54 protein-coding genes, 1 tRNA gene and 1 pseudogene (1 of these 56 running past the window's edge) are annotated in these 50,926 nt (G+C 63.2%); 42 read left to right on the top strand and 14 right to left on the bottom strand.

Annotation, left to right across the window (positions count from 1 at the left end; translation table 11 throughout):
• Positions 1-119: 119 nt before the first annotated feature.
• A complete protein-coding gene (locus tag BDO18943_RS18850) occupies positions 120-1,325 on the bottom strand; it encodes a Do family serine endopeptidase (protein WP_043191754.1) in 1,206 nt (401 codons plus the stop codon).
• A 21-nt stretch (positions 1,326-1,346) separates the two neighbouring features.
• Here BDO18943_RS18850 and BDO18943_RS18845 point away from each other — a divergent pair, with 21 nt between their 5' ends.
• The 10 genes from BDO18943_RS18845 to BDO18943_RS18800 all read left to right on the top strand — a co-directional run bounded on the left by BDO18943_RS18845 (position 1,347) and on the right by BDO18943_RS18800 (position 10,060).
• Positions 1,347-2,093 (top strand): Nif3-like dinuclear metal center hexameric protein, encoded by a 747-nt coding sequence (locus BDO18943_RS18845; protein ID WP_089449776.1) that lies wholly within the window; start codon positions 1,347-1,349, stop codon positions 2,091-2,093.
• Between the two features lie 218 nt (positions 2,094-2,311).
• The gene (gene petA / locus BDO18943_RS18840; protein ID WP_011350741.1) at positions 2,312-2,932 is read left to right on the top strand and encodes a ubiquinol-cytochrome c reductase iron-sulfur subunit; all 621 of its coding nucleotides are present in this window, start codon (positions 2,312-2,314) and stop codon (positions 2,930-2,932) included.
• Positions 2,929-4,311, top strand: a complete 1,383-nt coding sequence (locus BDO18943_RS18835) for a cytochrome b (protein ID WP_175023552.1) — start codon at positions 2,929-2,931, stop codon at positions 4,309-4,311. Before petA ends, BDO18943_RS18835 begins: the two co-directional genes overlap by 4 nt.
• 21 nt (positions 4,312-4,332) lie before the next feature.
• On the top strand, positions 4,333-5,091 hold the full coding sequence (locus tag BDO18943_RS18830; RefSeq protein ID WP_043191744.1) for a cytochrome c1: 759 nt from the start codon (positions 4,333-4,335) through the stop codon (positions 5,089-5,091).
• A gap of 92 nt (positions 5,092-5,183) precedes the next feature.
• Positions 5,184-5,795, top strand: a complete 612-nt coding sequence (locus BDO18943_RS18825; RefSeq protein ID WP_006400565.1) for a glutathione S-transferase N-terminal domain-containing protein — start codon at positions 5,184-5,186, stop codon at positions 5,793-5,795.
• A 66-nt stretch (positions 5,796-5,861) separates the two neighbouring features.
• On the top strand, positions 5,862-6,383 hold the full coding sequence (locus BDO18943_RS18820) for a ClpXP protease specificity-enhancing factor (protein ID WP_043191742.1): 522 nt from the start codon (positions 5,862-5,864) through the stop codon (positions 6,381-6,383).
• Positions 6,384-6,401: 18 nt separating this feature from the next.
• A tRNA-Thr gene (locus BDO18943_RS18815) sits at positions 6,402-6,477 on the top strand.
• Between the two features lie 198 nt (positions 6,478-6,675).
• Positions 6,676-7,803, top strand: coding sequence for an acyltransferase family protein (locus BDO18943_RS18810; protein WP_235996101.1), 1,128 nt, complete (start codon positions 6,676-6,678; stop codon positions 7,801-7,803).
• 578 nt (positions 7,804-8,381) lie between these two features.
• Positions 8,382-9,788, top strand: a complete 1,407-nt coding sequence (locus BDO18943_RS18805; RefSeq protein ID WP_235996102.1) for a virulence factor — start codon at positions 8,382-8,384, stop codon at positions 9,786-9,788.
• 14 nt (positions 9,789-9,802) lie between these two features.
• On the top strand, positions 9,803-10,060 hold the full coding sequence (locus tag BDO18943_RS18800; RefSeq protein ID WP_175023550.1) for a PAAR domain-containing protein: 258 nt from the start codon (positions 9,803-9,805) through the stop codon (positions 10,058-10,060).
• A gap of 62 nt (positions 10,061-10,122) precedes the next feature.
• On the opposite strand, the gene BDO18943_RS18795 is transcribed toward BDO18943_RS18800, so the two are convergent.
• From BDO18943_RS18795 to BDO18943_RS18785, 3 genes are all read right to left on the bottom strand, one after another.
• Positions 10,123-10,719, bottom strand: a complete 597-nt coding sequence (locus BDO18943_RS18795; RefSeq protein WP_175023549.1) for a hypothetical protein — start codon at positions 10,717-10,719, stop codon at positions 10,123-10,125.
• Positions 10,720-10,876: 157 nt separating this feature from the next.
• Positions 10,877-11,611, bottom strand: coding sequence for a LytR/AlgR family response regulator transcription factor (locus tag BDO18943_RS18790; RefSeq protein WP_175023548.1), 735 nt, complete (start codon positions 11,609-11,611; stop codon positions 10,877-10,879).
• Between the two features lies 1 nt (position 11,612).
• Positions 11,613-12,635 (bottom strand): sensor histidine kinase, encoded by a 1,023-nt coding sequence (locus tag BDO18943_RS18785; protein ID WP_374101781.1) that lies wholly within the window; start codon positions 12,633-12,635, stop codon positions 11,613-11,615.
• A gap of 477 nt (positions 12,636-13,112) precedes the next feature.
• Here BDO18943_RS18785 and BDO18943_RS18780 point away from each other — a divergent pair, with 477 nt between their 5' ends.
• Together BDO18943_RS18780 and BDO18943_RS18775 are read left to right on the top strand one after the other, a co-directional pair.
• Positions 13,113-13,655 (top strand): hypothetical protein, encoded by a 543-nt coding sequence (locus BDO18943_RS18780; RefSeq protein WP_175023547.1) that lies wholly within the window; start codon positions 13,113-13,115, stop codon positions 13,653-13,655.
• 356 nt (positions 13,656-14,011) lie between these two features.
• Positions 14,012-14,215, top strand: coding sequence for a hypothetical protein (locus BDO18943_RS18775; protein WP_011350748.1), 204 nt, complete (start codon positions 14,012-14,014; stop codon positions 14,213-14,215).
• Between the two features lie 58 nt (positions 14,216-14,273).
• Here BDO18943_RS18775 and BDO18943_RS18770 read toward each other — a convergent pair whose 3' ends face one another.
• Entirely contained in the window at positions 14,274-15,074 is an 801-nt protein-coding gene (locus BDO18943_RS18770; protein ID WP_089449787.1) for a transporter substrate-binding domain-containing protein, read from the bottom strand.
• Between the two features lie 260 nt (positions 15,075-15,334).
• Here BDO18943_RS18770 and BDO18943_RS18765 point away from each other — a divergent pair, with 260 nt between their 5' ends.
• The 19 genes from BDO18943_RS18765 (at position 15,335) to BDO18943_RS42690 (ending at position 26,704) form a co-directional block, all read left to right on the top strand.
• A complete protein-coding gene (locus tag BDO18943_RS18765) occupies positions 15,335-15,697 on the top strand; it encodes a hypothetical protein (protein WP_175023546.1) in 363 nt (120 codons plus the stop codon).
• Positions 15,698-16,259: 562 nt separating this feature from the next.
• The gene (locus tag BDO18943_RS18760; RefSeq protein WP_175023545.1) at positions 16,260-16,841 is read left to right on the top strand and encodes a hypothetical protein; all 582 of its coding nucleotides are present in this window, start codon (positions 16,260-16,262) and stop codon (positions 16,839-16,841) included.
• A gap of 328 nt (positions 16,842-17,169) precedes the next feature.
• Positions 17,170-17,505, top strand: a complete 336-nt coding sequence (locus tag BDO18943_RS18755; protein ID WP_175023544.1) for a hypothetical protein — start codon at positions 17,170-17,172, stop codon at positions 17,503-17,505.
• Positions 17,506-18,019: 514 nt separating this feature from the next.
• On the top strand, positions 18,020-18,523 hold the full coding sequence (locus BDO18943_RS18750) for a hypothetical protein (RefSeq protein WP_175023543.1): 504 nt from the start codon (positions 18,020-18,022) through the stop codon (positions 18,521-18,523).
• Between the two features lie 279 nt (positions 18,524-18,802).
• Entirely contained in the window at positions 18,803-19,189 is a 387-nt protein-coding gene (locus tag BDO18943_RS18745) for a hypothetical protein (RefSeq protein WP_175023542.1), read from the top strand.
• Between the two features lie 218 nt (positions 19,190-19,407).
• Complete coding sequence (locus BDO18943_RS18740; protein ID WP_175023541.1) at positions 19,408-19,737, top strand: hypothetical protein; 330 nt, start codon at positions 19,408-19,410, stop codon at positions 19,735-19,737.
• Positions 19,738-19,797: 60 nt separating this feature from the next.
• Positions 19,798-20,088: a hypothetical protein gene (locus BDO18943_RS18735; protein WP_175023540.1), complete on the top strand. Its 291-nt coding sequence runs from the start codon at positions 19,798-19,800 to the stop codon at positions 20,086-20,088.
• A 51-nt stretch (positions 20,089-20,139) separates the two neighbouring features.
• Positions 20,140-20,724, top strand: coding sequence for a hypothetical protein (locus BDO18943_RS18730; RefSeq protein ID WP_175023539.1), 585 nt, complete (start codon positions 20,140-20,142; stop codon positions 20,722-20,724).
• 11 nt (positions 20,725-20,735) lie between these two features.
• A complete protein-coding gene (locus tag BDO18943_RS18725) occupies positions 20,736-21,077 on the top strand; it encodes a hypothetical protein (protein ID WP_175023538.1) in 342 nt (113 codons plus the stop codon).
• Positions 21,078-21,360: 283 nt separating this feature from the next.
• Positions 21,361-21,678 carry a DUF7716 domain-containing protein gene (locus BDO18943_RS18720; RefSeq protein WP_043191672.1) on the top strand — a complete coding sequence of 106 codons (318 nt, stop codon included), beginning with the start codon at positions 21,361-21,363 and terminating at the stop codon, positions 21,676-21,678.
• A gap of 29 nt (positions 21,679-21,707) precedes the next feature.
• Positions 21,708-22,208, top strand: a complete 501-nt coding sequence (locus tag BDO18943_RS18715; protein ID WP_175023489.1) for a hypothetical protein — start codon at positions 21,708-21,710, stop codon at positions 22,206-22,208.
• 124 nt (positions 22,209-22,332) lie between these two features.
• Positions 22,333-22,941 (top strand): ankyrin repeat domain-containing protein, encoded by a 609-nt coding sequence (locus BDO18943_RS18710; RefSeq protein ID WP_175023537.1) that lies wholly within the window; start codon positions 22,333-22,335, stop codon positions 22,939-22,941.
• Positions 22,942-22,969: 28 nt separating this feature from the next.
• On the top strand, positions 22,970-23,647 hold the full coding sequence (locus BDO18943_RS18705) for a hypothetical protein (RefSeq protein ID WP_175023536.1): 678 nt from the start codon (positions 22,970-22,972) through the stop codon (positions 23,645-23,647).
• A gap of 107 nt (positions 23,648-23,754) precedes the next feature.
• Positions 23,755-24,234, top strand: a complete 480-nt coding sequence (locus tag BDO18943_RS18700; RefSeq protein ID WP_175023535.1) for a DUF4265 domain-containing protein — start codon at positions 23,755-23,757, stop codon at positions 24,232-24,234.
• 120 nt (positions 24,235-24,354) lie between these two features.
• Positions 24,355-24,669 carry a hypothetical protein gene (locus tag BDO18943_RS18695; RefSeq protein WP_175023534.1) on the top strand — a complete coding sequence of 105 codons (315 nt, stop codon included), beginning with the start codon at positions 24,355-24,357 and terminating at the stop codon, positions 24,667-24,669.
• A gap of 81 nt (positions 24,670-24,750) precedes the next feature.
• Positions 24,751-25,155, top strand: a complete 405-nt coding sequence (locus BDO18943_RS18690) for an Imm1 family immunity protein (protein WP_175023533.1) — start codon at positions 24,751-24,753, stop codon at positions 25,153-25,155.
• A gap of 42 nt (positions 25,156-25,197) precedes the next feature.
• Complete coding sequence (locus tag BDO18943_RS18685) at positions 25,198-25,638, top strand: SMI1/KNR4 family protein (protein ID WP_175023532.1); 441 nt, start codon at positions 25,198-25,200, stop codon at positions 25,636-25,638.
• A gap of 2 nt (positions 25,639-25,640) precedes the next feature.
• On the top strand, positions 25,641-26,000 hold the full coding sequence (locus tag BDO18943_RS18680) for an immunity protein Imm33 domain-containing protein (RefSeq protein WP_175023531.1): 360 nt from the start codon (positions 25,641-25,643) through the stop codon (positions 25,998-26,000).
• Between the two features lie 29 nt (positions 26,001-26,029).
• Positions 26,030-26,704 (top strand): DUF7716 domain-containing protein, encoded by a 675-nt coding sequence (locus BDO18943_RS42690; RefSeq protein WP_456151298.1) that lies wholly within the window; start codon positions 26,030-26,032, stop codon positions 26,702-26,704.
• Positions 26,705-26,782: 78 nt separating this feature from the next.
• On the opposite strand, the gene icmH is transcribed toward BDO18943_RS42690, so the two are convergent.
• The 3 genes from icmH to tssJ form a co-directional block, all read right to left on the bottom strand.
• Entirely contained in the window at positions 26,783-27,565 is a 783-nt protein-coding gene (gene icmH, locus BDO18943_RS18670; protein WP_043191659.1) for a type IVB secretion system protein IcmH/DotU, read from the bottom strand.
• Positions 27,562-28,908 carry a type VI secretion system baseplate subunit TssK gene (gene tssK, locus BDO18943_RS18665; RefSeq protein WP_175023530.1) on the bottom strand — a complete coding sequence of 449 codons (1,347 nt, stop codon included), beginning with the start codon at positions 28,906-28,908 and terminating at the stop codon, positions 27,562-27,564. The genes icmH and tssK overlap by 4 nt, the downstream gene beginning before the upstream one ends.
• Positions 28,909-29,011: 103 nt before the next feature.
• Complete coding sequence (gene tssJ, locus BDO18943_RS18660; protein WP_043191653.1) at positions 29,012-29,623, bottom strand: type VI secretion system lipoprotein TssJ; 612 nt, start codon at positions 29,621-29,623, stop codon at positions 29,012-29,014.
• 374 nt (positions 29,624-29,997) lie between these two features.
• Here tssJ and BDO18943_RS18655 point away from each other — a divergent pair, with 374 nt between their 5' ends.
• The 9 genes from BDO18943_RS18655 to tssA all read left to right on the top strand — a co-directional run bounded on the left by BDO18943_RS18655 (position 29,998) and on the right by tssA (position 40,680).
• On the top strand, positions 29,998-30,636 hold the full coding sequence (locus tag BDO18943_RS18655; protein ID WP_043191651.1) for a tetratricopeptide repeat protein: 639 nt from the start codon (positions 29,998-30,000) through the stop codon (positions 30,634-30,636).
• A gap of 45 nt (positions 30,637-30,681) precedes the next feature.
• Positions 30,682-31,197 carry a type VI secretion system contractile sheath small subunit gene (tssB, locus tag BDO18943_RS18650; protein WP_043191648.1) on the top strand — a complete coding sequence of 172 codons (516 nt, stop codon included), beginning with the start codon at positions 30,682-30,684 and terminating at the stop codon, positions 31,195-31,197.
• A 15-nt stretch (positions 31,198-31,212) separates the two neighbouring features.
• Complete coding sequence (gene tssC, locus BDO18943_RS18645) at positions 31,213-32,703, top strand: type VI secretion system contractile sheath large subunit (protein ID WP_011350759.1); 1,491 nt, start codon at positions 31,213-31,215, stop codon at positions 32,701-32,703.
• A gap of 70 nt (positions 32,704-32,773) precedes the next feature.
• Positions 32,774-33,277: an Hcp family type VI secretion system effector gene (locus tag BDO18943_RS18640; protein WP_006477093.1), complete on the top strand. Its 504-nt coding sequence runs from the start codon at positions 32,774-32,776 to the stop codon at positions 33,275-33,277.
• A 63-nt stretch (positions 33,278-33,340) separates the two neighbouring features.
• Positions 33,341-33,826, top strand: a complete 486-nt coding sequence (tssE, locus tag BDO18943_RS18635) for a type VI secretion system baseplate subunit TssE (RefSeq protein ID WP_043191646.1) — start codon at positions 33,341-33,343, stop codon at positions 33,824-33,826.
• Positions 33,827-33,903: 77 nt separating this feature from the next.
• Complete coding sequence (gene tssF / locus BDO18943_RS18630; RefSeq protein WP_175023529.1) at positions 33,904-35,739, top strand: type VI secretion system baseplate subunit TssF; 1,836 nt, start codon at positions 33,904-33,906, stop codon at positions 35,737-35,739.
• Complete coding sequence (tssG, locus tag BDO18943_RS18625; protein ID WP_043191642.1) at positions 35,703-36,803, top strand: type VI secretion system baseplate subunit TssG; 1,101 nt, start codon at positions 35,703-35,705, stop codon at positions 36,801-36,803. The genes tssF and tssG overlap by 37 nt, the downstream gene beginning before the upstream one ends.
• A 44-nt stretch (positions 36,804-36,847) precedes the next feature.
• Positions 36,848-39,517, top strand: a complete 2,670-nt coding sequence (tssH, locus tag BDO18943_RS18620) for a type VI secretion system ATPase TssH (protein WP_175023528.1) — start codon at positions 36,848-36,850, stop codon at positions 39,515-39,517.
• 41 nt (positions 39,518-39,558) lie between these two features.
• Positions 39,559-40,680 carry a type VI secretion system protein TssA gene (gene tssA / locus BDO18943_RS18615; RefSeq protein ID WP_175023527.1) on the top strand — a complete coding sequence of 374 codons (1,122 nt, stop codon included), beginning with the start codon at positions 39,559-39,561 and terminating at the stop codon, positions 40,678-40,680.
• A gap of 81 nt (positions 40,681-40,761) precedes the next feature.
• Here tssA and BDO18943_RS18610 read toward each other — a convergent pair whose 3' ends face one another.
• From BDO18943_RS18610 to BDO18943_RS18595, 4 genes are all read right to left on the bottom strand, one after another.
• On the bottom strand, positions 40,762-41,724 hold the full coding sequence (locus BDO18943_RS18610) for an OmpA family protein (protein ID WP_175023526.1): 963 nt from the start codon (positions 41,722-41,724) through the stop codon (positions 40,762-40,764).
• A 4-nt stretch (positions 41,725-41,728) separates the two neighbouring features.
• Positions 41,729-42,718, bottom strand: coding sequence for a type VI secretion system-associated protein TagF (gene tagF / locus BDO18943_RS18605; protein WP_175023525.1), 990 nt, complete (start codon positions 42,716-42,718; stop codon positions 41,729-41,731).
• A complete protein-coding gene (tssM, locus tag BDO18943_RS18600; protein ID WP_175023524.1) occupies positions 42,715-46,662 on the bottom strand; it encodes a type VI secretion system membrane subunit TssM in 3,948 nt (1,315 codons plus the stop codon). Before tssM ends, tagF begins: the two co-directional genes overlap by 4 nt.
• A gap of 301 nt (positions 46,663-46,963) precedes the next feature.
• On the bottom strand, positions 46,964-47,809 hold the full coding sequence (locus tag BDO18943_RS18595; RefSeq protein WP_043191629.1) for a M15 family metallopeptidase: 846 nt from the start codon (positions 47,807-47,809) through the stop codon (positions 46,964-46,966).
• Positions 47,810-47,930: 121 nt separating this feature from the next.
• Here BDO18943_RS18595 and BDO18943_RS18590 point away from each other — a divergent pair, with 121 nt between their 5' ends.
• Together BDO18943_RS18590 and BDO18943_RS18585 are read left to right on the top strand one after the other, a co-directional pair.
• Positions 47,931-48,899 (top strand): phage tail protein, encoded by a 969-nt coding sequence (locus BDO18943_RS18590; RefSeq protein WP_175023523.1) that lies wholly within the window; start codon positions 47,931-47,933, stop codon positions 48,897-48,899.
• 206 nt (positions 48,900-49,105) lie between these two features.
• Positions 49,106-50,131, top strand: a complete 1,026-nt coding sequence (locus BDO18943_RS18585; protein WP_089449844.1) for a transporter — start codon at positions 49,106-49,108, stop codon at positions 50,129-50,131.
• Positions 50,132-50,155: 24 nt separating this feature from the next.
• Here the strand turns inward: BDO18943_RS18585 and BDO18943_RS18580 are convergent.
• Positions 50,156-50,305: pseudogene (locus BDO18943_RS18580) on the bottom strand (DUF1427 family protein); the annotation flags it as partial.
• 24 nt (positions 50,306-50,329) lie between these two features.
• Positions 50,330-50,926: the 3' portion of a quinone oxidoreductase family protein gene (locus BDO18943_RS18575; RefSeq protein WP_175023522.1), read on the bottom strand. 381 nt of this gene lie beyond the right edge of the window; the window shows 597 of its 978 coding nt (coding positions 382-978); its start codon lies beyond the right edge, outside the window — the gene reads right to left on this strand; the stop codon is at positions 50,330-50,332.

Below are 50,926 nucleotides of genomic sequence, written 5' to 3'. Positions count from 1 at the left end.
TGAAATACAAAACGCCCGATGCGGTGCATCGGGCGTTCTAGCGTCTGGATACTGTCAACCTATTCCAGGACTTGACACCGACGGTGCTCGGCATGCGGCAGTGCGCCGCTCGCCCGACGTCATTCGGTATCGCTGTCCTGCTCGTCGAGCGTCTGCTTCGGCGGCGGCGGGCGCTTGCCGATCACGACGTTCACGTCGAACTCCTTGCCCTTGCGCACGACGTGCACCTTGGTCGGCGTGCCCGGCTTGATCTGCGCGACGGTGTTCAACAGCTTCGTCGTGTCGGTGATCTCGTCGCCGTTGACCGAGACCAGGATGTCGCCCGGCTTGATGCCGGCCTTGTCGGCCGGGCCGCCCTGCAGCACGCCGGCGACGATCGCGCCCGATTTCTGCGACAGCCCGAACGACTCGGCGATCTCCGGTGTGACGTCCTGTGGCTCGACGCCGATCCAGCCGCGCGTGACCGAGCCCGTCGTGATGATGCTTTCGAGCACCGTGCGTGCGGTCGACACGGGGATGGCGAAGCCGATCCCGAGCGAGCCGCCCGAGCGCGAGTAGATCGCCGTGTTGATGCCGAGCAGGTTGCCGTTCACGTCGACCAGCGCGCCGCCCGAGTTGCCCGGGTTGATCGGTGCGTCGGTCTGGATGAAGTTCTCGAACGTGTTGATGCCGAGGTGGTTGCGGCCCAGCGCGCTGATGATCCCCATCGTGACCGTCTGGCCGACGCCGAACGGGTTGCCGATCGCGAGCACGACGTCGCCGACGCGCGACTGGTCGGAGCGGCCGAGCGTGATCGTCGGCAGGTTCGTCATGTTGATCTTCAGCACCGCGAGATCGGTCTCGGGATCGCTGCCGATCACCTTCGCGGTGGCCGTGCGGCCGTCGGCGAGCGCGACTTCGATCTGGTCGGCGCCGTCCACGACGTGCTGGTTCGTTAGAATGTAACCTTCAGGGCTCACGATAACGCCCGAGCCAAGGTTGGCGGCCGGTTCGTCCTGCTGCTTGCGGGCGTTGCGGTCGCCGAAGAAGTAGCGGAACAGCGGATCTTTCGCGCGCGGGTCGGGCGGCAGTGAGCCGTCCTTGCTGGAGAAGACGTTGACGACGGCCGGCATCGCCTTTTGCGCGGCCTCGGCGTACGACGTGGTCGCCGGCGCGCCGCCGATGCCCGGCGCGACTTCCCGCAGCGCAACGATCGGCGTGGCGAGCTGCTTGCCGAGCTGTCCTTGCCGTTGCAGCCATTGCGGCTTGAGCGTCACGACGATGAACATCAGCGCGAGCAGTACGGTAACCGCCTGCGCGAAGAACAGCCAGAAGCGTCTAAGCATCTGAATGGATTAGAGGTTTATATGGATCGGATCGAACTTGAATTGTACTTGAACAATACCCTTGAAACCGCGCGCTTCAAGGACTATTGCCCGAATGGCCTCCAGGTCGAGGGGCGCCGCAAGATCGAGAAGATCGCCACCGGCGTGACGGCGTCGGTCGCGTTTCTCGAAGCCGCGCTCGAATGGGGGGCGGATGCCGTGCTCGTCCATCACGGCTATTTCTGGCGCAACGAGCCGCCACAGATCACGGGCCGCAAGTACCAGCGGCTGAAGCTGCTGCTCGCGAACGACCTGAATCTGTTCGCGTTCCACCTGCCGCTCGACGCGCATCCCGAATTCGGCAACAACGCGCAGCTCGGCGAGCGGCTCGGGCTGATCGGCGAGCAGCGTTTCGGCGAAGGCGACCTCGGCTGGATGGCGACGCTGCCGATGCCCGTCACGCTCGAGCACTTCGTCGCGAAGGTCGAGCGCACGCTCGGCCGCACGCCGCTCGTGCTCGGCGATTTGGACACGCAGCTGCGTCGCATTGCGTGGTGCACGGGCGCCGCGCAAAGCTATTTCGATGCGGCGATCGATGCCGGCGCCGACGTGTTCCTGACCGGCGAGGTGTCCGAATACGTGACGCATACGGCCGCCGAGAGCGGCGTCGCGTTCGTTGCGGCAGGGCACCATGCGACCGAACGCTACGGAATCCAGGCACTGGGTGCCCACTTGTCCGAAGAATTCGATATCGAACACCTTTTTATCGATATCCATAACCCGGTCTGAATGCCGGATTTGCGGCAGCGCATCGAAATTTCACAATGTAGCGGATGCTTAAAAGTGAAATGATTTAATCGCTCCGATAGTGGGGGAAAACCCTTAACTATCAATCACTTCGAAGGGATTTTCATCTCCGGGCCTTGTAAATGGCGACTCCATTCGAGCAAACTAGCGGCGGAATGGAAAGTCGTGACGGAAAATCCAACTCAGAAGTGGGGCGTGTGATGCGAGACAAGGAAGAGAAACGCGTCGACAGCGGCCGCCGTACCTGGCTGATTGCGACATCCGTAGCAGGTGGCGTAGGAGGCGTAGCCACCGTCATACCTTTCGCGGCGTCGCTTGCGCCGTCCGCGAAAGCGAAAGCGGCCGGTGCACCGGTCGAAGTCGACATCAGCGGGCTGAAGCCCGGTGAAATGGTCACCGTGCCGTGGCGCGGCAAGCCGGTGTGGATCCTGAACCGCACCGACGCGATGCTGGCCGACGTGGTCAAGGCCGACAAGGAAGTGGCCGATCCGACCACCGAAAAGCCCTATACGATGCCGTTGCCCGCGTATTGCGCGAACGAATATCGCTCGCGGGCCGATCGCAAGAACATTCTCGTCGTGATGGCCGTGTGTACGCACCTCGGCTGCACGCCAAGCCAACGCTTCACGCCGGGTCCGCAGCCGAACCTGCCGGACGACTGGCCGGGCGGCTTCCTGTGCCCGTGCCATGGTTCGACCTACGACCTCGCCGGCCGTGTGTTCAAGAACAAGCCGGCGCCTCAGAATCTCGACATCCCGCCCTACATGTTCACGTCGGCGACGACCCTCGTGATCGGCAAGGACGAGAAAGGAGAAGCGTGATGGCCGACAACAAGGAAGTCTCCACGACAGGTCTCACCGGCTGGATCGATCAGCGCTTCCCGCTCACGTCCACCTGGAAGAAGCACGTTTCCGAGTACTACGCGCCGAAGAACTTCAACTTCTGGTACTTCTTCGGCTCCCTCGCGCTGCTGGTGCTCGTCAACCAGATCGTCACGGGCATCTTCCTGACGATGAACTACAAGCCCGACTCGACGCTCGCGTTTGCGTCGGTCGAGTACATCATGCGCGAGGTGCCGTGGGGCTGGCTGATCCGCTACATGCACTCCACGGGCGCGTCGATGTTCTTCGTGGTCGTCTACCTGCACATGTTCCGCGGGCTGCTTTACGGGTCGTACCGCAAGCCGCGCGAACTCGTGTGGATCTTCGGCTGCGCGATCTTCCTGTGCCTGATGGCCGAGGCGTTCTTCGGCTACCTGCTGCCGTGGGGCCAGATGTCGTTCTGGGGCGCGCAGGTGATCGTGAACCTGTTCTCGGCGATCCCGTTCGTCGGCCCCGACCTGTCGCTGTGGATTCGCGGCGACTACGTGGTGTCGGACGTCACGCTGAACCGCTTCTTCGCGTTCCACGTGATCGCGATTCCGCTCGTGCTGGTCGGCCTCGTGATCGCGCACCTGGTCGCGCTGCATGAAGTGGGCTCGAACAACCCGGACGGCATCGAGATCAAGGCGAAGAAGGACGCGAACGGCGTGCCGCTCGACGGCATTCCGTTCCATCCGTACTACTCGGTGCACGATTTCCTCGGCGTGTGCGTGTTCCTGATGGTGTTCGCGCTGATCGTGTTCTTCTCGCCGGAGATGGGCGGCTACTTCCTCGAGGCGAACAACTTCGTCCCGGCGAACCCGCTGCAGACGCCGCCCGAGATCGCGCCGGTCTGGTACTTCACCGCGTTCTACGCGATGCTGCGCGCAACCACCGACCCGTTCAAGATCGTGCTGATGATCGTGATCGCGCTGCTCGGCGTGCTCGCGCTGATCCGCGCGCGCGGCAAGTGGAAGGCCGGGCTGCCGGTGCTGGCCGCGGCGATCGTCGTATTCATGTACCTGACGGAGTCGAAGTTCTGGGGTGTCGTCGTGATGGGTTCGGCGGTGATCACGCTGTTCTTCCTGCCGTGGCTCGACCGCAGCCCGGTGAAGTCGATCCGCTACCGGCCGCTGTTCCACAAGGTGTTCCTCGGGATCTTCGTCGCCGCGTTCCTGACCCTCGCGTTCCTCGGCACACGGCCGCCATCGCCGGTCGCGACGCTGATCGCGCAGGGCTGCGCGCTGATCTACTTCGCGTTCTTCCTCGGCATGCCCGTCTGGACGCCGCTTGGCACGTTCAAGCAGCCGCCGGAGCGGGTGCGCTTCAAGCCCCATTAACGTGAGCGAGGAGAGAACGACATGAAGAAACTGCTTTCGACACTCGCGCTGATCGGGGCGACCGCGTGTGCGCTGCTGGTGGCGCCGGCGGTTCGGGCGGAAGGTAATTTTCCGCTCGACCGGGCGCCCGATAACACGGAAAATCTCGTTTCGCTTCAGCACGGCGCGCAATTGTTTGTAAACTATTGCCTGAACTGCCACAGCGCGAACCTGATGCGCTACAACCGTCTGACGGATCTGGGCATATCCCAGAAGGAGATCGAAACGAATCTCCTGTTCACGACCGACAAGGTCGGGAGCACGATGTCCGTCGCGATGCGCCCTGAAGACGCGAAGAACTGGCTCGGCACCTCGCCGCCCGACCTGTCGGTCGAGGAGCGGGCGCGCGGCCGCGACTGGCTGTATACGTATCTGCGCAGCTTCTATCGCGACGATACACGGCCGACCGGCTGGAACAACGCGGTGTTCGAGAACGTCGGCATGCCCCATGTCCTGTGGCAGATGCAGGGGCAGCGCACCGCCAAATTCGAAGACAAGACGGACGAGGAGACGGGCGAGAAGGTCCATACGCTCGTCGGCTTCCAGCAGGTCACGCCGGGGACATTGTCCGCGGTGGATTATGATGCTGCGGTTGCCGACCTGGTGGCGTACATGACCTGGATGTCCGAGCCGGCTCAGCAGACCCGCAAACGCCTCGGCGTATGGGTGCTGATCTTTCTCGGTGTCCTGACTTTCCTGGCCTGGCGGCTCAATGCCGCATACTGGAAAGATATCAAGTAATCACGCCTGACCGGCGTGGGGCCGGCGCAAGGTGGAACCCCGGAAGGGGTTCGCCGCGTGCCGGCCCTCGGCTTTTTTGAGGAAACGCAAACATGATGGTTCTGTATTCCGGCACAACTTGCCCGTTCTCCCAGCGTTGCCGGCTGGTGCTGTTCGAGAAGGGCATGGACTTCGAAATCCGTGACGTCGACCTGTTCAACAAGCCGGAAGACATTTCGGTGATGAACCCGTACGGTCAGGTGCCGATTCTGGTCGAGCGCGACCTGATCCTGTACGAATCGAACATCATCAACGAGTACATCGACGAGCGCTTCCCGCATCCGCAACTGATGCCGGCCGACCCCGTGCAGCGCGCACGTGCACGCCTGTTCCTGCTCAACTTCGAGAAGGAACTGTTCGTCCACGTCAGCACGCTCGAGAACGAGAAGGGCAAGGCAGCGGAGAAGAACCACGAGAAGGCACGCCTCGCGATCCGCGATCGCCTGACGCAACTCGCGCCGATCTTCGTGAAGAACAAGTACATGCTCGGCGAAGAGTTCTCGATGCTCGACGTCGCGATCGCACCGCTGCTGTGGCGTCTGGATCACTACGGCATCGAGCTGTCGAAGAACGCCGCGCCGCTGATGAAGTACGCGGAACGGATCTTCAGCCGTCCGGCGTATATCGAAGCACTGACGCCGTCCGAAAAGGTCATGCGTCGTTAATGTTGCAGGCATGACGGAGAGGGCGGCGCGGCGTGCCGCGCCCCCGCTCCGGGTTCGAGGATTGTGATGCAAGAGATTTCAACGAAGCCTTATCTGCTGCGCGCGCTGTACGAGTGGTGCACCGATAACGGTTACACGCCGCATATCGCGGTGAGGGTCGACAACTCGACGCGCGTGCCGCGTCAGTTCGTGCGTGACGGCGAGATCGTGCTCAACATCAGCTTCGAGGCGACGAGCCAGTTGCAGATGGGCAACGAGTGGATCGAATTCACGGCCCGGTTCTCCGGGAAAGCGCACAAGATCGAGATTCCGGTTGCCAACGTGCTCGCGATCTATGCGCGCGAGAACGGGCAGGGCATGGCGTTCCAGGTCGATGCGGTCGCGGGCGAAGGCGAGGATTCTGGCGCGTTCGACGACGAAGCTGCGCAGGCCGACGACGTGCAGCGTGATGAGTCTTCGTCGACGCTGACACCGGTTGCCGAGCGCGGCGCGAACGAGGAGCCGTCCGAAGGTGCCGACGAACCGCCGAAAACTGACGGCGACGGCTCGAAAGGTGGCAGCAGACCTCGCCTCAAGATCGTGAAATGAGGTAGAATCTCGCGCTACGCCGGCTTAGCTCATCTGGTAGAGCAGTTGATTTGTAATCATCAGGTGGCGGGTTCGAGTCCTGCAGCCGGCACCATATCTGACAAGGGGTTACGCGATGTTTGCGTAGCCCCTTCGCGTTTCCGGAACATCGCTCGCCTGTCCAGCACGGCGTGGCGGTGCTCGCAGGCCCGCTCGTTCGCGATTACGAACGGGCACGAATGGGTCGCGGTGCGAAGACCAGCCGTCGCCGGGCCGGCGCACTCCGCAACGACAATTCCGACAGGAATCGACCGTGAAGTCCTCTCGAATTCCCGAGCTTGACCTGTTTCGCTTCGTTGCCGCAGTGGCCGTCGTGTTCTTTCACTACGCGTTCCGGGGATACGCGGCCGACGACATGACCACCATGCACTATCCGGCACTCGAGCCGGTCGCGAAGTACGGCTACCTCGGCGTGCACCTGTTTTTCATGATCAGCGGTTTCGTGATCCTGATGACGGCGGGTGACGGAAGCATCAAGCGGTTCATCGCGTCGCGCGCCTCCCGCCTGCTGCCGGCTTTCTGGGCCTGCTGCACGATCACCTTTCTCGTGACGCTCGCGATCGGGGGCGATCGTTTCGTTGCGACGTGGCCGCAATACCTCGTGAACATGGTGATGCTCGGCGGCGGATTCGGCACCGACTCGATCGACGGCGCGTATTGGTCCCTGGGGGCGGAGCTGCGGTTCTACCGGCTGGTCGGGATCCTGCTCCTCATTGGCCAGATCCGTCGCGCCGAGCGCTGGCTGTTCGCATGGCTGATTGCGACTGTGTGGGTCGAGTGGCACCAGATCGTCAAGCTCCAGGCGTTCCTGGTCACGGATTATGCGGGCTTCTTCATCGCGGGTGCCGCCATCTTCCTGATCCGCGAGCGTGGCCTGTCGCCGTCGCGCATCCTGCTCGTCGGTGCGGCCTGGGTGCTGTCGCTTTACCACGAATCCCGACTCCTGCCGTATTTCAGCGAGCACCTCAAGCATCCGCTGAATCCGGCAATCGTGGCGATCGTGATGACCGCGTTCTTCGTCGTGATGCTCGTGCTCGCGTTGCGTCGCACGCCGATGCTCGCCAGCCCGCGGTGGGTCTGGTTCGGCGCGGTCAGCTATCCGCTGTACCTGATTCATCAGCACGTCGGCTACATGCTGTTCAATCGAGTGGGCACGGCTGTCGATCCGGTCGCGATGTTTTGGGCCGTGGTCGCAGCGGCGATCGTGGCCGCGCTGTTGGTGCACGTGGTCGTCGAGAAGCCCATTGCGGGCCCGCTCAAACGTGGGCTGCTGCACGTGTTCGACGCGTTGCAACGTTGCTTGCCGGTGCTGCCAGGACGTCGGCCGCGGAGCAACGACGATCGGCGCGACGATCTTCCGGGGCAAGCGCCTCGCACTTAGCGCGCCGCCTTGCCCGGCCGTCGGTGGCTTGACGGGTGTCGTCAGGCGCTTCCGACGGCTGATCTGCGGGGCGGTGGATACAGTGTGTTCGTGCGAACGTGCTGGGTGTGGCGCGGCTTTGCAAATGCGCCGTCCATGTTCTGTCGGAACGTGATCCTGTTGCCCCGGTCGCAAGCCAACACCGGTTGGCCGACGAGGTGCGTGGCAAGACGATTGCCGCGGTGATCTGCAATTCAGGGTTGAAGGATCTGTCGACGGATCTTGGGGCGGCTGATTGCGTACGGGGGCGCGGCGCGCTCGTGCTCGAATGTTGCCGGCTCCGCGAGATTCGACTGCATTCACGCGCAATATTCCGAAACATAGGGCGACGCAATGTTTGCATGGCCCTTTGTCGTATTCAAGTTTCCTTTGCTAGGGACGCGTTCGGTAGCGCGCGTGAATATTCGTGTCGATGTTTTTTCGGGTGCTCATTTTTTTAAATCATTGCTTGGTACTGCTGAGATATTTATAAAAATCGGGTGGATGAATCACGATCGATATTTATCTTGTCCTGCAGGTGGATTGTCACGATGGGTATCATGTGCGGCTGGAGTGTTTTCGCAGCACATATGCCTCGTGGCGAATTGAGCGCGGGAGAATGGATGAAGCGACTGTTGATAGTGCCAACCCTGGAAGCCGTTCTGGCGTTTGTTGTGTCGATCATCGTGACGGTGACGCCTGCGCGCGCGGATACCGCAACGCAGAAAGATGCCGCGGTGTCGAATACGAACGAAGGTGTTGCGCCGTTTGTAGCGCAAGTTGTCGGACTCGAGTGGCTGAACCCACTGCAGCGGCGCGACTATCCAACTGAATGGCAGGTTTTGTGGACCATGGGGCTCGCTAAACCCAATAAAAACGACGACATGGTTCGGACGGATCCGAAGTCGTTTACGACGCTACAGTCGGTCGCAGGTGTGGCGTATGGCAATCAAGGCACTGAAACGTTCCAAGGTTTCTACCACAAATACGTCAGTAAGCTGCTTGGGTTGTTCGGTGATCGCTATGTGATGAACGCCAAGTATTTCTACACGGTCAAGTCCAGGAATAAGGATGACTGGCGCGAGTTGGCAGGTATCCGCGTGGAGTTTGCCGTGCCGGATAGATTGGATGCTGGCGAGGCTCAGGCCTATCTGCAACAGAGCATCGTCAGTGAATTCAACATCGGGAATAAATACTTCCTGGATCTTTGGAGCAAAAATACCCCTCCCGACGTCCACGTCAACAAGGGCGGTGCAAACGCCGGCTTTACGTCGCTGAACCGCGCACTGGATTACCTGCAGGCGAACCCGGACAAGAGCGCGTGGGTGATGAACTGGGACGCGCCGAGCTTCCCGCCGAAAGACGCGCAGATCAACGAGAACATGGTGGTGCTGTTTCTCGTCGGGCCGAACTTCAAGACGGAGCGTGAACCGCTGGCGTGGATCGGCCGAGCGGCGACGGGCAACGTCAAGGACTACGAGGCGAAGGCCGGCACCACGCGTACGGTACAGGCGTGGAAGGCCACGATCGACAGCGCGGCGCGCAACGCGGGCGTGACGGTGCCGTCGCTGAACTTCGTGGTGCACGATGCAGGTCGCGGAGGCGAGGCGGCGTCGGAGCGGATCGGCGCGTTGTCGCAGACGTTGACGGAAGTGCTGCCGGACTACAACTTCAGCAAGCAGACGTTCAATACGCCGGCACTGCTGGGTCCGATGGGAGCGGGTACGGCATTGACGGACGTGGTGCTGGCGATCGGGCGAGCGAATCACTTCGGTGAGAAGGTGCTGGTGGCGGGGACGACGGATGCGCAGCATCCGACGGCGGTGGTAGTGGTGCCGCCGTCGAAAGTCACGGCGATCGATCCGGACAAGGACTGGTTCCGCGCGCGGGGCGAGAACAATGCGTATCTGCCGTGGTGGGGGCGTCGCCACGACACGGACTACGGCATGCAGGGCTATTCCTACTGACCGGACAACTGACCATGCGAGGAATCATTCGAGTGGGCGACGTCCACAGTCACGGTGGCTATGTCGAGACAGGGGCGCCAAACAGCGATGTCATGGGCCGTGCACCTGCACGCGTCGGTGACCGCTGTACGTGCCCGTTACATGGACCGTGTGTTGTCGTCGAGGGCGATGGGCAGTTCGACATCGAGGGGGCGCATGCGGCGTTCGAAGGTCACAAGACTTCATGCGGCGCCGTGCTGATTTCATCGTTGCCGACGTCGGGACGCTCGTGATTCGGACGGAGCCCGGTCTTCCGGGTTGACAAGGTGATCGTCAGCGGCGAAAGCCATGTCGCCTATGTCCCTGCGCCGATCTGCATCACATGCGCGGCGCGCAGTGCATCGCCGAGTATCTTTCCCATCGCCGCCCCGCATTGCTTCGCGAGACTGTCGGAATCGACGCACGTGTCGCCATCGGCGCGCGCCTTGTAGATCGGCTTGAACGTGTAGCGCGTCCCTGCCGGCTTTTCGTCGGTCGGCGCGACTGGCGTCATCTTGACGTCGGATACGGTCATCTGCCACGTCGCACTCACGGGCGTGTCGTTGCGGCGCAAGTCGGACGCCGTGTACAGGCGAACCAGGTGACTCGGATGCATCGCGTCCAGCGCATGCGGTATCGGATCGACGAACTTCATGACGTCGAGCTCGACGAGCTGCGTCGGGATGTCCGTCAGCGTGCCCTGGATGCCTTCGCCGAGTCCTGCCAGATAGGCGCGGCCCTCGCTGCCGAATGACGGCGAATCGAAGATCTTGCCGTCCACGACGATCAGGATCCCGCTCGCGTGCGTCGGCGTGATGCCGGCCACGCTCTCGTCGACGAGATTCGGCGTGGTCACGCAGCCGCTCACGAGCGCTGCGACCACGCACGTTGTCATTCCACGTAGTGTTTTCATGACGGGTCTGCCGGATGGGGCGCCGTGTTTGTGCGATGCCACGCCGCCGAATGCGGGATGTTCGCGTGATTGTGTTGGATGCGGCGCGGTTTGCCAACGCGTCGTCCAAGATCTGTCAGAACGTAATCCTGTCGCCCCGGCCGCCAGCCGCCCCGCATCACATCTGCCTGAACAACCCCGCATACGCCCGACTGACCGGCAGCATCTCGCGCTGTCCGTGCACGTGAATCCGCAACCTTCCCAGCAGATCGCGCTCGACACGATCGATCGCTGCATACGCAACGATCACGCCGCGATGCACCTGCGCGAACCGCTCCGGATCGAGCCGCTGCATCAGTTCCTTCAACGGCGTGCGAATCACGAGTCGTTCGCCAGCCGTGACGACTTCGGTGTATTTCTCCGATGCCTGGAAATACAACACGTCATCGACCGATACGAGCCGCGTCGCATCCTTTACGCCCACGGTCAGCCAGCGGATCGGCGCCGCTTCTCTCGCTTGCGCCGCCTGCGTGAGCGCATCGGTTTGCGCGAGCGCCGGCCCGCCGCGCTGCAGTTTCGCGATACAGCGCAGCAGCCGCTCGTCCGTCACCGGCTTCAGCAGGTAGTCGACCGCGGCACGATCGAACGCATCGACCGCATATTCGTCGTAGGCCGTGACGAACACGACATGCACGTCGGGTACGAGCGCAGCGAGCTTCAGCCCGTCGATGCCGGGCATGCGGATGTCGAGAAACGCGATGTCCGGGCGTGGCGACGCGTTCAGCGCGGCCAGCGTTTCGATGCCGTTGCGCGGCATCGCGACGATGTCCAGTTCGGGCCAGAGCGTGCCCAGCCGCTGCGCGAGCGACGCGGACAGGTTCGGTTCGTCATCGGCGATGAGGGCGGTCGGCATGTCAGTCGATCGGAATCAGCAAGGTCGCGGTGACGCCATGCGCGGCGGCGGTGTTCGTCTCGACGGAGACGCGGCCGCGCTCGCCGTGCAGCGTCCGGATGCGCGCCATTACGTTGGCCAGCCCGACGCCGCCATGCAGGCGCGTGTCGCCGTTGCCGAGGCCGACACCCGTATCGATCACGTTCAGTTCGAGCCGGTCGCCGCGCATCCGGCCGCGAATCACGATCACGCCGCCGTCGATCGACGGCTCGATTCCGTGCAGCAGCGCATTTTCGACGAGCGGTTGCAGTAGCAGCGGCGAGAACGGCAGCGCGTGCAGATCCGCCGGCACGTCGATCGCATACGAAAGCCGCTCGCCGAGGCGGATCGACGCGATCTTCAGCAACGCCTCGACGAGTTCGAGTTCCTCGCCGAGCGTCGACGTCGCATCGCGCGTGCGTCGCAGGCTCGCACGGAGGTAGCGGTTCAGGCTGTCGAGCATCGTCGATGCGCGAGCCGGATCGCGCTCGATCAGGCTCTGCACGTTCGCGAGCGTATTGAACAGAAAGTGCGGCTCGATCTGCGCCTGCAACAGCGCCAGGCGCGCGGCCGTCTCGGCCTGGCGCGCTTCGGCGGCTTCGCGGCGCTCGGTCTCGAGCGTCGCACGCATGCGCATGGACTGCAGGAACAGCGACACGCACACGAACAGGATCGCCGAGATGAGCAACGACGGCCCGTAGTTGTCCCACGTTCCGATGCGGGCGCGCCCGAACACGTGCGGCACGTTCCCGCCGACGATCGTTGCCGAGATCTCGAAACCGATAAGCACGCTGGCCGGCGCGATCACGAGGGTCTTCAATGCGAGCCCGGGCTTGCGCGGCAGCAGCCGGTCGGCGGCATAGCTGAACAGCAGCGCGCAGAAACCGATCGCGTTGGCGACGACGAGGTAGGGCAGCAGCGGTTCGTTGAAATGGATGGCCCAGAACCCCAGCCCGACGACCGAGTTGAAGCACGCAAACGCGAGCAGCGCGGCCGGGTCGCGCAGCAGCCGCGGCGGGGCGCCGGCGGGTGGCTGCGGAATCGGCGATGGGTCGGATGTGGCTCGCATGGTGTCGGGTGAGGGAAGGCGCGCGATGCGCCGATGGCCTGACCTTACTGCCGGTCGGGCCGACCGCGTGCGGATTGCGACGAACGGCGCGCGGCTTCGACGAAGTGCTTCGGCCGCCGACGGTTGGCCCGTTTCCGTCACGAGTGTAGTGGAAGGGGCTGCGGAAGGACACGGGGTGTTGCCGGTTTCGCGTCGGGCACGACGCGCCGACTGTCCCGGCGAAGGCGGACCTTTCGGTCCGGACGACGCCGGTTGCCGGATGCCGCGCGCGTCGGTCGTCCCGATTCGCTGAACGATCGTCGCCGCGACGCGCAACTCGTCTGCGAATTCCTGCCTCCCGTCGCAAGCCGTACCGCCTGTCGGGGCCGGGCAGTACGGTGTTGCCGTGTCCACTTCGATCAGGCGACTCCGACCATGTCCACGCTCCTTCACCTGAAGCCTTACGTGTACGTCATGTTTTGCGTGCTGCTCTATATCGGCATCAAGCGCTGTTTCCCGCGCGAGGTGCCGGCTGCACGACCGCTGATCTCGCCGGTCGCTTTTGGCATGCTCGGCATCGTCAGCCTGAACGGACTCTTCCCGCATGCCGGCATCGACGCGAACGCGATCGCACTGGCAGCCGTCCTGGGGGGCGCGGCGCTGGGCTGGCTGCACGCGGGCCGGTGGCGGCTCGAGTACCGTCCGGCGTCGTCGGGCCTGCGCGTGCGCCTGCCCGGCGACGCGAGCCTGCTCGTCACGCTGATGCTGACGTTCGTCGCCGAAACGGGCATCCATTACGCGGTCGCCGTGCATGCACCGTGGGCGGCGACGAGCGGCTTCGTGATGCTGTCGTTCGCGGTATGGGGCGTGCTCATCGGGATGACACTTGGGCGCGCGGTGAACGTGGTTATGCGCTGCATGCGCCATGCGAACGGATCGGGGCGTGGGGGTTTCCCGTATTCGGTCGATCCGCGATGAAGGGCGCGAAACGGCGCGCGAGCGGGCAACTGACGGCCTGACAAGCGATGCGGCTCGTCTTCGTCAATCGTAGGGGCATCGAACCGAAACGGCATATGACGCGCATCGATTTGCGCCCCGTTTTCCTGTCACGGTCACGTCATGGTGCGCCCATAACGTTGCACGTTCCCGTCGCGGCGGCACCGCCGGACCGGGAACGTGCGCAACCTGCTCGCGACGACGTGCCCGCGTCGCAGTCGGGGGCCGATCGGGATCTCGCTCCCGACGGCGCAGTGGTCATGCATCGCGCCATTTCATTCGAAAATACGATCGACGCCGGCTCGAACCGGACCGCGGACGATCAGGAGACAGAGACCATGCTGAGTCCGCATGAATTCTCGATGCTGTTGCGCGTCGCGCGTGCGCCGGACAGCGTCGATCCGTCGAATCCGGCCTTCGCCGTGCTGGTCGAGAAGCGGCTGGTTGACGATACGCAGGTGCGCATGAATGCCGTGGCGGCGCGCCCGGCGCTGACGCCGATCGGCCAGATGCTGCTGGCGCGCTTCGACGAAGCGGCCTGAGGGGAAGCGTCACGCCTTCATCGAGACGAAGGGCGTGACGCGTTCAGTGCCGGGCCGTTTACTGCGCGACCGGCACGGTCACGTCGCTGCCGAACCAGTGCATCGAGATCTTCTTCAGCGTGCCGTCCTTGCGCAGCGAGTCGAGCGCGTCGTTGATCGCCTTCTCGAACTTCGGGTTGCCCTTGCGGAACGGGATCGCCATTTCCTGCTTGCCGCCGTTCAGCACCGCGCCCGCGCGCAGCGGCAGGTTGGACGTCTTGATCATGTACGGCAGCATCAGGCGATCGTCGAGCGTCGCCTCGATCCGGCCCGCGGCGAGGTCGCGCAGCTTCTCCGGCGCGCCCGGATACGTCTGCACCTCGATGCCCGGCACGGTGCGTGCCATCTGGTCATAGTTGGTACCGAGCGTCACACCGAGCTTCTTGCCCTTGAAGTCGTCGAGCGACTTGAAGTTGCGCGTGTCGTCCTTGCGCTGGATCAGCTGCGCGGCCGAGTACGTGTACGGCTGGCTGAAATCGAGCGCTTCCTTGCGCTGCGGCGTGATCGTGACCTGGTTGACGATCACGTCGAACTTGCCGGCCTGCAGGCCGGCGATGATGCCGCTCCATTCGGTCGGGACGAACTGCGTCTTCACGCCGAGCTTGCCGGCGACAGCGTTCGCGACGTCGACGTCGAAGCCCTCGAGCTGGCCCGACGTGCCGCGCGAGTTGAACGGCGGATAGGTGCCTTCGAGGCCGACCCGGAGCACGCCGGCTTTCTTGACCGAGTCGAGCAGGTCGTCCGCGTGCGCGGCGACGGCCGTGAATCCGAGGGCCGACGCGAGCAGCAGGCCCGATAGCAGGAACTTCGAACGTTTCATCGCAGATCTCCAGTGGTCAGCGGGGTGTGGGGTAAGCGCCGGGCGCCGGTCGGGCGCGGCGGGCAGCAATACGGGCACGTAGACACTACTCGCAACCGCGCCGCGCTGGAAGTCGAATTGGCCCTGATTGAGATCGATTTCATGGATGCGGCGGACGGCTGGCGTGGCGGCTGCCCACCCCACGTTCCCTGTTTCGAAAACATCGGATTCAATGGAAAGACGCCAATGCGAACCGAAAGGAATCGGAGATAGGAGGGAGCGTGGAACGTAAATTGGTGGACTATCCGATGCATGCCCCGTTAGTGAGGCATATCTACGACGCATTGATCCATGATCACTTTGAGGAACTGGTGCGCCAGGGACTCGCCGCACCAGGCACGGCATCGGAGTACCGAGCTGCGCTGAGATCCTGCTTGTGTGGGGAGGCGGTTCGTCCGATCCCGGATGAGGCGCTGATGAATGGTTACGTATTCGAAATTGGCGGACACCAATCGGACGGGCTATCGATCGAGGTACCCATCTTCTCGGAAGGGGGGCGTTCGGACGCGTTCATGATCTTTCGAGTGAAGAAGGACAACGCGGCACAGCCGATGCTGTATCTGTACGACATACTGGTGCCGTGAAGCGGGCTCTGGAGAGCGAAATAGACAGGGCGGCGCGATAACTGACACCGGTACGATGATCCGGTGTCGTGGCGCTGCGTGTCGATGGATCCGATCGGACTCGCGAGGGGGCAACGTCTTCCAGTACGCACCCAATCCTGTGCAGTGGATCGATCCGCTTGGGCTGAATGGTCAGCCTCTTCCCCGGGGCCGCTGGGGGTAACTCGATTGATAACCACCGTTTGAAAGAGCCGGAAATAAGCTCAATCCCCCGGGATTTCCGTCCTGCCTGGTTGTTGTTCCTGCTGCAGTTCAACTGATGAGGGATGCCTTTCCGAAGACTGCGAGCTTGCTGACGACAGCAGAAACTGTTGCATCAGGTACGGCATCTCTATGGGTGCACGCGATGGCCGCCGTGTAGCTGGATGGGGTGACATTGAACGTGTAGACGGTGGCCAAGGCTGCACTGGCCGGTGCGGATGCATATCCAAATGCAAATCGGGCATCAGAACTCAAAAAGGTTGCAGAGATTCTCGGAAATTGTGGGGAATCTGGTGCGACTCATATTTCTAAGTAAACAGCGATGGTGATCCAGTTTTCTGAAATTATTGATGCGCTGCTGCAGTTTAATGGTGGTGATCCAGGTAGGTTGATTCGCGGTGAGGATGAAAGCAAGCTGCTGCTCGAGGATGGGGATTTCGACGTTGTGGGGGAAGGTTCAGATTTTCATGCGTGTGAAAAAAATATACATGTTAATCATGGGAATAGGGAGATTGCTTCGCTGTATAAGTTATATTACCTTGGGGCGAATTGTGTTGGAAGTTCGGTCGATTTTGGCCCGGGTGTAGGGTTGATGGCTTTGCTCAAGAAAATTTTGGGCGGCCGTAAATTCAATTCGCTGAAGGATGATGCCCATCTCTATTTCTCTGATGACAGAAAAGATGGCGCAATTTTGATGGGTAAGTGTTCTGTTATCCGGTTCGGCCGAAGAAGTGTAAGGTCGGGGTATGCGGTCCTGGGGGTGGATTATGCATCCGTTGGAAATAAAAGATTGATAACGTGGAATATAGAGGCCACAATGGATCGGCTCGATGAGAAGCCGTTGGGTAGTTTCAGGAAATATTCTCCCGAGTACGGGAAATTGGTCCATCTCTACTTCAGCTGATTGCGCTGATGTGAAGTATGGAGACTCGTTTCACCAGCGTTATCCGCATAGTCAGCGATCTCGCGATATGGGATCTTCAGAACATCGGCACTGACTATCGATAGCGCTCACGCTCCGTGCTTCGTTCGCAGTCTGAATCCTCCGTACCTTCCGGGGGGGCGACGGAAGGTGATGCCGGGAATTTGAGAATCAAACTGCTAATCGATTCAGGAGTCGCCACGATGGCGTAGATTTGCTTCTTGAGCCGTGCTCAAAAGCAAGTGCTATCGTTCATATCTCGGTACGCCAAGCGGCAAGATCAAGGTTTATACAGTCATGGGAGGTGCGCGTGAGCTATAGCCAAGATGATATTCTGGAGTTGGTGACCAGATATCCAAGTGACTGCTTGTTCAGAGGGGATTGCTTCAAGATATTTGGTCTGGCTTTGGCTGAATTTAAGAGACTGTCAAAGGATCGGTGGCCTTTAAGTTGCTACAAAGTTTCGGTCGATGTTGGAGGTGATGAGAGTTTGGTCGCGGTCACATTTGCCCCTCTTCCGGCATATGAAGTCGATGGGGTGCCATTTGAGGTTGCGGACCGGGGAATGTATCGGAATGGGCGTGGTGTAACGTATATTTACGCGATTGAAGGTGAGGCGCTGCTGAAGACGGTCTACATGCGTTAGTGGAAAAGGGTTGAATTTGAGCCAATTAGATTCAATTACTCGGAAAATCTACTTGTTCTTGAGGTGACTCCATCGGAAGCGTTCGTGCGAGCGCAAGCCGAGCACAAGGTCGAAATTGCTTTGGATGGGGCGAGATGATCGGTCTCACGAAGTCGTGCGATTCGTCCGTGCCAAAGTGCCAGGCCACAAACCCACAAATCTTGTGCGCACTCGTTTCGTGTGAGTACATCGCGAAGAAATTGGAACTCCTTCATTATAATGAGTGAATTTTCGTTCTTAAGCATATGTGTCGCCATTGGTTTTGCTGTCGTGTGGTCGATCATCCTTCTGAGAAGAATTGCGGGGCGGAGGAAAGTTGCCGGGAGTGATGTAGCGGCGTGGATCAAGAACGTTATCGATTCGCTCTTCGGGATGGGATAGTGCGGCAAGCCGATCTCATGCCGCTGTGACTTGTAGATGCAGCTTCCAGGCCAGGCCTCAGTGCACGTCCATCACGAAAATGGAGAAAGAATAAATGGACATCCCGAAGACAAGGAGTCCCCGTGATTCACATTTTGACTGGGAGAGGTTTTCACGCCTCGTGATCGATTCGTATGGGAGTTTCGAGTCGCCGGACTACTCTTTCGTAAAATTGCGTTTTTCGGTAGCAAAATACCCGGACGTGATTCGGTTTCTTGAGGGGAACTACGATTTCTCGGAAGATACGGAACCCAACTCCGACGTGAGTTATGGGTATTTGTTGACGGGTGATGTCGATGAATTCATATTGCGGGTGTCGCTTGTTGGTCCGTACTATTACTTGTCGTCATTGTCACCGGATGGAAGTCAAAGGCCACCGAAAATTGACTATCCGACAACCAGTTCCATGATCCCGTTGATAAGGCATATGAAGAGGGTTGGCATGATCTTCACCCCTGTTGACGTGTTGAATAAAAGATTTGCTTTCGGTGGTCAGTATTCAAGCGCCTATTCGATTATTTATTGTTACGGGGATGAACCCTCCTGGATACAAGGTTAGAAGATGTGGCGCCTTTCGTGAGCGCTTGAGGCAGCTGGCCGTTTTCGAAAGATTGAGTTGAGAAGTGAACGGAACGATGGGTTGGCGGGTTATTGCCATCGCCGCTCTGTAGACTATTTGGATGGTCCGCGAGCGCCGCGCTCTCGGTGCGATTGACGGGGCCATCTCACGAAATTGGGACGGAGCGCCATGTTGCAACACAATTGCAGGGTCAGGGATGTATAGGCGGCGCATATGCAGCGAAGCGTCGAGCCAAGTGTTCAACCAGGAGGTGCTGGCGTGAGTAAGTGGGTTGCGGAAGACATGCTCCTCGAGATATCTAAAATATGTAAATGTTTCTCGGAAAATAATTTCGAGAAATTGATTTTCGATGAAAATCTCGATGTCAAGGCATCGGAGGGCATCAAGAGAGGGATTTTGGAGTATCTGTGTGGGGATGTTCTGGATGAACGTGCGCTAAAAAGGGTTGGCATTCCTGATCGCGAATACATCATTGAGCGCGCGAATTTGTATGAAGTCGACCCTGGAGCGCCATCGGAGCTAAGCAAGAGAATTCAGCTTGATTTGATAATAGATGGCGTTGAGAGTGATCTGACTCTTGTTGTGTACGCATATAAGCGGGTTGAAGGGAGTGGCATTCGCGTCTATGGTGTTCGGACGTTGTAGGGTGAGTGAGATATTGCGATCGAAATGGAAACTTCACGCTTCTGGGTCAATCGTTCTTGGCGAGAGCATACAATCGCTCAATTGGCGAGATTGTTGCTGACAGCGCGAACGCGACAATCACGGATCGTATGCGCTGGTACGTAATTGTCGCCGGTCAGTTATACGTCGGGCAGCGGTACGGGATTCACCCCAGGTGAGAATTTTCAGCGAGTTGAGAAATGAAAAGTAGTGAGCTTTTCGTTGCGGATGCGCAGATCCAATCCTTCACTTATCAAGATGGGTGTCTGACAGTACGTGTACGGGCTGACGGCGAACTATTTAAAGTTGTTTTCGATAGGGTCCTCGGCATGAAGGCTCTTTCCCCGGAGGGGCAAGATTTGTCGCATTTGGCCGAGAGCAAGGAGGGGGTTTACCTTTTTGCGATATGTGAAGCCGCGGAGGAACTGGCCGATGGGTTCAGAGAGTTCGGTTTTATCTCCGCTTGGACTGATGAGTCGTTGCTAACCGTAATCGCTGTTGATGTTCAGGTTTCTCGGGAGTTGAGTTAGATAGGAAGCCAAATTTACGTGTGAGACGCACAGCGTGAGAATCGCGTATTGGAGGGTAAGGTGAATGAGGTTGACGTAAAGTGGGTCGTCTTCTCTTCCTTCGTCGGATCGGTGCGTGAAGGAGTGCGTGCGATTGCATACGATTTCGATTCGGATCTGATCGAAATCTATGTCTATCTGGCCAGAGATCATGATGAAGAGGATGGTGAGGTCGTGGATGCGGCGATTGCAGAAATCATGGCATCCTGCCCGCAATTCAATCGGCAGAAAATAGAGATTTCGAAGAGCAGTGAGCCGATCGGAAAGCTGCGATCATATAAGGGGTGGATTTTTGCTCGATACGAAGGATAGTTGGCGTCTGTGTGAGATGCAGATTTCACGCGGTGTTCAGGAGTGTGCTCTATGCGAACCGTTCTCGTGCCCGTCCGTCTTTTCTCGCTCGCAGCAACCTCATATGCCGATGATTTCCGACTGAGAGCCGGAGCCGCCCCCGACTTGGCTCATCCGAAGCGCTTCAATTCCAACGGTTTGAGCTTCCAGCTCCCGGCGGACTGGCGGATCACGGCAAACGATCCGCTCGAGGACACCGAAGGTCGAGGAGTCGGTATCGAAGCTGACAAATCCGCATTCGAAGTACTGAATCTGGACGTCGTTGTTCAGGTGCTGCGAACCAAGGTCGCGCAGTCTTTCGAAGGTACTGCGCAGTATCTCTACAAGAGTCAGGTGGACGACAAGGCTGCCCAGTACACGAAGCCGAACTTGGTGCCATTCATGTTGGATAACAAATATCCGGCGCTCGCTTCACGCTATACGCACAAGATCTTCAAACAAGACGAGCTCTACGCGCATCGTCTCGATCTCGTGACAAGCAAGGTCTGCGGTAACGGGTGGACCTGCGTAATCCTCTCGTCCGGATTGGCTGCAAACGAAAGCGCTGCAAAGCAAGGTATGGCCAGGATCTACGAAACGATCCGCTACGAGCCCTGATTTCGACATTGGTGACGATCCACTTTTCCTCTCTCGACGCCGCGTTTCAGGCACTCCCGGTCAGGATCGCGGATTGGGGGTACATCCACTGTCGGGAAGCGGACCTGACCCGATCCGGCGTTGTGTTTTTCGACGACGTCGAGGATCCAGGAGCCTGTCGACGTGCGGCCTTTGCGGCGGAAGGAGGCGGTCTGATCGTGTTGACGATTCACGCTGCCTCGAAGGGAGACGCAGTCTTGTTTGCGTCCGACAGGCGCATCGATTCCGCACGGCATTGGCGTGACGCGGTGCCGGCCGAGTTCGCGCACTGGATTGAGGTCTTTGACTTCGTGTATTTCGGGGAGCCGATATAAGCCTCCTTTGGCCGAGGCATGCGGTCCGTCGCATGACCATCGCCGCAGGCTTCGTCAAGCGCGGCATTCGACCGCGAGCACTCGACCGCGAGCACTCGACCGGCAACAGCGGCCGGCATGATCTCGCGGGTATGAAATTGGCATAATTACGGCTCGCAGCACGAGCGCGGCAGACAGTAACCACGCGCGTTCGGCCGTTACGTAACAGGTGGCGGAGAAGGAGGCGATTCGCCACCTCGATCCAGCCCCCGACGAATTTGCCCCAGCTACAACCGCACCACCCATGTTGACCACTTCCGTGACTGAAGCATCGCTGAAACAGATCCTCGAGCGCCCGGGCGACTTCGCAGGATGGCTCTACTTGCCGCCCATGCCATGGACGCTCGATACCGAAGGCGTGTTCTTTGAAGACACCCAGGATGCGGAGGACGACGCTGTCCCTGCTGCCGCGAATCAACCCGGCTGGCGGATCACGTTGGACAGCGCGACGATCGAGGACATCGTGATCAACGCCCACGATCAGGTCGACGAACCGAGCGTGCTTCAGTTGCTTGATGCGTTCGTTTTTTACGTCGAGAACGATGCGTTCATCCTGTTCTGACCTGACGCCGTGATCCGCCGCGAGTCGCCATGAAATCCTGGCATGACGTGTTGATTGCAGCCGATCCGCTCGTACGATTTCTCGAGCAGGACGCATTTTTTGGTGCCGCCTATCGCGGCGATCCAGTGGCACATCACGTTGTCCGGGACGCGGCGATCGCACGTCATTTCGCGACCGATGATTCGTTCGACGACTTCGACGAATGGGAGTCGGTCAGTGACGCGGAGGAGGTGTTTCCCGCCGGCTTCGAATGGAGCCGCCAGGTTGCATCCCGGTTGATGAAGAATCAGCACTGGGGCATCGAAGGCAAGCACTTCAACGGCGCGGATCTCAAGTGGACGAATGCGGTGTCGTGTCCGCTGATCGAGCTGATGATCCGGGATATCGGCATTCTGTTTCAGTGCTACGCCAACGATTGCTTCCCGCCGATTTGGGACAGTATTCTGCGTGCCTATCTCGACGGTGGTTTCCCGTGTGGCTGGGATGGCCGGCATCCCGCGGGCAGGTTGGTCGTCTTTTCGAATGCCTAGCCGGTGCGGAAGGCGCCAGCGACCGGATGCAGCCATGCGGTGCAGTACGCGTGAGATCCCGCCGACCCCCGCCATCGATTGGAGCACGACGCGACGTGGGTCGAGAACCAGAGGGTGACCGAGTATGAATGCAGAATTCCTTGTTGATATTTTCGAGGCGGCCGGTGCGTTCTCGGAGGGTGACCTGGCTCCGATTCAGCGGCTGCTGCCCAACATTGCAAGACAGGATGTGCTTGAGGGAATGCCCATTCTGTTCCATGTCGCAAGAAGTCGAGCGATCTTCGATTTTCTGGACGGCAGTCACGTGAATTTCCTGCAGAGGAACGAGCGTACCGGCGATACGTTTCTCCATTGCGCGACGCTGGATCGCGATGCGGCGCTCTTCGAGAAAACGGTGGCGTGGTATGCGACACGGAGCCTGCTTGACGAGCCGAACCGCAGCGGTATCACGGCGCTATCGGCGGCGTTGAAATTCGGATTGATCGCGCGAGCAGAGAAACTGATCGATGCCGGTGCCAACATGTCGACGGTGGCGGCAAACGGTCTCACACCGATCCGGCAGGCGCTCTATTGCCTTGACGGGGAAGACGCCGCGATAGCGGGGCTGAATGTGTTGTTGCGCAGAGGGGTTGAGGTGAGCCGCGACGAGGCGCTTCGTTTGAAGCAATTCGCGTCCGATCTCGGCAGGAACGCGGTCGGGAAGTGGCTCGATGGACACCTGAAATTCGACTGATGGCGTCGTCGATCTCCGGGATCGAGGATTGACTCAGGTGTTGGCAGGCGGCACACAGAAAGACGCACCGCCGGCATCGTTCACAATCGATTTGGCAACGCGCAATGTCGACGGGAGGCACGATATGCCCAATCGGGATCTGAATCAGTTCATCGTCCGGATTCGCGGCACGGTGGACACACGCGCGAGCATCGGCGCACGTGCTCCCGATCATCCAGCACACGCGAGATCCGTCTCGGTCAGCGCGGAAATTGCCGCATGGTTCAACGCGCTCGACAACGTCGATCTGTCGATCCCCTGGACCGCTGACAACCTCCTGTTATACGGCAACCCGGCGAGCCTCGCGATCGGCCAGACCGGCTATCGCGTCGACGCATCGGGCCGGCGGCTGTCCGGATGGCACGACGACTGGATCGTGTTGGGTCAGATGGGCGGCGATCCTGTTATCGTCGTGCCGGAAGGAGACGTGCTGTTCGACCGCCACGGCGCGGGCGCCTGGACACCATTGCGCGTCGCGCCATCCCTCACGCATTTCGCGCACGCGTTGTGGATCTGGTGCGATCTGTACGTCGGAAAGCATGCGCGCGATATCTTCGACGACACGGATGAAATCCGGCCGGCATTCGTTGCGGAGGTCCGGTCGCGGATAAGCGACGCGCTGCCGGATGCGGAAGCGGCGGTGTTCATGGAGAGGGTCGATGGGTGAGTGCGGGCGAGTCGTGTCATGTCATGAGATTGGACGGTCACGACACGGATGGCTTGGCAGACACCCGCTGTTGACCGGAACCCGGTCCCACGCGCGGCGAACATGACATGCACGACTACGACCTGATCTACGTCTATGCAGGCAGTTCCGGTGACGCGCCGGTTCACGAAGAACTTCCCGCGCGCCAGGTCGGGCCGGGCGTCTACGAACTGCTGGTGTCACCCGGCCTCACGTTGAATCTCGCGAAAGGCGATTTGGTCCGTGTCGACGACCCCGATCGTCCGGCCACGGTACTGAAACGAGGCGGAAACTACTGCATCCAGATCTACGGCGACGCGATCCCGGATCGCGAGATCGACCGGCTCGCGAGCGAGGTTGCATCCGAACTGAACGGTACGCTCGACGGTCGCCATGGCGGCTCGCTCGCGCTGTCGGTGCCGTCCGATGCGGGCGGCGAGCGCATCCGTACTGTCTTCGATGGCTTCGCGGAAAGAACCGGTCTCGCGTGGTATTACGCGAACATCTACCGGAACTTCGAGGATCCGGAGGACGAAACGCTGCTCGACTGGTGGCTCGATCGGTCGTGAAGCCATACCGACGCGTACTGCTCGCCGAAGGTGACCGCAAACCATCGATGCCAGGCAGGCGCTTGTGCGGGATTCGAGAGCCGGGGTGTAACGACCCACAGTAATGAAGGTCTGCCGATAATGAACAAGACCCGTGTTTGGCCCAGTGGAAATGGCAAGCCTGTCTGCATGCTCGGATTCGACCATTCCGAATGCTCGGCGCGGACCGGGATTCCATTCGAGAAGGGTGTCGACGATCTGGACGAATACTTTGCAGGCATGTTGCTCGACGACACAGTCGGGCCGATGCAGTTCATGTATTACCTCAACGCGCCGATAAAAGGCGTGGTCGTCAGCGTCGATTCGCGGGTGAAAACAGCGCAGGCGGTAGAGGTCGTGAAGACGCGGCTCGGTTTGGTCGCTTCCGATTTCTATTGGGTGACGAGTATCGAGTAACGGATCCGGTCGAGCGTGAAGCGCCGAACTTCGCTCGGACAACGTAACTCGTCTGTTTGATTCAGCGTCGAAGGACATCGAATGCGAACCACGAAGGTGATCGAAGAAACGTATACCGGCAACCGCTCGCACGTGACGGAAGCGCAATGCGACAGCGTTGCGCAAGCCATCGCGGCAGTCGAACGGCTGAACGGGCGCGATCGCTCGACTGTCGCATTCGAGACGAGCGATGGGATGCTGATGACGATAGGCGGCGGTAGTGACGATCGGTATGTCGTGTTCATTGCCTCGCACGTCGACGCCGCGTTGCTGAATCTGACGGCACCCATTGCGCCGGCTGGCGAAACGATCGAACTGGTCGCGGGTGGCCAGCGCGGCAGCTATCGGGCGCGAGACTGCGTGGATCGCGCGACGGCCGTGCAAGCAGCGATTTATTTCGTCTCGCGCGGCGGCGCCGATCCCGCGCTATGTTGGCAACCCGGCTGATACGCCGATACAAACGCGGCGAGTATTGACGGAGACCGATCGATGATCCGAACAGCAACCATCGGTACGACCACGGTGGAAATCGAAGCGGCCGAAGCAGCGCTCGGCCGCGCGTTGCCGCACGCGTTCGCGGCATGGCTGCTGCTCAACAATGGCCGGTCGCTCGGCGGAATGCCGGTGTTCCCCGTCTTCGATGCGCGCAATCCGCGCAAGACGTGGAATTCGATCGTTCGGCACTACAACGAGGGTTGGCGCGAGTGGCGAGACAACTTCGACCACACGGATGCCGATTTCTCGAACCTGTTGCCGTTTGCCGAGTTCGGGACGGGTGACTACTATTGCTTCGATTACGACCGGATCGATGCGTCGTGGGAGCCGGCCATCGTCCTCTGGTCGCACGAGACGGGCGAGACGGCACACGTGGCCGACGATTTCGCCACCTTTCTGTCGATGCGGGGCCATGCGGGAGAAGGAGCGAATTGAACGTGACCGATGATCCCGTTGCGATGCGTGAACGCCAGGAGGCGGTGTGTGCGCGCTACGGTCTGCGAGCAGCCGAACCCGAGGACATGGTTGCCGTCGCGATGTCGACGCTCGGAAAAGCGCCTGTCTACGGCACGCGCGTGATGCTGTCCGAAGGTCGCAACGTAAGCTGGTTTTTTCATTGCGGCGAATACTCGGATGCGGACGATTTTTATCAACCGCTGCATGTCACGCATCTGTCTACGTTCCTGCCGCTGGTCCTGCCTTATCTGATGCTGCCGGCCGGCGCGCGTTTCATCATCGACGACACCGGTTACGAGGACATCTGGATGGATCTGCCTGACAACGAGGCGTCAGCATGAGTGCGCGGCAAACCTTCCGCAAGGCATTGATGCTGCTCGATCGAGGCATGACGGATCGTGGCGAAGCCGCGCTGTGTCTGGCGCAGACAGAGGCCGAGCAGGAGGGCGATCGCGTGGCGCTCGTGCAGTCGCTCGTTGCGCTCGGGGAACTGTTGTGTGAAACCTCACGTGGCGTATCGGCACGGCCGTTCCTGGAGCGGGCGCTTGCGGCGGCAAGCGACCCGGATGCCGACCTGCTGGCGGTCGAGCGTGACAAGGCCGAACAATGGCTGGCGCGTATCGAATGCGAGCGCATCGGATTGCAGATTCGCGGCCCGGAAGATTTCAAGCACAGAACCTTCACGCTTGCCGAGTTCATCGCCGTCGTCCGCGCGAAGGCCGAACGGCGGGAGCGCTACGATCCCGCTTGGCTATACGATGTTTACGGAAAGGACAGCGACGCAGCGCTGCATCCGCAACAGACGATTTACATCGGCGATACGGTCCAGGTCGACGACGAGGATCGCGAGATCTACCCTGAAAGGGTCGCCGAGCTGGGTTACGTATTCCAGTACTCGTGCGAGCACTTTCAGGACGTCGTCGATCTCGCCTATCGCCAGAAACCGGACGCATCGATCGAGGACGTCGTCCGCTGCCTCAACCATTTCGATCGCCACGACGACTTTCTCGATCTGGGCCCGAACGGCATGCAGTCGCGAGCATGACTGAACGGAGCGCCGCAATGAAAAAGGACCGCTCGGCGGTCCTTTTTTATCGTGAAGCGACGCGCAGAAAACGCGTCCTCAAGGCAACGAAATCGTCAGATTCGCCGACTCCGGCCCGACCTTGATCACTTGCGAATAAGGCGCCAGCGCCTGCAGCGTCTTGTCCTTCAGATACGTGTTGAGCCCGAGATAGCCGAGCAGCGCAACCAGCGCGAACACCGCCCCGATCGCCCAAACCGGCACCTCGCGCTTCAACCGGTGTGCGATCTGGTCCGGCAGCGGCCAATGCGGTGCGAACGGCGCCCGCTTGCCCTTCATATGCGCGATCTCGTCCCCCAGCCGCGCCGTGAGGTAGGCCAGCTTCTCCGGCCCTTCGAGCAGATACTTGCCCTGGAACCCGAGCAGCAGGCACATGTGAAACACCTCGAGCGACTGCAGCCGCGCCGCGCCCTGCGCGCGGCATTCCTCGAGATACTGGAAGAACTTCTCGCCCGCGAGCTGTTCGCCGAACAGCACGAGCTGCAGCGGCCGGCGTTCCCAGTCCGTGCGGATCTTGAACTGCGACGACAGCACCATCTCGTCGATGGCCGCGCAGAACGCGAACTTCGAGCTGTACACATCTTCAGCCGCGATATTCAGCTTCTTCGCCCCGCGCTCGAAGTCCGACAGGAATTCCTGGATCCGCGTGCTGAACTCGCCCGCGCTCTCCGGCTCCCGCCCGTTCTTGAGCAGGAACAGCATGAAGAAGCCGTCGTACAGCAGGTCGAGCAGCGAACGGGCCTGGAACGACGCGTCCGTCGACGCCGGGCTATGCAGGGGGGCCGGCGCGTTGTCGCCGAACAGGGAAGGCGCGTAGCTCATGATGTGACCGCGATCAGTTCGAATTTCAGGTCATTGATGCCAGTCGGCGCGTAGATCATCGCGGACTGGGCCTGCAACATCCGCTCGTACAGCGCGCCGCGCGAATCGAGCGCGAAGTAGCAGGCGCCGGGGCGCACCGGAATCGCGGGGGGCACCTGCGGCGTGTACGAGAGCCGCACGCCGGGCATGGCCGACAGCACGAGCTTGTCGACGTCGTCGGGTGCGCCGACCTTGAAGCGGGCCGGCACCGCATCGACGAGCTCGACGCTCGGCATGTCCGCGGACACCGCGAGGTAGAACTCGGTCTTGTCGTCGATCTTGCCCGAATCGAGGCGGCCGAGGTGGAACGACGGGCGCACTTCGTCGAGCGTGATCGCGAAGTAGCGCGTCGAGATCACGGTGTCGAGCAGTTCGCGCAGCATCAGGTCGAGACGCGCAAAGCTCGGGCCCGGATCGTCGTGGCGGTACACCGGCAGGTCGGCGAGCGTATAGCCCTTCGAGAACGTCATCAGCTGGCCCGCGAGGCGCAGCAACTCCTGGAACAGCCGCTCCGGATGCAGCGCCGCATGCTGGTGCAGGTGCGCGAGCGTCGCGAACGCGGCGTTGGCGGTGTGCAGCAGCCAGAACGATGCGATGTCGCCCGAGCGGAACTCGATGATGTTCTTCGACGGCTCGCGGTGGAAGCCATACAGCGCGTTCACCTTCGCCTGCAGCGCGTCGACGAGCTGGCGCAGTCGCTGGTGCAGGATCGGCGATGCGTCGATCGCGAGGCACGGCGGCACGAAGCTGTCGTCGATCTCGAAACCGGACGTCGCGGTGCGGCGCACGCGCACGAGCGGCACCGACAGCAGCTGGTCACGCGGTTCGCTGTGCGCGATCAGCTTGACCTGCGTCTTCAGGAACGTGATGTCGGCTTCGGCCGCGTCGGTGAAGTTGTCGGCGACGCTCGTCTGCTCGCTGACGAAACGCGTCATGAAGCCGGCGGCCGGATCGTCGCTGTAGTTGGTGGCGTTCTCGCGCAGCGGGTGCAGCGCGAGATAGAACACGAATTCGTTGATGCCGTCAGGCAGCGTGTCCAGCGCGATCGGCGGCGGCAGGTCGTCGGCCTGCGGCGCGGCATACAGTGCGCCGTCCTGGAACACGAGCGCGAGCTCGGCCACTCGCAGCACGTTGCTGCCGAGTGCATCGCGGTCGATGCGCACCGAGCGCACGCCCCAGTTGTACGGCTGGATCGCCTGGATCGATTCGAACAGGCGCGCTTCGTGGTACGCGTCCTGTCGCTGAAAGTGTTGAGGCCGGAGGAACAGCCCTTCCCCCCACAGCACCTTGGCCGAATAACTCATGTCAAATCCGGTTAATGTCGCGTTGCGATGTAATCGATTTGTTCGTGCCCGAATTAAATCGCCAATTGTTAACTCTTGTTAATTGACATTCGTGCGTCATTGTTTAACCGCAGGAGACCGAAGAAAGCAAATTCAGCGGTTGCGAAGGCGCACCCTGTTGCGGTGCGATGACAGTGCCGTCGGTGACCGTCATCGCGCAATTATGCAGGCCGATGATTATGCCGGATTTCTCCGACTTCACCGGATCGAACGTCAGTTTCCATCGTTGTAGTGCGGGATCGCGGAACAGCGCGACGATGCCGAATGCCTGCGCTTCGCGCGAAACCTTCTCGGTCGCCGTGTAGCGCTGGCCCGGAATCAGCGTGATTTCACGCACGTTCAGCAGGTCGGCGCCCAGCGCGGCCTTTTCCTTGGTCGGGTCGGTAAACGCGTCGAACGGCGCCTGCTGGAACGAGGTCGGATCCTTCAGCGTATAGAGCCGCACGACGAGTGCGAGCGGCTTGTTGTCGGTCGCGGCATTCAGGTTCGGCGCTGCGGCGAGCGTGATGCCGAGGTTGCGCGGCGGCTTCTGCGCGTCGGGTACCTCGGGCTTGCCGATGCCGGCCGCGGACATCACGGCGCTCGCGGCCGAGCCGAGCAGCGGGGCGGCCGCGCATCCGGCCAGAAGCGCGCAGGCAAGCAGTGGCAGCGCATAGCGAATCATCAGCGATCTCATCGTATTTCCGGCGTGCCGCCTTTTATCCCTGTCAAATCTGCCGGGTATTGCCGCGTTCGCTGCGTATCCCCGACATTGCACCATTCAACTATTAAGCACGCCCGCGTCGTGGCAAGCGTCCGGAAAATTTTTCCGCCATTCGGGCGGTGTGTCGTGCAATCAGTAAAACTTGCCCATTCCGACCGATAGCAAAATCGCTGCGAGCCCGCAGCGGGAGGCCATTGGAGGGGGTAGCGCCCGGTTTTAAAAGGAATTACTCTTCACACGACGATTGAATTATGAAAAATTGATCGGTACTATACCCGCGCGCTTCTTGCAAAGCAAAAGAACCAGATTCTCAACGATTTAAAACTCACGCGCCGGTGGATATAACGATGAAAGACCGTCTCTTCGCAAAACTGTCTGGGGTAGTAGTGGCTTGCGGCGTGATCGCCGGTTGTGCGAGCCAGCCTCCCGCGCCGCCGACTGCCGAGGTGTTCAACAAGTCGCTGGCCGATGCGGACGCAGTTGCGAAGGCGGGTGACCAGGACAAGGCACTCGGCCTGTACCAGCAGCTCGCCAAGTCGGATCCGACGCGCGAGGAGCCGTGGTCGCGCATCGCGCAAATCCAGTTCGCCCAGAACCACTACGGTCAGGCAATCGTTGCCGCGCAGGAAGCCCTGCAGCGCGACGCGACCGATCGTCAGGCAAAGAGCGTGCTGGCCGTGGCCGGCCTGCGGATCGCGACGCAGTCGCTCGGCGAGCTGCGCCAGGATTCGTCGCTTGCGGGCGATGCGAAGTCCGACGCGCAGGCGCTCGCGAAGCAGCTGCGCGATACGCTGGGCGAATCGGCGCTGTTCCCGCCGGAGACGAATGCCCGCGCCACTGTCCGGACCAAGCGGGTCCGCACGGTCGTGCACAAGAAGCCCAGCCAGACGCAGACCTCTGAAGCCACTGCTACGGTGGCGCCGACGAACACGTCGTCGGGCGGCGGGGCGAAGGGCGGTGACCCGTTCGGTGCACTGCGCAACTGACCGCAAACTGACGCGATAACCACAACTAACCTGGGAGCCGTCGAGATGGCCAAGAAAGAAAGCATTCAGAAAAGCTTGCAGAAAATACGGCCGCCGCGCGTCCAACTGACCTACGAGGTCGAGAAGGGCGATGCGATCGAGGTGAAGGAACTGCCGTTCGTCGTCGGGGTCGTCGGCGATCTGGCGGGCCAGTCCGAAATCGAGCAGCCGAAGCTGCGCGACCGTAAATTCGTCAACATCGATCGCGATAATTTCGACGACGTGATGAAGGCGATCGAGCCGCGTGCCGCGTTCCAGGTGGAAAACCGCCTGAGCCCGGAAGGCGGCAAGTTCGCGGTCGACCTGAAATTCCGTTCGCTGTCGGATTTCAGCCCGGACGAAGTCGTCGAACAGGTCGAGCCGCTGCGCCGCCTGCTCGAGGCGCGCTCGAAGCTCGCCGACCTGCGCAACAAGCTCGCCGGCAACGACAAGCTCGAGGATCTGCTGTCCGATGTGCTGAAGAACACGCAGCAGCTGCAGGAGCTCGCGAAGGGCACGGGCGGCGACAAAGACGGCGAATGACGACGGAGTGTTGAGATGAACCAGCAAACGGCTGCGGCCCAAGCGAGCGGCGCGGACTACGCCGCCGGGACCTCGCTGCTCGACGACATCGTCGAGAAGAGCAAGGTCGCGAAATCCGATTCCGAGCATGCGCGTGCGAAGGACCTGATCGGCGAACTCGTGCACCAGGTGCTCGACGGCACGGTGATCGTGTCGGACAACCTGTCGGCCACGATCGACGCGCGCGTCGCGGAACTCGACCGCCTGATTTCCACGCAGCTTTCCGCCGTGATGCACGCGCCGGAATTCCAGCGCCTCGAAAGCACGTGGCGCGGGATGGACTATCTGGTCAAGGAAAGCAACACCGGCCAGACGATCAAGATCAAGGCGCTGCACGCACCGAAGCGCGACCTCGTGCGCGATTTCAAGGGCGCGAGCGAGTTCGACCAGAGCGCGCTGTTCAAGAAGGTCTACGAAGAAGAGTTCGGCACGTTCGGCGGCTCGCCGTTCGGTGCGCTGATCGGCGATTACGAGATCTCGCGCCAGCCGGAAGACATGTACTTCATCGAGCAGATGTCGCACGTCGCGGCGGCTGCGCATGCGCCGTTCATCGCGTCGGCATCGCCCGAGCTGCTCGGCCTCGAGTCGTTCTCCGACCTCGGCAAGCCGCGCGACCTCGGCAAGGTGTTCGATACGGTCGAATATGCGAAGTGGAAGTCGTTCCGCGACGCCGAAGATTCGCGCTACGTCGGCCTGACGCTGCCGCGCTTCCTCGGCCGCCTGCCGTTCAATCCGAAGGACGGCCAGACCGCGGAGAACTTCAACTTCGTCGAGGACGTCGACGGCACCGACCACGACAAGTACCTGTGGTGCAACGCCGCGTGGGCGTTCGCTGCGCGCCTGACGGCCGCATTCGACGACTTCGGCTGGTGCGCGGCGATCCGCGGCGTCGAAGGCGGCGGCCTCGTCGAGGACCTGCCGACCCACACGTTCAAGACCGACGACGGTGAAGTCGCGCTGAAGTGCCCGACCGAAATCGCGATCACCGATCGCCGCGAGAAGGAGCTGAGCGACCTCGGCTTCATCCCGCTCGTCCATTGCAAGAACTCAGATTACGCCGCGTTCTTCGCTGCGCAGTCGGTGCAGAAGCCCAAGAAATACAGCACCGACAGCGCGAATGCGAACGCCGTCCTGTCCGCCCAGCTTCAGTACATCTTCTCGGTATCGCGCGTCGCGCACTACCTGAAGGCGATGATGCGGGACAAGATCGGCAGCTTCGCATCGGCGCAGAACGTGGAGACTTTCCTCAACCGGTGGATTTCGCAGTACGTCCTGCTCGACGATAACGCCTCGCAGGAACAGAAAGCGCAATTTCCGCTGCGTGAGGCATCCATACAAGTGTCGGAGATTCCGGGCAAGCCGGGCTCGTATCGTTCGGTCGCGTTCCTGCGCCCGCACTTTCAGCTCGACGAACTCTCGATTTCTCTGCGACTTGTCGCTGATCTGCCCAAACCGGCAAATTCATAAGCGAGTAAATCGCCCGGGCGGGCCGCCTGGGTAGGACGTTAAAACCACCTCTTTGGGGAGTCGAAGGGCCATGTTACATATGCACTTGCAGTTTGGTAGTCCCGCGGTGAAGGGCGAATCCGCGGACAAGGACCACCAGGGCTGGATCGAACTGAAATCGTGGGATCACTCGATCGTTCAGCCGCGTTCGGCAACCGCATCGACCGCTGGCGGTCACACGATGACGCGTTGCGAACACGGCGACATGATTTTCACGAAGGAAATCGATTCGTCGAGCCCGCTGCTGTACCAACACGCTTCGGGCGGCACCACGTTCGACGAGGTGACGGTCCATTTCTCGCGCGCTGACGGTGAAGGCAAGCGCGTGCAGTATCTGGAAGTCAAGCTCAAGTACGTGATCATCTCGAGCATCGCTCCGAGCGTTCGCGAAGAAGGTCTGCCGCTCGAGACGTTCTCGCTGAAGTACGCAGCTGTGCAGTGGAAGCAAACCCAGCAGAAGATCGGCGGCAACCAGGGCGGCAACACGCAAGGCGCCTGGAGTCTGACGAAGAACGACAAGACCTACGCGGTCTAAGGTCGGTTGCGGCAACGGGGCGCGCGGCGTCCCGTTGCCGTTTTCGCTGTGCGCACCGACCCGATGAAACGATTCGAACCCAGTTTTCTCGACAAGCTGTTCGACGACGAACCGCACCTGCCGGCCTCGGCAGCGATGCGGCAATTGTCGCTGGACGAGCTCAAGAACACGGTCGCCCGCGACGTCGAGGCGATTCTCAACACGCGTATCGCCCACACCGAAATCGAGCTGGCCGCGCTGCCGGAATGCCAGAAGTCGGTGCTGACCTACGGGCTGAACGATTTCGCGGGGCTGAGCCTCGCGAGTCACTACGATCGCGCGTTCATCTGCAAGTCGATCCAGCAGGCCATCGCGCGTCACGAGCCGCGGCTGCAGCAGGTGCAGGTGACGTTCGAGCTGAACGAGCAGGCCACCAACGCGCTCTACTTCGCGATTCAGGCGCTGCTCGTCGTGCACCCGGCCGAGGAGCCGGTGAGTTTCGACGCGATGCTGCAGCCGTCGACGCTGCAGTATTCGGTCACGCGCGCACGCGCCGCAAGAATGCAGTAAATCATGCCGCCGAGCGGGCCGGACCGCCCGGTGGTGGATCAGGGTCCGGCAGGAAATATTGAGGTTCGGGGTCGTCGATGGAAGAATTGCTGCCGTATTACGAGCGCGAATTATCGTTTTTGCGGCGCTATTCGCGAGATTTCGCGGAACGCTATCCGAAGATCGCGGCGCGGCTCGCGCTGTCGGGCGAGCATTGCGAGGATCCGCACGTCGAGCGGATGATCGAGTCGTTCGCGCTGCTCGGCGCGCGGATCAACAAAAAGCTCGACGACGATTACCCTGAATTCACCGAAGCGCTGCTGGAAGTGCTGTATCCGCACTACCTGCGGCCGTTCCCGTCGTGCTCGATCGCGCAGTTCACGCCGGCGTCGCCCGGCCAGCAGACCGAACCGGTCGTGATCGATCGCGGCACCGAGCTGAAGAGCCGCCCGATCCGCGGCGTGCAGTGCCGGTTCCGCACGGCCTACGACGTGACGCTCGCGCCGATCCGCATCTCGGAAGCCCGCTTCACGCCGGTCGCACTCGCGCCGAGCGCGACAGTGCTGCCGTCGAACGCGACGGGCGTGATCTCGATCACGTTCGAATCGCTCGCCGCGCAGCTCGATCTCGGCGCGCTGAAGCTGCCGACGCTGCGCGCGCACCTGCACGGCGAACAGTCGTTCGTCGCCGCGCTGACCGACTGCCTGTTCGTCAACGTGCTCGGCGCGTATGTCGAGCCCGAACGCAACGGCCGCTGGACCGCGCTGCGCAAGCTGCCGATCGCGCACGCCGGCTTCGACGAAGAAGACGCGCTGATCGACTACCCGGCGAAATCGCATCCCGCGTATCGCCTGCTTACCGAATACTTCGCGTTCCCCGACAAGTTCGATTTCGTCGACTTCGACCTTGCGTCGATCGCGCGCGCGACCGGCCGCTGCCAGCGCGCGACGCTGCATCTCGTGCTGCAGGACGTGCGCAGCGATTCGCATGTCGCGCGGCTGCTCGAACTGCTGACGGCGAGCCACTTCCGGCTGTTCTGCACGCCGATCGTCAACCTGTTCCGTCAGCACGGCGAGCCGATCCGCATCACGCACCGCGCGGTGTCCTACCCGGTGATCGCCGAGGCACGGCGCGCGTTCGCGTACGAGGTGTATTCGATCGATTCGGTGAAGCTCGTCCGGCAGCAGGCGCACGAGGAATCGGTGATCGAGTTCCGGCCGTTCTATTCGCTGCATCACGGCGAATCGGCGCGGATCGGCCACTACTGGTTCGCGCGCCGCAACGACTGGGTCGCGCAGAAGAGCCCCGGCTATGAAACCGAGATCTCGATCGTCGACATCGATTTCGAGCCGACGTCGCCGCAGACCGACACGCTGAGCCTCGACCTCACCTGTACGAACCGGGACCTGCCGGCGATGCTCGCGTTCGGGCTCGAAGGCGGCGACCTGTTTCAGGAAGGCGGCGCGCAGACGAGCGGCATCGCGCTGCTGCGCCGCCCGACGCAAAGCGTGCGCTTCGAGCGCGGCCGCGCCGCGCACTGGCGGCTCGTGTCGCACCTCGCGCTCAATCACGTGTCGCTGGTCGCGCACGGCCTCGCGCCGCTGAAGGAAATGCTGACGCTGTACGACCTGCGGCGCACCGCCGTGTCGATGCGCCAGATCGATGGCCTCGCCGGCGTCGAGCAGCGCGGCGCCGTGCAGTGGCTGCCCGGCAAGCCGTTCGCGACCTTCGTGCGCGGCATCGAGATCCGCCTGACGATCGACGAGGAGCATTTCGTCGGCGCGAGCCTGGCCTCATTCGTGCGCGTACTCGACAGCTTCTTCGGGCTGTACGTCCACCTCAACAGTTTCGTTCAACTAGTCGTCGTGTCGAAGCGCACCGGCGAGGAGATCATCCGATGCAAGCCCCGGACCGGCGAATCGATCCTGGCGTAGTCGACGCGCTGCTCGACGAACCGCACCGCTTCGAGTTCTTCCAGGCGGTGCGCGTGCTCGAAGGGCTGTTCGCGCGGCAGGCGTCGGATGCGCCCGGCGCGTGGCGGCAGGGCGACGTGGTCGCGCAGCGCATCGAATTCCGCAACACGCTGTCGCTTGGCTTCCCGCCGAGCGAAATCGAAGGCGCGCGCTCGTTCGACGACGACGGCACCCAGCTCAAGACGGGCGAGGCGCGCGGCGCCGCGCTCGCGGCCGGCGAGCTCGGCCACGTCGAGCTGACGCCCGCGTTCTTCGGGCTGCTGGGCGGGCAGGGCGCGCTGCCGCTGCATTACACCGAGCAGATCGTCGCGCGCGAGCACCTGAAGCGCGACCATGCGGCGCGCGCATTCTTCGACGTGTTCTCGAACCGCGCGACCGCGCTGTTCTATGCCGCGTGGAAGAAATACCGGCTGCCGTTCCATTACGAGCTCGACCGCGACGAGCGCTACCTGCCGCTGCTGCTCGCGATCGCGGGCGTGCCGAGCGACGAGGTGCGCGACAGCCTCGCGGCCGGCGCGGGCGGCGTGCTCGACGAGGCGGTCGCCGGCTACGCGCTGGCCGCGCGGCACCGGCCGATGTCGGCCGCGTACCTGCAGCGCACGCTGTCCGACTATTTCCGCGTGCCGGTGAAGATCGACCAGTTCGTCGGCAAGTGGTACGACGTGCCGCCCGACCAGCTGAGCGTGCTCGGCGAGGTCAACGCGGTGCTCGGCGCGACGGCGCTCGTCGGTGAGCGCGTGTGGCAGCGCGACATGCGCGCCCGGATCGTCGTCGGCCCGCTGTCCAAGCGCGACTACGAGGCGTTCCTGCCCGGCGGCGCGCAGGCCATCGCACTCGAGCGGATGCTGACGCTGCTCGCCGGCGTCACGCTGGAATACGAGGTGAAGCTCGTGCTCAAGCGCACCGAGGTGGGCGCGAGCGTGCTCGGCGCGGGCTCGCGGCTCGGCTGGGACGCGTTCCTGTGCACGCGCGACGCGATCGAGGACCGCTCCGACGCGCGTTACGAACTGCACGTGATTCACTGATTCCGAACGACAACAAACACGCATTCGAACCTGAGATCGACGCCATGAGCACGCCTCTGAAGACCCTGATCACGAAACTGAACCCGCTGTGCCGCCACGCGACCGAGCGTGCGGCAAGCGCGTGCCTGGCGCGCGGCCACTACGAGGTCGATCTGGAGCACCTGTTCCTCGCGTTGCTCGACGAAGCGACGGGCGACCTGCCGCTCGCACTGCGCGCGAGCCGCGTCGATCCGCACGCGCTGCATGCCGATCTCGAGCGCGAACTGACGCGCCTGAAGACGGGCAACACGCGCACGCCGGTGTTTTCCGTGCACCTGATCGCGCTGTTCGAACAGGCATGGCTGATCGCGTCGCTCGACTCGCAGCTTGGCCGTATCCGTTCGGGGCACCTGCTGCTCGCGCTGCTGACTGCGCCCGATCTCGCGCAGTTCGCGCAACGGATGTCGTCGCAGTTTGCGGAAATGAACGTGACCGACCTGAAGCACAAGTTCGACGAGATCATGGCCGGCTCGAGCGAAGCCGAGCCGCGTCAGGCGGACGACGAGGGTAGCGACGTCGCGCCGGCCGTCGACCGCATGGCACCTGCGGCGGGCCCGTCGAAGACGCCCGCGCTCGACACGTACACGACCAACCTCACGCAGCGCGCACGCGACGGCAAGATCGACCCGGTGATCGGCCGCGAAGCCGAGATCCGCCAGGCGATCGACATCCTGATGCGCCGCCGCCAGAACAACCCGATCATGACCGGCGAGGCCGGCGTCGGCAAAACGGCGGTCGTCGAGGGCCTCGCGCTGCGCATCGCCGCCGACGACGTGCCGCCGCCGTTGCGCGGCGTCGCGCTGCACGTGCTCGACATGGGGCTGCTGCAGGCCGGCGCGAGCGTGAAGGGCGAATTCGAGAACCGCCTGAAGAGCGTGATCGACGAGGTGAAGAAGAGCGCGCATCCGATCATCCTGTTCATCGACGAGGCGCACACGATCATCGGCGCGGGCGGCCAGGCCGGCCAGAACGACGCTGCGAACCTGCTGAAGCCGGCGCTCGCGCGCGGCGAGCTGCGCACGATCGCCGCGACGACGTGGAGCGAATACAAGAAGTACTTCGAGAAGGATGCGGCGCTGGCGCGGCGCTTCCAGGTCGTGAAGGTCGAGGAGCCGAGCGAGCCGCTCGCGGCCGCGATGCTGCGCGGGATGTCCGGCCTGATGGAGAAGCACTTCAACGTGCGGATCCTCGACGACGCGATCACCGAGGCCGTGCGCCTGTCGCACCGCTACATCAGCGGCCGCCAGCTGCCGGACAAGGCGATCAGCGTGCTCGACACCGCGTGCGCGAAGGTCGCGCTCGCGCACAGCGCGACGCCGGCGGCGATCGACGACACGAAGAAGCGCATCGAGCGGATCGACGCGGAAATCGCGTCGCTGGAGCGTGAGGCAGCCGGCGGCGCGCCGCACGACGAGCGGCTCGGCGAGTTGCGCGGCACGCGCGACACGGCGCTCGAACAGCTTGCGAAGGACGAAGCGCGCTATGAAGCCGAGCGCGCGATCGTCGCCGAGATCACCGAACTGCGCGAAGCGCTCGACAAGGCACGCGGCCCGTCGGAAGACGGCCAGCCGGTCGACGTGCAGGCGACCCGCGACAAGCTCGCCGAACGCGTCGCGGCGCTGCATGCGTTGCAGGGCGGCGAGCCGATGGTGCCGCTGCAGGTTGACGGCCACGTGGTCGCCGAGATCGTCGCCGCGTGGACGGGCATTCCGCTCGGCCGGATGGTGAAGGACGAGATCGACACCGTGCTGAACCTGCAGCCGCTGCTCACCGCGCGCGTGATCGGCCAGGACCATGCGCTCGACGCGATCGCGCAGCGCGTGCGCACCGCGACCGCGAACCTCGAGGATCCGAACAAGCCGCGCGGCGTGTTCATGTTCGTCGGGCCGTCGGGCGTCGGCAAGACCGAGACGGCGCTTGCGCTGGCCGACATCCTGTACGGCGGCGAGCGCAAGATGGTCACGATCAACATGAGCGAGTACCAGGAAGCGCACAGCGTGTCGGGCCTGAAGGGCTCGCCGCCGGGCTACGTGGGCTACGGCGAAGGCGGCGTGCTGACCGAGGCCGTGCGCCGCAACCCGTATTCCGTCGTGCTGCTCGACGAGGTCGAGAAGGCGCACCCGGACGTGCTCGAGATGTTCTTCCAGGTGTTCGACAAGGGCGCGATGGACGATGCGGAAGGGCGCGAGATCGACTTCCGCAACACGCTGATCATCCTGACGTCGAACGTCGGTTCCGCCGCGGTGATGCAGGCGTGCCTGAACAAGCCGGCCGAGGAGCTGCCCGATCCGGACGCGCTCGCGGAGACGCTGCGCCCGCAGCTGTACAAGACCTTCAAGCCCGCGTTCCTCGGGCGGATGAAGGTCGTGCCGTACTACCCGATTTCCGACGACGTGCTGGCCGAGATCATCGAGCTGAAGCTCGAGCGGATCCGCCGCCGGATCGAAGCGAACCACAAGGCCGCGTTCGAATGGGACGAATCGCTCGTCGATGCGGTGCTCGCGCGCTGCACCGAGGTCGATTCGGGCGCCCGCAACGTCGACCATATCCTGAACGGCACGCTGCTGCCGGAGATCGCGGGCCACGTGCTCGGCCGGATCGCCGACGGCGAGGCCATCGCGCGCATCGCGGTGCGCGCGGACGAGGCCGGCGAATTCACGTACACCGTCGAATGAGCACGGCCGCGCAACACAAGCATTGATGAACTGACCGAACCATGCCGATCAATCTCCCCGAGCTGCTGACGCCGATCAGCGATGCGTCGCCCAGCGGCGACGACCTGCTGTTTTCGAACGAATTCGACGCGATCCAGGACGCGCGGCGCTACGACGATCCGACGCTCGACCAGGGCGAGTGGGTGACCGAGATCAAGGAGGCCGACTGGGGCTTCGTGGTCGACCATGCGGGCGAACTGCTGCGCACACGCACGAAGGACCTGCGGCTCGCCGTGTGGCTGACCGAGGCGCTCGCGCTCGAGGACGGCATCACCGGCCTCAACGAAGGCTATGCGCTGCTCGAGGGCCTGTGCCGCGAATTTTGGGACACCGTGCACCCGTTGCCCGAAGACGACGACATCGAGCACCGGCTCGGCAACGTCGCGTGGCTGTCCGGCCGCACGGCCGAGCTGCTGCGGGCGGTGCCGATGACCGACGGCGCGTCGAACGCGTTCAGCACGCTCGACTGGGAAGTGGCGCAGCACGTCGCGCAGGCGATCAAGCGCGACCCGGAACACGCGGACGACATCGCACGCGGCAAGCCGTCGATCGAGCAGATCGATTCGTCGCGGCGCGTGACGTCGATCGCGTTCTACACGGCGTTGCTCGCGAACCTGAAGGCGTTCGAATTCGCGCTCGATGCGTTCGAGGAGCGGCTCGTCGAGCGCGCGGGCGATTCGGCGCCGAGCTTCCGGCAGGCGCGCGACGCGTTCGAGACCGTGTACCGGCTCGCCGAGCGCTTTGCGCGCGAGCAGGGCTATACGGGCAGCGCACCGCACTCGCAGTCGGCATCGCCGGCGCAGCCCGAACGCATCGAGCCGGTGTTCGGCAATCCGATCCAGACCGAGGAGACTCACGTGCAGCCGCAGCCCGTTCCGCGCGCCCCGGTGCCGCAGATGATCGCCGGCATCCAGAACCGTGCGCAGGCCGTCGACCAGTTGCGCGCGGTCGCCCGCTATTTCCGCCAGACCGAGCCGCACAGCCCGGTCGCGTATCTCGCCGACAAGGCAGCCGAATGGGCCGACATGCCGCTGCACAAGTGGCTCGAGAGCGTCGTCAAGGACGACGGCTCGCTGTCGCATATTCGCGAGCTGCTGGGCGTGCGGCCCGACGAGCAGTCGTAAACGCAAAACGGGCGGTGCATCGCTGCCGCCGCCCGTTGTTGCCTGCCGCGCCGCTCCGGGAGGAGCGGCAGCGGAGGTCCGTTACTGTCCCACCCGGAACTCGATGCGCCGGTTCCGTGCCCGTCCATCCGCCGTATCGTTCGGCGCGATCGGCTGATCCGGCCCGACGCCCGTCGTGGTCATCTGCTGCGGCTGAATGCTCTTCGTGATCAAGTAGCCCTTCACCGCATCCGCGCGCGCCTGGCTCAGCGCGATGTTCGACGTACGGTTCCCCGAGTTGTCGGTGTGGCCGATGATGTCGACCGTGCGGTTCTGCATCTTCGCGAGCGCGGCCGCCATCTGGTCGAGGATCTGCTTGCCCTGCGGCGTGAGCGTCGCGCTGCCGGTCTCGAATTCGATCGTCCGGTTGGCGAGCGTCTGGTCGAGCACGCCCTGTTCGGACGCCGACACGCGCAGCCCGTTCTTGATCGTGTACGTCGGGTTCAGCGTGTTCGCCATGTCGCTCGCGAGCTGCTGGCGTTGCGCCTCGTTGTGCACTTCGCCCTTCATCTCGATCTGCGTGCCGTTGATCTTCAACTGCCCCTTGCTGATCTGCTTGAGCTGCGCGCCGAGCAGCTTTTGAACGTTCGCGCTCCAGTTCGGCGGCGTTGCAACGTCGCCGACCTCGATCTGGTCGACGACGTTCGTCGCACCGTAGGTATCGCGCAGCTTCTGCAGCACGGCGGCCTTGGTCGCCTCGTCGGGCACCTTGCCGCCGACGACCACCTGGCCGGGCGTCGCGGTCGCGGGCGGCGGCGTGAGGGTGCTCGCGGTGCCGGCCGTGCCGTGCACGATGGCACCGGAGGCCGTCCCCGGTGCGGCGCCGGTGTTCGCGGACAGCGCGGTCGTCGCGACCGTGCCGTTGCCGACCGGCGTGACGGTCGCGCCGGTGTTCTGCGCGAACGCCGCGCCACTGGCGAAGAGCCCGACAGCGAGGAGGGCGGCGACGGCGGGCGAGAGCGCGGCCGAAAAGCGCGTGCGCCGGACGTGAATCGTGCGATGCATCCCGTCAGCCTCCGATGAACGCTTCGCGGAACGCGTCGATGGCGACGCGCAGCGAGAGTTGCGGTTGGTCGAGGTAGCTGACGAGCTTGCTGATCTGGTGATCGTTTTGCGCATGGGCGTCGATCCATTCGGGATCGTCGATGTCGATGTTGTGGGCGGCGTAGGTCTGCGGGTCGACGACGCTCAGCAGCGTCTTCGCCGACGCGCCGTTGAAGCCGATGATGAGCCGTTCGCGCTCGGCGATCGTGCCGATGAAGATCGCGAGCTCGAAGTCGGCCTGCGCGACGAACGGCGCGATCAGTTCGAGCCAGAACGCGGCGACGAGGCTGCGGTAGAACGGATCGACCGGCAGCGGCAGCGTGAGGCCGCGCTCGATGTGCGACGAGCCGCTCTGCATCACCGGCCGCAGCAGCGAGCCGAGCGCGAGCATCGCGCCGCGCAGCCGCACGGGATGACCGCTTTCGAGCAGCATCTCCTGGAGGCCGTACAGCGACTGGTGTTCGACGAAATCGTTGAAGGTGCCGTCATGCGACGTGCCGGGGCCGCCGACGTCGATCGGCACCTGCGTGTCGCCGAGCGCCTGCAGCGCGCCGGGCGGCTCGTCCTTGCCGAGCAGCGGCGGGATCTGCGTGGCGACGCGCGACCACAGCCGCGCGAACGCGAGCGGGCTGCGCGCGAGGAACGCGAGCGGCCGGTCGACCTCGAGCGCGGTTGCGCCGAGGAACGGGAAGCGGCGCATCGACACGTCGTGGCTCGCGACCATGTGGCCCGCGATCGCGAGCTTGCTGCGCGAACCGAGGAACGCGAAATGCATCGGCTTCGCCTCCTCGTAGACGAGCTTCCAGCGCGGATCTTCCGCGAGCAGTTCGAGCGCCTGCGCGATCCAGCGGTCGAGCGTCTGCAGCAACTGCGGGTTGTGCGGGCTCTTCACGAAGTCGCCACGCGACGGAATCTTGCCGAAGTAGGCGACTTGCGCCTGGACGGTTTGCGTCATTGCGCCCCCTGGGCATTCGTTGCGTTGGCGGCCGCGACGGCCGGCGCTGCGGCCGGCGTGCCCGTGCCGGCGGACTGGGTCGCGTTCTGCGCGGCACCCGCGCTCGCGTCGGCGACCGACGACGGCAGCTGCAGGCCGCGCAGGCTCTGCTGCTGCGGCTGGTCGCCGCCACCGGCGGACGGTTGCGACGTGCTGATGATGCGCATCGTCACCGACACGTTCACGCTGCCCTGCGCCCACGTCAGGTCGAAGGTGCCGTCCGGTCGACGCTTGCGTTGCGCCGAGTTGATCAGCTTCTCGAGACCGTAGCGGCCCGGCTCGTTGACGAGCTGCACCGTGCGGCCGTCGAAGGTCGTCGCGGACAGCGTCGCGCCCGGCGAGCCCTGCGGGTTCGGCCACACGAAGTTGGTCCACTGCGGCGGCGTGTTGCGGTAGCGCAGTTGCTGGCCGTCGATCGCGATCGTGTATTCCGTCGTACCCGTGCTCGGTTGCGGCAGGATCTGGAACACGGTCTGCGGCTCGGACGACGCGGCGGCGCTGCCTGCCGCCCCGCCGGCGAGCGGTGCGACCCAGCGTGCGAAGCCGTTCGTGAAGTCCGGCGTGAGGCCGATGCCCATGTCGCCCCACGTGCGGGCGGCGAGGGTGTCGCCGCGGCGCACCGCGAGCGGCCCGAGCGTCGTGCCGACGAACTTCGCGATCGAACCGTCCGGGCCGAACACCTGCGCGATTTCACCGGCGCCGGCTTCGACCTTCGCGCTCGCCGCGAACGGGTACTTCGTCGCGAGCGAGTTCTGGAACGGCTGGTAGACCTGCGCGTTCCACACCTTGTTGACTTCGGCGCTGGCCGGCTGGATCACGACCGCGAACGCCTGCATCAGCGGCCGCACGAGCAGCGGACGCAGCGACTTGCGTTGCGAATCGGTGAGGCCCGTCAGCATCTGCTCGTCGACGAGCTTCAGCGAATCGGCGAGTTCCGAACCGTTGCCGTCGAGCGTCTGCTGCATCAGCTGGCGCGCGCCCGGGCCCGGATCGCCCTGGTTCTTGATCACGTTGAAGCGCGTGCGGACCTTCGACAGCGAATCCATGTAGCCCTTGAGCATCGACGTGCCGTCATGCACCGCGACGATCCGCGCGAGCCCGATGAACTCCTGGCCGATCGGACCCATCGGCACCTCGGCCGGATTGCCGTTGATGTCGATGTTGGCCGCCGCCACCTGGCCGGCCTGCGAGCGCGAGAACAGTTGCTTGACCCAGTTCACGACGCCCGTCTGTGCCTTCTTGATCGCCACGTTCGCGAGCGACGGGTTGTCCCACGAGGTCTGGTCGTACGCGGTCTCGAGGATCTTGCGGATCGGCGAATCCTGCGGGTCGCCGAGGCGGTTCATCCCGTCGACGGCCTGGCCGAAGCTGCTGAAGCCCTGCACCGCGATGCCCTGCATGAACTTCTGCCAGTGCTGCGCGTACTCGGTCTTGTACATGCCGACGAGCGTCTTCTGGATCTGCTCGGGGCTGCCCTCGAGCGTCAGGTCATCCTGCGTCGACGTGTTCAGCACCCAGTCCTTCGCCTGCAGTTCCTTGGTCGCCGCGTCGCGGATCGCCGGCTGCACATAGTCGAACCACGCTTCGCGCGTGAACGTGCCGGGAATCGCGTAGCTGCCTGCCACGAGGCCCTGGTTGCCGTCGCCGACGATGCGCGCGATGGTCATCGGCGCGAAGCGGGTCGACGCGCGCGCCTTGATTTCCTCGTACACGCGCTGGCGAGCCGGCATCCCGCGCACGACGTGGCGCAGGTTTTCGCGAGTCTGGTCGACGAGCGCGAGGTTCGCGTCGATCATCGGCCAGTCGTCGTCGTTCACGCGGGACAGGTAGAACGAGATCATGCGCTCCGCGCTCTTGATCATCTCGTCACGCGGCATGTTGCCGCGATTCGTCTCGAGCCAGCCGCGCCAGAAGCGGGCGAGCTGGTCGGTCAGGTGCGCCTGCTCGACGTGGCGCTTGTCGGACAGCATCAGGTACGTCTTGAGCGCGTTGTACGCGTCCTGCACGTTGGTCGGCGACGCATCGCTGTAGAGGCCGCCCTGCGGTGCGGCCGGCTGCTGCGCGGCTGCGACGGGTGCGGTGCCGGACGCGGCCAGTGCGGCGCCGGCCAGCGGCGCGGCGCCTGCCGCGTTCGTCGAGACCGGCATCGCGCCACCCTGCACGGCGCCCGATTCGGGCGGGCGCGTCATCGGGACGAGCTGTTCGGGGTGCGCGTTCACGTCCTTCATGAACGATGCGAGGTTCTGCGACACCGGGGCCAGCAGGATCTGGCGCACGCCGTTGTAATACTCGGTCAGCAGGTGCTGCTCGAGACGGTCACCCTGGTACAGGCCGAGCGACACCGACAGCGGCTTGTCGCGGCGGAACTGCTCGAGCTGCTCGATCCGGTCTTCGAGGATGTCCATCGCCTGCAGGCGCGACTGCAGGTCGTTGCGGCCCTGCTGCAGGCGCGTGACGTTGTCGAGGTCGGCCTGCACGTTCGTGACGAGCTGCTGGTTGCCGATCGTCGACCACGTCCAGCCGCCCAGCGCGAGCGCGAGCGCCGCGACGAAGCCGAAGAAGGTTGCGTAGCGCAGCCGCGTCTTGGTCGGGCTCGCGAACTGGCGCACCGTCTGGCGATCCGCGAAGATCACCTTCGAGAACAGGTCGCGCAGGAAGAAGCCGTTCTTCGAGAAGGCACTGTGCGGCTTCGGCAGCGCAGCGCCGTCGAGGCCGAAGCGATGCGCGATGCGCTGCGCGGCCGCGCTGTTGGTTTCGCCTTCCTGCAGCGCGCTGGTGAAGTAGAAGCCGCGGAAGATCGGCTTGTACTGGAACGGGTTGTTCTCGAACAGCGTCGCGAGGAACGCGCGCAGCGACGGCTTGATCGTCGAGAATTCGAGCGGGAAGCTCAACTGGCCCGGCGACAGCTGGTTGCCGCGCGACAGCGACAATTGCGCGACGCTGATCTCCTTCAGCCCTTCGTAGAGTTCCTCGAAGTGCGTGTCGAACTGCGCGACCACGTCGCGCTTGTCGTCGGGCTCGTAGGGCAGGGTGGCGCCCCACACGCGGTCGTACTCGTGCTTGTCGCTGCTGCTGAAGAATTCGGTGAAGCCGGTGATCAGGTCGGCCTTCGTGAACATCACGTAGACCGGCGCGAACACTTCGAGCTTCTCCGTCAGCTCCTGAACGCGCTGGCGGAGGTTTTTCGCGAGGTTGATCGCAAATTCGGGGCGGTTGCCGGTGAGTTCGGCGATGCTCGCGGTGACGATGATGCCGTTGATCGGCGCCTTCGGGCGATAGCGCTTGAGCAGGCCGAGGAAGCCGAGCCACTCGCTGCGGTCTTCCTCGTGCACCGAATAGCGGCCGGCCGTGTCGAGCAGGATCCCCTCGGTCGTGAAGAACCAGTCGCAGTTACGCGTACCGCCGATGCCGTGGATCACGGCGCTGTTCTTGTCCGCGAACGGGAACTGCAGGCCGGAATTAAGCACGGCGCTGCTCTTGCCCGCGGCCGGGTTGCCGATCACGATGTACCACGGCAGTTCGTACAGCGCGGAGCCGCCCGACACCTGGCCGATCTTCGACGTCTTGATCGTCTTCACCGCGTCAGACAGGCGCGTGCGCAGCACGTCGAGGTCGGCCGTCTTCGCGTCGGGGGCGAGTGCGGCGGCGGCGGGCGCGGCGATCTTGCCGGTTTCCGCCTGCTCTTCCAGCACCTGGCCGAGCTGCTGGTTCGCGCGCTTCACGCGCCAGCGGCGCCACAGCGCGACGACGAGCCACAGCGCGAGGATCGCCGCGAATGCGGTTGCCGCCCACAGGAGCGGCAACTGCAGCATGTCCGCGACGATGAAGAGGATGGCCGCTAGCGCGACGATCCCGACGATCGAGAGCGTACGCGGATGAGTCAGCACGTTGAGGATGCGTTGCATAGGACGTTCAGGTTCCGGTGCGATTCGGTGAGGCGACGCAGGCGCGCCGAGCGGCAAGGGTGGCGCCGCGATGTGTCGCCATGCTGTCAAACGGGATGATGGGGGCTGGCATCAATGCGCCCGCGGCATCGGAGAAGGCGCGCGCATTAATGAAAGGACGCTGTGAGATTTAAAACGGAAGCGGCGGCCGGAAAAAATCGCGCACCGGAATGCATGATTTTTTGCGCCGCCCATATCGTTTCCTGCCGGGATATTAAAAAGCCCCATGCCGCCCTCATTATTTCCTGTCCGGCAGCCTTGGCTAGCTGCCGCGTCCCAGTTTAAAACCGGGTTTATGGTATTCCACGTGCCCGAGATCCATCATTTTCCAGCGGCCGCCCCAGGTCAGGCCGACCTGTTCGGCGACCTGGCCGTACAACTGATAGCCGCGCATCGCCCAAGGATCTTTCTCGGAAATGACCAGCTTGCCGTCGCGCAGGAATGCGTTGTCGGCCGCCAGCCCGAATTGGTGATAACTCTGGAAGGCCGCCGCGTTGGTCACGCTACCGCCCATCTGCGCGAGCCGGTTCTGCCGTTCCGGGCTCCGATAACCTTCCAGCAACGCCATTTCATAGCCATATTGTTCGTGCATGATCTTGTAGACCAGCAGCAAACGCGTACGGAAATCCGGATCCAGCAGGTTCCAGTCGCGGCTCGCATCCTTCAGCGCCGGGCGTACCTGTTCGACTTCCTTGGTGGCGAAGACTTCCGGCGGCAGCGGCGGGGGCGGCACGAGTTGTTCGCCCTGCAGCAGCGCGGCGATCTTCTCGTCGGGCACGCGCGCCGTGTCGTCGTACTGGAACAATTGCCGGCCGCGTAACGCAATGGCGACCAATGGCGGCGTCGCAAGAATACCTGCCGATACCATAATCATCAAGCGCCGCCGAATCAGTAAATTTTGCACGTCGTTTAAAGCGCCGCGCGTAATGCTTGCCGATTTAACAATCTGACTTCGCGTACGCGTGGCGCGATCGTTCGCACGGCGCGTGAGACGGCCGTGAAACTGGGCGACGGATTCGAAAACGGTCGCGCGGATACCCGGTAAAAGCAACAGTGCCGCAACCGCTACGGCAAGGGCGAAATAGGCGACGAGTGCGACGGCAATCAACGAAATCCCCGGAAATTGGAATTGATTGTGTTTTGCAATGCTTGCTCTTAGAATCAGGCTGCTTCGAGAGGCCGGGCTATATTATCGCGGTGAATTAAACCAGGATTCAATGAGACGCTGAATGAGTGCGCCGGAAAATTCAAATTCGAAATCTCCGCCCAGCCTGCTGTCCGATACCAAACCGGCAGGCGACGGAGCTCAGCAGTCGCGCATTCTCGCGAATCTGGAAGGACGTGTCACGCCGCCGGCCGAACCGCCGCGCCGTTCGCTGAAGGCGCCGATCGCCGCCGTCGTGGCCCTGGTGGTCGCCGTTGGCGGCTGGGGCGCTTGGCGCATGCAGCATGCGAGCGAGCAGGCCCCCGTCGTGGCGGCCGAGGCCGCGCCTGCAGCGGCTGCACCGGCGAAGGTCGCAGCGGCCAGCGATACCGCCGTGCAGGTCGCGCAGAATGCCGCGTCCGCTGCATCCGCCGTGCAACCGGCCACGATCGTCAACGACGACGCGGCGTCCCGAACCGTTGCGTCCGCATCGTCCGCGTCTGCCGCGGACAACAGCCGCCTGTCGCGCGCGCTCGCCAATGGCGCCGATGACGCATCGGGCGCGGCCACAGCCGGTGCGGCCGCTGCTGCTGCCGCTGCGACGACCAAGACCGCGAAGGCCGACGCCGCGAAGGGCGCGAAGGTCGCGGCGCGTGGCAAGGCCGATGCGAAGACCGACACGAAGGCCGATGCGAAGGCTGACGCCCGCAAGCATCACAAGGAACAGCAGGCCGAGCTCGCTCAGGCGAAGAAGCATCGCGACGCCACGCCGACCCGTACCGGGAAGGCTGGCGGGAAGGACGATCCGGATGCGGATCTGCTCGCAGCGCTCGTCGCGCGCACGAAGCCGGCCGACAAGAAACTCGCCGCGCAGAAGGTGCAGGCCGTGCCGACCAAGACGGCCGCGACGACCGGCTCGCTGGCGTCGCGCGTGAAGGAGTGTTCGGAGCGCGGTTTCTTCGAGGATCAACTGTGCCGTTGGCGCGTCTGTGAAGGCCACTGGGGCAAGGATCCCGCGTGCCCGAGCGCCGCGCAGTCGGAGACGCGGCAGTAACGCGTCTCGTGCATGCCGTCCGCCGCACCTGCGCCGCCCGTTGGGCGGCGCGTTGCTTTGAGGGCACGGAATCGTGCCGGTATGATGCGGCGTGACGCTGTCACCGGCGCGTCATGCCCGTCGGGCATACGTCTCTTTTCCTTTTCCGGCGCGGGCGCGCGACCCGCGATGCGCGGCGCGCCGCGCGCCGCACGACCTTCTACACGATGGACCTGATCGTACAGACTTACGGCGCCGATACGTCCGGCATGGTGTGCGGATTCCGCTTCGTTCCCGGCGGATCCGGCGCGATGCTCGATGCGGACGCGGCCGCTACGTGGCTGCGCACGTGCCGCGAGCACGATGCCGGATCGGGCGATTTCGTCTGGCTGCACTTCAATCTCGCGCACGGTGCGAGCGAGCGATGGATGCGCACCCATCTCGGGCTGCCCGACAGCTTCTTCGCATTCCTCCACGAAGGGTCGCGCTCGACACGCATCGAGCAGGAGGACGGCGCATTGCGCGCGATCGTCAACGACGTGATGTTCAACCTCGAACTGACGCCGTCGGAGATCGCGACGCTGTTCGTCCACGTCGAGCGGCGCATCATGGTCACCGCGCGGCTCAAGCCGCTGCGCTCGGTCGACACGCTGCGCGCATGTGTGCGCGACGGCGAGGAATTCAGGTCGCCCGCGGAACTGCTCGTGCACCTGCTGCGCGACCAGGCCGACCTGCTGATCCAGATCATGCGGCGCACGAGCGTCGACGTCGACCGCATCGAGGATCGCTTCCTGTCGCAGCGGCTCACGTCGAGCCGCATCGAGCTCGGCACGATGCGCCGCACGCTGACGCGCCTGCAGCGCATGCTCGCGCCCGAGCCCGGGTCGATCTTCCGGCTGCTCGCGAAGCCGCCGGCCTGGCTGCACGTGGAAGACGTGCAGGAGCTGCGGGAGTCGACCGAAGAGTTCTCGCTGGTACTCGCCGATCTTGCCGGACTCAACGAGCGGATCAAGCTGTTGCAGGAAGAGATCGGTTCGCGTCTCGAGGAGCAGAACAACCGGACGCTGTTCACGCTGACGCTCGTGACCGTGATCGCGCTGCCGATCAACATCGTCGCCGGGTTCTTCGGGATGAACGTCGGCGGCGTGCCGTTCTCGGAGAACAAGCACGGCTTCTGGCTGATGGTGCTGCTCGTCGCGGGCTTCACGGGGCTCGCCGCGTGGTGGGCGTTCCGTCGGCGCAACGACCGCTAGCGCCGGCGCCGCGTCGATCCGTCAGCGCAGCAGCGCGATCGCGCGTTCGCCGATCACCATCCCGAGCAGGCCCACCAGCGCGACGAGCGGCGGGGCCGGCGAGCGCACGTGCAGCAGCGCGTACAGCACACCGACGCCGAGGCCCACCGCGAGCGAAATCACATAATCCGTCATGGCAGTCTCCCGTGCGGTCCGGCGTCAGGGTTTGACGATGACGCGCTCGCGCGCACCGGCCAGCACCGCGCGATACGCGTCGTGGGCGCGCTCGAGCGGGTACACGTAGTCGTCGCCGATCGGGAACGGGCGCAGCGTGCCGTTGCCGAAGCCGGGCGCGAGCGTGTCGAGGATCTGCGCGACCGCGGCGCCGCCAAGCTGCAGCGAATCGACGCCCACGAACGTGTGCTGGCCGCGATAGAACGCGAAGATGTCGAACGGCACGCTGCGGTCGATCGTCGAGATGAAGATCTGCCGCGCACCGATCGCCATCGACGCGTTCGCGGCTTCGAAATACGGGCTGCCGACCGTGTTGTAGACGATGTCCGCACCGTGGCCGCCGGTCGCCGCGCGCACCGCGTCGGCCACTGACTGGCTCGACGCGTCGATCATGTGCACGTCGCCCGATGCATGGCCGCGATAACCGCCGGGGCTGCGCTCGACGCCGATCACGGTCGCGCCGTGCGCGGTCGCGAGTTGGATCGCGGCCTGGCCGACCTTGCCGTTCGCGCCGAACACGAGCACGACGTCGCCGGCCGTCGGCATGCCGGCGCGGCGCAGGCCTTCGTACGCGGTGACGAA

The sequence above is a fragment of the Burkholderia aenigmatica genome (assembly GCF_902499175.1).
GTDB classification, from domain to species: domain Bacteria; phylum Pseudomonadota; class Gammaproteobacteria; order Burkholderiales; family Burkholderiaceae; genus Burkholderia; species Burkholderia aenigmatica.
The sequence above is the reverse complement of the archived record's forward strand: the minus strand, read 5'-3'. Positions and strand labels throughout refer to the sequence as shown.

Excerpts from the sequence above, each read along its gene's own strand:
- BDO18943_RS18850 (WP_043191754.1), bottom strand. The coding sequence starts at position 1,325 with ATGCTTAGACGCTTCTGGCTGTTCTTCGCGCAGGCGGTTACCGTACTG.
- BDO18943_RS18845 (WP_089449776.1), top strand. The coding sequence starts at position 1,347 with ATGGATCGGATCGAACTTGAATTGTACTTGAACAATACCCTTGAAACC.
- petA (WP_011350741.1), top strand. The coding sequence starts at position 2,312 with ATGCGAGACAAGGAAGAGAAACGCGTCGACAGCGGCCGCCGTACCTGG.
- BDO18943_RS18830 (WP_043191744.1), top strand. The coding sequence starts at position 4,333 with ATGAAGAAACTGCTTTCGACACTCGCGCTGATCGGGGCGACCGCGTGT.
- BDO18943_RS18825 (WP_006400565.1), top strand. The coding sequence starts at position 5,184 with ATGATGGTTCTGTATTCCGGCACAACTTGCCCGTTCTCCCAGCGTTGC.
- BDO18943_RS18820 (WP_043191742.1), top strand. The coding sequence starts at position 5,862 with ATGCAAGAGATTTCAACGAAGCCTTATCTGCTGCGCGCGCTGTACGAG.
- BDO18943_RS18805 (WP_235996102.1), top strand. The coding sequence starts at position 8,382 with ATGTGCGGCTGGAGTGTTTTCGCAGCACATATGCCTCGTGGCGAATTG.
- BDO18943_RS18800 (WP_175023550.1), top strand. The coding sequence starts at position 9,803 with ATGCGAGGAATCATTCGAGTGGGCGACGTCCACAGTCACGGTGGCTAT.
- BDO18943_RS18795 (WP_175023549.1), bottom strand. The coding sequence starts at position 10,719 with ATGAAAACACTACGTGGAATGACAACGTGCGTGGTCGCAGCGCTCGTG.
- BDO18943_RS18790 (WP_175023548.1), bottom strand. The coding sequence starts at position 11,611 with ATGCCGACCGCCCTCATCGCCGATGACGAACCGAACCTGTCCGCGTCG.
- BDO18943_RS18780 (WP_175023547.1), top strand. The coding sequence starts at position 13,113 with ATGTCCACGCTCCTTCACCTGAAGCCTTACGTGTACGTCATGTTTTGC.
- BDO18943_RS18775 (WP_011350748.1), top strand. The coding sequence starts at position 14,012 with ATGCTGAGTCCGCATGAATTCTCGATGCTGTTGCGCGTCGCGCGTGCG.
- BDO18943_RS18770 (WP_089449787.1), bottom strand. The coding sequence starts at position 15,074 with ATGAAACGTTCGAAGTTCCTGCTATCGGGCCTGCTGCTCGCGTCGGCC.
- BDO18943_RS18760 (WP_175023545.1), top strand. The coding sequence starts at position 16,260 with ATGGTGATCCAGTTTTCTGAAATTATTGATGCGCTGCTGCAGTTTAAT.
- BDO18943_RS18750 (WP_175023543.1), top strand. The coding sequence starts at position 18,020 with ATGGACATCCCGAAGACAAGGAGTCCCCGTGATTCACATTTTGACTGG.
- BDO18943_RS18740 (WP_175023541.1), top strand. The coding sequence starts at position 19,408 with ATGAAAAGTAGTGAGCTTTTCGTTGCGGATGCGCAGATCCAATCCTTC.
- BDO18943_RS18730 (WP_175023539.1), top strand. The coding sequence starts at position 20,140 with ATGCGAACCGTTCTCGTGCCCGTCCGTCTTTTCTCGCTCGCAGCAACC.
- BDO18943_RS18720 (WP_043191672.1), top strand. The coding sequence starts at position 21,361 with ATGTTGACCACTTCCGTGACTGAAGCATCGCTGAAACAGATCCTCGAG.
- BDO18943_RS18715 (WP_175023489.1), top strand. The coding sequence starts at position 21,708 with ATGAAATCCTGGCATGACGTGTTGATTGCAGCCGATCCGCTCGTACGA.
- BDO18943_RS18710 (WP_175023537.1), top strand. The coding sequence starts at position 22,333 with ATGAATGCAGAATTCCTTGTTGATATTTTCGAGGCGGCCGGTGCGTTC.
- BDO18943_RS18700 (WP_175023535.1), top strand. The coding sequence starts at position 23,755 with ATGCACGACTACGACCTGATCTACGTCTATGCAGGCAGTTCCGGTGAC.
- BDO18943_RS18695 (WP_175023534.1), top strand. The coding sequence starts at position 24,355 with ATGAACAAGACCCGTGTTTGGCCCAGTGGAAATGGCAAGCCTGTCTGC.
- BDO18943_RS18690 (WP_175023533.1), top strand. The coding sequence starts at position 24,751 with ATGCGAACCACGAAGGTGATCGAAGAAACGTATACCGGCAACCGCTCG.
- BDO18943_RS18685 (WP_175023532.1), top strand. The coding sequence starts at position 25,198 with ATGATCCGAACAGCAACCATCGGTACGACCACGGTGGAAATCGAAGCG.
- BDO18943_RS42690 (WP_456151298.1), top strand. The coding sequence starts at position 26,030 with ATGCTGCTCGATCGAGGCATGACGGATCGTGGCGAAGCCGCGCTGTGT.
- icmH (WP_043191659.1), bottom strand. The coding sequence starts at position 27,565 with ATGAGCTACGCGCCTTCCCTGTTCGGCGACAACGCGCCGGCCCCCCTG.
- tssK (WP_175023530.1), bottom strand. The coding sequence starts at position 28,908 with ATGAGTTATTCGGCCAAGGTGCTGTGGGGGGAAGGGCTGTTCCTCCGG.
- tssJ (WP_043191653.1), bottom strand. The coding sequence starts at position 29,623 with ATGAGATCGCTGATGATTCGCTATGCGCTGCCACTGCTTGCCTGCGCG.
- BDO18943_RS18655 (WP_043191651.1), top strand. The coding sequence starts at position 29,998 with ATGAAAGACCGTCTCTTCGCAAAACTGTCTGGGGTAGTAGTGGCTTGC.
- tssB (WP_043191648.1), top strand. The coding sequence starts at position 30,682 with ATGGCCAAGAAAGAAAGCATTCAGAAAAGCTTGCAGAAAATACGGCCG.
- tssC (WP_011350759.1), top strand. The coding sequence starts at position 31,213 with ATGAACCAGCAAACGGCTGCGGCCCAAGCGAGCGGCGCGGACTACGCC.
- BDO18943_RS18640 (WP_006477093.1), top strand. The coding sequence starts at position 32,774 with ATGTTACATATGCACTTGCAGTTTGGTAGTCCCGCGGTGAAGGGCGAA.
- tssE (WP_043191646.1), top strand. The coding sequence starts at position 33,341 with ATGAAACGATTCGAACCCAGTTTTCTCGACAAGCTGTTCGACGACGAA.
- tssF (WP_175023529.1), top strand. The coding sequence starts at position 33,904 with ATGGAAGAATTGCTGCCGTATTACGAGCGCGAATTATCGTTTTTGCGG.
- tssG (WP_043191642.1), top strand. The coding sequence starts at position 35,703 with ATGCAAGCCCCGGACCGGCGAATCGATCCTGGCGTAGTCGACGCGCTG.
- tssH (WP_175023528.1), top strand. The coding sequence starts at position 36,848 with ATGAGCACGCCTCTGAAGACCCTGATCACGAAACTGAACCCGCTGTGC.
- tssA (WP_175023527.1), top strand. The coding sequence starts at position 39,559 with ATGCCGATCAATCTCCCCGAGCTGCTGACGCCGATCAGCGATGCGTCG.
- BDO18943_RS18610 (WP_175023526.1), bottom strand. The coding sequence starts at position 41,724 with ATGCATCGCACGATTCACGTCCGGCGCACGCGCTTTTCGGCCGCGCTC.
- tagF (WP_175023525.1), bottom strand. The coding sequence starts at position 42,718 with ATGACGCAAACCGTCCAGGCGCAAGTCGCCTACTTCGGCAAGATTCCG.
- tssM (WP_175023524.1), bottom strand. The coding sequence starts at position 46,662 with ATGCAACGCATCCTCAACGTGCTGACTCATCCGCGTACGCTCTCGATC.
- BDO18943_RS18590 (WP_175023523.1), top strand. The coding sequence starts at position 47,931 with ATGAGTGCGCCGGAAAATTCAAATTCGAAATCTCCGCCCAGCCTGCTG.
- BDO18943_RS18585 (WP_089449844.1), top strand. The coding sequence starts at position 49,106 with ATGGACCTGATCGTACAGACTTACGGCGCCGATACGTCCGGCATGGTG.